This is a genomic window from Rhizobium sp. NZLR10 (assembly GCF_019685125.1).
GTDB lineage: Bacteria > Pseudomonadota > Alphaproteobacteria > Rhizobiales > Rhizobiaceae > Rhizobium.
The window spans coordinates 1-53,519 of sequence record NZ_JABDWE010000023.1 but is presented as its reverse complement, the minus strand read 5'-3'; the positions used below and the strand labels follow the sequence as shown (position 1 = coordinate 53,519).

Here is a 53,519-nt window from a genome sequence, read left to right as displayed (position 1 = left end):
CCGCCAGCGGCAGGGCGATGAAGCAGCCGAGCGCGCGCACCGCGAGATTGCCGAGAGTGACGCGCCGCGCCGACACCGGGCCGGACAATGTCGCGATGACAGGTGGGATCGCGCCGCCGAGATTGGCGCCGAGCACGAGCACGATGACGAGTTCAGCCGAGACCAGGCCCGCCGAGGCGAGGGACAGGATAAGCACCACCACAGCCAGGCTCGACGAGGAGAGGAAGGCAAGGCCTGCTGAAAAGAGCAGCGCCACGGGCAGAGCGCCGTCCAGCAGGCCGATGAAGGCGGCGAGAGCCGGAGAGGCGCGCATCGGCTCCGTGGCGAGGCCGAGCAAATGCAGCGACAGCAGCATCAGACCGATGCCGATCAGCGCCGCGCCACCGCCCTGGCGGGCGCTGGAGCGGCCACGGTAAAGCACGATGCCGGTCAGGATCAGCAGCGGAGAGAGCCATTCGATGCCGGTTGCGACGATCCAGGCGGTGATCGCGGTGCCGACATTGGCGCCGAGCAGGACGATCTGCGCCATGCGCGGCTTGATCAGGTCACGTTCGACGAAGGATGCGGTCATCAGCGCCGTTGCCGTCGAACTCTGCAGCGCGATGGTCGCTACCAGCCCCGACAGGAAGGAGCGGAAGCCACCGCGCGTGCCGCTCGCCAGCCCTGTTCTCAGTCGTGCGCCGAAGGCCCTGGACACGCCGTCCTTCACCTGCGCGAGGCCGAACAGCAGCAAGGCCACGGCACCGAACAGGTTGATCATGATGATTGTGGAATCCATTTCTTGTTTTTATTCTTCTTTCACAGCCTGGAGAAGTGGTGCTTTCCTCATATGGCGTCCAACCCATTGGAATCATGGAGGCTACGCAGTATTTTTGATTGCTCGGCTAATAAATATACGCCGGTTTGACGGATAGACAACGCTATTTTGCGACATATTCATCAGCGGATCCGCAATTCTGCGGGCCTTTGCTCTGCGCGCGCCAGCAGCGGTCAGGCCCAGACCGTCTGGCGCATCGCTTCGCCGACGATCATTGCAGCCGAGACGGCGACGTTGATCGAGCGCTGGCCTTCGACCATCGGGATCAGGATGCGGGCATCGGCCCTCTCATGGACCTGATCCGGCACGCCGGCGCTTTCGCGGCCGAAAAGCAGGATATCGTCGGGGCAAAAGGCAAGATCGGTGTAGCGGTCCGCAGCCTTGGTCGAGGCAAGGATTAGGCGGCGGCCGGTGGTCAGACGCCACGCCTCGAAGCGGTCCCAGCTGATATGTCGGGTGAGGCTAGCTGTGGCGATGTAATCCATGCCTGATCGTTTCAGGTTGCGGTCGGAGACGTCGAAGCCGGCGGGCTCGATCAGATCGACCGCGAAGCCCAGGCAGGCTGCAAGGCGCAGGATCGTGCCGGTATTGCCGGGAATATCCGGCTGATAGAGTGCCAATCTCAGGTCCGTCATCATGCCCGCTTTTTGGTTTCCGTTTCCACGCGAGAGGCCTAATGCAACCTTGCTTTCGGCGCAACAGGGCGCAGTTTGGCCCGGAAACGTTCAATTTGCGCCATTATTGGGCTGGAAATTTCGCGATTTTCGCGTTATCCATGCATGTCTTCAGTCGCCAGCAGGGAGGGCCGTCATGAATATTTTGCTCGATATGCGCTTTCCCGCCGTGATGCCGTCCAAGGCGACGCGGCGCCGCTAGGGCGCATTTCTTCTTGAATCCCTCTTTTTGATCCTTTGTGCGGCTGTTTCAGCCTCGCCCCTTGAACGTTCGGTTCCCATATGTGCTTGCATGCGCTGGGATGGCGCGAAGCCGGGAGCCGGAACGCTGACGTTTCGGAGCAATTTCATGTTTGGCTGGTTCGAACAGCGACTCAATCCCTTTCCAAGCGAGGAGCCCGTTGCTCCGCCGAAGGGTCTCTTTGCCTTTTGCTGGCACTACAGCAAACCGGCGGCGCCATGGCTCGGACTGATGGCCCTGTTGACCGCGCTGATCGCCGTCGGCGAAGTGGCGCTCTTCCAGTTCCTCGGCGACATCGTCGACTGGCTGACCAATGCCGATCGCGCCAACTTCCTGGACAGGGAGGGCCACAAGCTTTTCTGGATGGCGGCGCTGGTGCTGATCGGTCTGCCGCTGACGGCGGGGCTCGATTCTCTGATCATGCATCAGATGATGCTCGGTAACTATCCGATGATTGCACGCTGGCAGATGCACCGCTTCCTGCTGCGCCACAGCATGACGTTCTTCGCCAATGAGTTTGCCGGGCGCGTGGCGACCAAGGTCATGCAGACCTCGCTTGCCGTGCGCGAAACGGTGATGAAGATCCTCGACGTCTTCGTCTACGTTGTGACCTACTTCCTGACGATGATCATCGTCATTGCGGCGGCAGACTGGCGGCTGATGATCCCGATCCTCGTCTGGCTCGCCGTCTACATCGGCATCGTCGCCTATTTCGTGCCGCGGCTTCGCAAGATCGCTGCGACGCAGGCGGATGCGCGCTCGATGATGACGGGGCGCGTGGTCGACAGCTATACGAATATCGCCACCGTCAAGCTGTTTTCGCATGCCGGCCGCGAGGAGGTCTATGCCAAGGAGGGCATGGACGAGTTCCTGCAGACGGTGCACAAGCAGATGCGCAAGGTGACACTCTTCCACATCAGCGTCTATCTGAACAACTGTGTCGCGCTCTTCGTCATCTCCGGTCTGTCGATCTGGTTCTGGCTGAACGGCGCGATCTCGGTCGGAGCCATCGCCATCGCCATCGGACTTGCGATGCGCGTCAACGGTATGTCGCAATGGATCATGTGGGAAGTCTCGGCGCTGTTCGAGAATATCGGCACGGTCTATGACGGCATGGAGATGATGAGCAAACAGCACGACATCGTCGACAAGCCGGGCGCTCCCAGTTTGACGGCGAAGAAGGGCGCGATCCACTACGACCGCATCCGCTTCCACTACGGCAAGAGCAAGGGTGTCATCGACAACCTGTCACTCGACATCAAGGCGGGCGAGAAGGTCGGTCTCGTCGGCCGCTCCGGCGCCGGCAAGACGACGCTGATGAACCTGTTGCTGCGCTTCTACGACCTGGAGAGTGGGCGCATCACTATCGACGGGCAGGACATCGCCGGCGTCTCGCAAGAAAGCCTGCGCTCGCTGATCGGCGTGGTGACGCAGGATACCTCGCTGCTGCATCGCTCGATCCGCGACAACATCGCCTACGGCCGTCCCGATGCCTCGGACGTCGAGATCATCGAGGCCGCCAAGCGCGCCAATGCCTGGGAGTTCATCGAAGGGCTCGTCGACATGCAAGGCCGCGAGGGGCTTGACGCTCAGGTCGGCGAACGCGGCGTCAAGCTCTCCGGCGGCCAGCGGCAGCGCGTCGCGATCGCCCGCGTTTTCCTTAAGGACGCGCCGATCCTGGTGCTCGACGAGGCGACCTCGGCGCTCGATTCCGAAGTCGAGGCGGCGATCCAGGAAAACCTGTTTGCCCTGATGGAGGGCAAGACGGTAATCGCGATCGCTCACCGGCTGTCGACGTTGACGGAGATGGACCGGCTGATCGTGCTCGACAAGGGCCGAATCGTCGAGGCCGGTTCGCATGCCGAACTCGTCGAAGGACGCGGCATCTATGCCGACCTCTGGAACCGCCAGTCCGGCGGCTTCCTCTCCGATCACGCCGAAGAGGCGGAAGAGGCGGCGGAATGATAAAGGGCCCTCCCGGCGGAAGCGGGTAAGGCCTTTTGAATTCCTATCCTGGCTACTTTGTGGTTGCCAACGGTATTGGGGACTGCCGACGGCCGCCCCGTCCATTCACAGGCTGTCGGCCCAGTCGATGACGCGGTCATGTTCGACGAGGATGATGGTGTTGGCGGCGGCGAGGGTGCGCAGCGCGACGATGCGGCGGCGCTCCTCCTGGTCGAGCCAGGCGGTAACGGCCTCGGTGACGATTTCGTCGCGCGGCAATGCCAGGTCGAGAGCCAGGGCATCGAGCCTTTCCGCGAGCGGAAGCGGAATATGCACATCGAGCATTTTCGTTTCCATGGATACTCTCCGGTGAAGTGCGATCGTATCGTCAGATTGTGACGGGTTCGGGGGTAATCAATGGCGATGCCGCCGATGTTATCGTTCATTACCAAAATATAAGGTTGCGTCCGCTTTTCATTCCCTTTGCCGCTCGGCTCAATCCGCCTATATCGCTTCCATGTTCCTGCGCCCCATCCTTCGCCTGTTCGAAACCTGGATCGATCCGTTCGGTCCGCGCGCCAATCTTCAGCCGCCGGGCTCGACGCTCGGTTTCATCCGGTTCTATATCGGCCAGGCGAAGATGCCGTTCGTCGCCATGCTCATTCTCGGCGGCACATCGGCGGCCATCGAGGCCGCACTTTTCTGGTTCGTCGGCCGGCTCGTCGATATCCTTGGCAGTATCAGGCCCGGCGCCGGCTGGAGCGGTCTTCTCGCAGCCCATGGCGGCGAGCTGTTCGGCATGCTCGCGCTCATCGGGCTCGTGCGTTTCGTCGTCGCCTTCCTGATCGCGCTCGTCGATCAGCAGGTGATCACGCCGGGTTTCTACAATCTAGCACGTTGGCAATCCTATCTCCATGTCTCCAGGCAGTCTTTATCGTTCTTCCAGAGCGATTTCTCCGGACGCATCGTTACCAAGGTCTGGTCGGCCGGGCAGGCAACCGGGGATCTCGTCACTTCGCTGATGGAAAGCGTCTGGTTCGTCGGAATTTATGCCGTGACGACGCTGGTGCTCGTCGCCCGGCTGGACTTTTCCCTTGCCGCCGTCGTGCTGTTCTGGCTTGGCGCCTTCGGCCTGCTTGCCCGTCATTTCGTTCCGCGGATCCGCCTTCATTCCCGCGAAACAGCGGAGGCCGGATCGATGCTGAACGGCCGAATGGTCGATTCCTACAGCAACATGCAGACGCTGAAGCTGTTTGCGCGCGACGAGGAAAGCGACCGATACATGCGGCAGGGCTTCGATATCTTTCAGGATACGGTTCTGCGTTTCACGCGGTTCATCACCGGCGTCAGGGCCTCGATGGCGCTGCTCTCCGGCCTGATGATTGTAACGATGGCGGGGCTGAGCGTCGATCTCTGGCTGCGCGGCCTGATCAGCTCCGGTGCCGTGGCATTTTCTTTGGCGCTGGTGCTCAGGCTGAATTTCCTGCTCGGGCGGCTGATGACGCAGTTTAACGGTATCATGCGCAATCTCGGCACCATTCAGAACGCCGCCGAGCTGATATCCCAACCTCTGGGGCTCGTCGATCGGCCGGATGCGAAGAGCCTGCTGATCCGGCAGCCCGGCATCCGCTTCGACAATGTTTCCTTCCGCTACGGCAAGGGTCACCTGCCGGTCGTCGAGAATTTCTCACTGACCATCCAACCGGGCGAAAAGGTCGGGATCGTCGGCCGTTCGGGGGCGGGAAAATCGACGCTGATGAACCTGCTGCTGCGCCTCTACGACATTCAGGATGGTCGCATTCTCATCGACGGCCAGGATATTGCGGCCGTGACGCAGGAATCTCTCAGGATGCAGATCGGCGTCGTCAGCCAGGACACCTCGCTGCTGCATCGTTCGGTGCGCGACAATATCCTGTTCGGACGGCCGGATGCCGGTGAGGAGCGGTTGGTCGAGGCGGCCAGGCGTGCCGAAGCCATCGACTTTATCGAGCGGCTGCAGGATCAGCAGGGCCGTAGAGGTTTCGATGCGCATGTCGGCGAACGCGGTGTCAAACTGTCAGGCGGACAGCGGCAGCGCATCGCCATTGCCCGCGTCATGCTCAAGGACGCTCCGATCCTCGTCCTCGACGAAGCGACGTCGGCCCTCGATTCGGAAGTGGAGGAAGCGATCCAATCCAATCTCCATCGGATCATGGAAGGCAAAACGGTGCTTGCGATCGCCCACCGGCTGTCGACGATTGCAGCACTCGACCGGCTGATCGTTGTTGATCTCGGCCGGATCATCGAGGAGGGCAGCCATGACCAACTGCTTCGCCGCGGCGGGCTCTATGCCGAGCTCTGGGCGCGCCAGTCCGGCGGCTTCCTCGCGGCGGACGAAGACGTGGGCTCAAGGGTCGACGACGAATTCCGCCATGAGGCCAAAATGATTTGAACCGAAACTGTCCCCGATGCGGCGGACCGATTTCAGCCGCAGGGGCGCCCTGCTGAAGACGTGATCAATCGGAATGCCGAAGGCGCCTGCGGCGATCGGCCATGTCGCCGGCTCCAGCGATACCGTGCCCAAGCCTTGGCTGCGCATGAGATACTGCACGTCGGGCGCCAGAATCGACGTGTTGAAATCACCGGCAAGAACGAGCGGTCCCGGCAGTGAGGGAATAATCTCCGTGAGATCTTCGATTTCCAGGCCATGGAATTCGTCGTAATAAGGTTTGGTCAGGTGCGCGGCGAGGAAATTGATCTTCTGGCCGTCGAAGTCGATCGTCGAGATCGTCAGCCGGTTGCGCCAGAGCAGCCCGAGGTTGCGGATGCGAGGTTTGATGAGCGGGCGCTTCGACAGCACCAGCGTATCGCATTCCTGCACGCCGACACCACAGCCGACGTAATAGGGATAGGTCTTCAATAACCGCGGCAGTTCCGACAGCAGCGGTTCGGCCTCCAGGATGCTGACGACGTCGGCACCCGAGGCGATGGCCATATCGGCGATTGCTGCGCCGTTGGCGAAATTATCATTCTCGATATTGAAAGACATCAGCTTGAAGAGGGCCGGGCGGCCTTCGGCGACGGCGGGCTCGACGAATTCGCGCGTCATCACCACACCATGGACGGCAAGGACCGCGGATACGGCGAGCGTCAGCAGCGCATACCAGTGCCGCTTGACGAGAAAGGCTGCGATCGACGCTGCCGCTGCTGCCACCGCCAGATGGATCTGGAAACTGTAAAAGAGAGAAAGCAGATAGAAGTTGCTAACGTATCGCAGTGAGACGATGGTGAGAACCAGGGTTGTGAGAACGCTGAATACGCAGAAAATCGTGTCTCTCATCCGCTCCGGTCCGGCTCGCTGGCGTGATTGCGACTGCGCCTATCACGGCGGCATTTTTGTTGCAATGCAACATAATCGCAAGCTCGTGTTTGCCTTAAAAAATTCATCGGAAATTCCCGCGACATTGTGCCCTCTTCCCCTTGCCAAGGCTGGACATAATTTGCGATCAAGCTTAGAACGCGCCGGATTGCCGGGGAATCTATGGCCGAATTGTGTCTGGATCGATTCGCCGGCAGAGGGGGCAGGGCGGAATTCCGCGATAATTGCGCAGAGGATGGTTAGGCCGTGAGCGAACACGTAACGACAAGCGAGGCTTCAACAGAGCCTACTCGCCGTGATTTCCTTTATCTCACCACTGGTATGGCAGGTGCTGTCGGCGCCGTCGCGGTTGCCTGGCCGTTCGTCGACCAAATGCGCCCGGATGCGTCGACGCTGGCGCTGGCCTCCATCGAAGTCGATGTTGCGAGCCTCGAGCCCGGCATGTCGCTGACGGTCAAGTGGCGCGGCAAGCCGATCTTCATCCGCAACCGCACGGCTGAAGAAGTGAAGGCCGCCGCCGATGTTGCGCTGGCGGACCTCAAGGATCCGATCGCCCGCAATGCCAATCTGCCGCCCGAAGCTCAGGCAACGGGTGTCGACCGTTCAGGTGGCAAGGACAAGGAAAACTGGATCGTCATGATCGGCACCTGCACCCATCTCGGCTGCGTGCCGCTCGGCCAGGCCGGCGAATACAATGGTTGGTTCTGTCCCTGCCATGGCTCGGTCTACGATACGGCCGGCCGCATCCGTAAGGGTCCTGCGCCGCAGAACCTGGCGATTCCGACCTTTTCATTTATATCCGATACCAAGATCAAGATCGGTTGAGGGGAGACTGATTAATGAGTGGCCATTCCAGCTACGAGCCATCAACCGGCCTTGAGAAATGGGTCGATGCGCGCCTGCCTTTGCCGCGCATGGTCTATGACAGCTTCATCGCCTATCCGGTTCCCAGGAACCTGAACTACGCCTATACATTCGGCGCCATGCTCGCCGTCATGCTGATCGTGCAGATCCTGACGGGCGTGGTGCTGGCCATGCACTATGCCGCCGACACGACGATCGCCTTCAACTCCGTTGAAAAGATCATGCGTGACGTCAATCATGGCTGGATGCTGCGCTATATGCATGCCAACGGCGCCTCCTTCTTCTTCGTCGCCGTCTATCTGCACATCGCCCGCGGCCTCTATTACGGTTCCTACAAGGCACCGCGCGAAATCCTCTGGATCCTCGGCGTGGTCATCTACCTGCTGATGATGGCGACCGGCTTCATGGGCTACGTTCTGCCGTGGGGGCAGATGTCCTTCTGGGGCGCGACCGTCATTACCGGCTTCTTCTCGGCCTTCCCGCTGGTCGGCGAATGGATCCAGCAGTTTCTGCTGGGCGGCTTCGCCGTCGATCAGCCGACGCTGAACCGCTTCTTCTCGCTGCATTACCTGCTGCCCTTCATGATCGCCGGCGTCGTCGTCCTGCATATCTGGGCGCTGCACGTCGTCGGCCAGACCAACCCGACGGGCGTCGAGGTCAAGACGAAGACGGACACCGTGCGCTTCACGCCCTATGCGACGATGAAGGATGCGCTCGGCGTCTCAATCTTCCTGCTGGTCTATGCCTATTTCGTCTTCTACCTGCCGAACTTCCTCGGCCATGCCGACAACTACATCCCGGCCGACCCGTTGAAGACACCGGCCCACATCGTTCCGGAATGGTACTTCCTGCCGTTCTACGCGATGCTGCGTTCGATCACCTTCAACGTCGGCCCGATCGACTCCAAGCTCGGCGGCGTGCTGGTGATGTTCGGTGCGATCATCGTGCTGTTCTTCCTGCCCTGGCTCGATACCTCGAAGGTCCGCTCGGCGGTCTACCGTCCCTGGTACAAGCTGTTCTACTGGCTGTTCGTGATCAACGCGATCATCCTCGGCTGGCTGGGTTCGCAACCGGCGGAAGGCCTGTTCACCACGATTTCGCAGATCTGCACGCTTCTCTACTTCGCTTTCTTCCTGGTCGCCATGCCAGTTCTCGGCCTGGTGGAAACGCCGCGCCGCATCCCGAACTCGATCACCGAAGCGGTGCTCGAAAAGCGCAACAAGACAGCTGCCGCCAGTGCGGCGGCCAATGCGTAAGCGCGCGGCGGAAGGGAACAAAAACATGAAAACGCTTGTTGCAAGCATTCTTTCGCTCGCAGTCGCTGCTGTTCTCGGCAGCGCCGCCGTCGCCCAGGAAGCGACGCCCGCCAACGGTGCTGCTCCTGCCCATCACGCGGAAAGTGCGACGCCGCACTATCCGCTGAAGGAGCCGAAGGAGGAGGAATGGACTTTCGCCGGTCCGTTCGGCCATTACGACAAGGCTCAGCTTCAGCGCGGCCTCAAGGTCTACACCGAAGTCTGTTCCGCCTGCCATTCGATGAACCTCGTGCCTTTCCGCATGCTCGACGAGCTCGGCTACAACGAGGGGCAGGTGAAAGCTTTCGCCGCGAACTACGAAGTCCAGGACGGCCCGAATGCGGCCGGCGAGATGTTTACCCGCAAGGCGGTCCCTTCCGACCACTTCCCGGCGCCTTTCGCCAATGCGGAGGCGGCTGCCGCTTCCAACAACGGTGCGGCTCCGCCTGATTTTTCGCTGATCGCCAAAGCCCGCGAAGTCGAGCGCGGCTTCCCGCAATTCGTCTTCGACGTCTTCACGCAGTATCAGGAAAACGGCCCGGACTATATCCACGCGCTGTTGACCGGCTATGAAGAGCCGCCGGCCGGTTTCCAAGTGCCGCAGGGCGGACATTATAACCCGTATTTCCATGCCGCTGCCGTCCTCGCCATGCCGAAGCCGCTCTCCGATGGCCAGGTGACCTATGACGACGGCGCACCGCAGACCGTCGACCAGTATTCCAAGGACGTCTCCTCCTTCCTGATGTGGGCCGCCGAGCCGCATCTTGAGGAGCGCAAGCGCACCGGCTTCATGGTCATGATCTTCCTGGCGATCTTCACGGTGCTGATCTACCTGACGAAGCGTTCGGTCTACGCCAACAAAGAGCATTGAGCGCTCCTTGCCGGAATCTTAGAGGCGGCTTGCGAGCCGCCTTTTTTGTTGGTTCCGCCCCTGGCAATTGATAGGGTGCGGCGAATTTCGCTCGCAGATATGGACTTTCGATGGACAAGAATATGACTTCGGAGCTGGCCGCCAGCATCCGCTCCATCCACGACTACCCCAAGCCCGGCATCATCTTTCGGGACATCACCACGCTGCTCGGCAACCCCCGCGCTTTCCGCCGGGCGGTCGACGAACTCGTGCAGCCCTATGCAGGCACGAAAATCGACAAGATTGCCGGCATGGAGGCGCGCGGCTTCATTCTCGGCGGTGCGGTGGCGCATCAGCTTTCCTCCGGCTTCGTGCCGATCCGCAAAAAGGGCAAGCTGCCGCACGAGACCGTGCGCATTGCCTACAGCCTGGAATATGGCGTCGACGAGATGGAGATGCACCGCGATGCGGTGCAGCCCGGCGAGAAGGTGATCCTGGTCGACGACCTGATTGCAACCGGCGGCACGGCGGTGGGTGCCACGAAGCTGCTGCGCCAGATCGGCGCGGAAGTGGTCGGCGCCTGCTTCGTTATCGACCTGCCGGACCTTGGGGGTCGCAAGAAGCTGGAAGAGCTCGGCGTCGTCGTTCACACCCTGGTCGAATTCTCCGGCCATTGACCCGGCATTCCGCACGCGGCGTCAGTCGAATTCCAAGACGCCGCTTTCGAAGCGCATGACGGGATCGCCGTTCTGATTGGCGCCCTCGCAGAGGATGGTGTTGAGGTGCCAGCCCGGCCGCGACGCGAGCGGCCGGCTGGAAAGGAGGGTGACGGAATAGGTCACGACGTCGCCTGGGAAGATCGGCCGCAGCCATTGCAGTTTCTGGAAGCCGGGTGAAGGGCCGAGGTTCGGAGCCGTCATGCCTCTTTGTGCGAGGGCGACGCTCTGGCTTTTCCAGAAGGCGAGGAAGGTCCGCATCCAGGCGGCGGTGGTGTGCCATCCCGAAGCGCAAAGGCCGCCGAAGAGGGTATCCTTGGCTGCTTCCTTGTCGACGTGAAAACGCTGCGGATCGAAGCGCGTCGCGAAGCGGATGATGTTTTCCTCGGTGAAGGTGTAGCTGCCGATCTCGGCCTTCTCGCCGACGGCGCAAAGCTCGGACATTCTCATGCTGATGTCTCCGGGCTGATGCTGATGTCAGTGAGGCCGGGGTGCATTCGGATCATGACCGAATTCTCCGAGAGACAAACGAGTTCGCCGCGCTGGTTTTCCATCTCGTGACGGAACTTGACGATGCCCATTCCGGAGCGCGAGCGCATCGGCCGGGCTTCGAGCACGGTCGAGTGGCCTTGCAGCGTGTCGCCTGCCAGCACCGGCTTGCGCCATTCCATCAGGTCTATGCCCGGCGCACCCTCGCAGAGCGCGTTCAGGATATAGCTGTCGGCCATCATGCGCATGAGCATCGAAGAGGTATGCCAGCCGGAGGCCGCGAGCCCGCCTAGAATGCTGGCGCGGCCGGCAGCCTCGTCGAGATGCATGGGCTGCTGATCGAATTCCCGCGCAAACTCGATGATTTCCTCGGCCAACACCAGCTTTGGACCGAGGGCGAAGCGGCGGCCGGGCTGGAAATCCTCTAGGGAAAGCTTTTCTGCCGTCATTCGTACCTCCGCCATATGCAGCGCCTAGAACAGGATGTTTTAGGCAGGTCGGCCTAAAATCTGATTCCTGTTCTAAATTAAAGAGTTAGAGCATGATGTCATAAGAAAACCGCTTACACTTTTCGGCGTCTTGCTCTAGTGCTTACAATAGCATCCGCGCGGGCTCAATGATTCCGGGGAGATAAACCGGCATGACTGAACTAAGGTCGATACTCGACGAGGCAGCGCGCGAAGGGCTGATTTCGCCGGAGGCGGGCGGGCGGCTTTTGCCATTTCTGAGCGAGCGCGGCGTCGCCGTCGTCGGGCACGCCATCGGCGTTGCCGAGGGGCAGCCGGCCGTGGCGGCGCAGGGGCAGGCATGGTCGGACACAGAGACGCCGCGTTTCGTGCGCGGCTTCCACGACGTGCTGATCACCATCGGCGTTATCGTGGCGCTTTGCGGCCTCTGGGGGCTTGCCGCACTTTATGCCGTGCTGCCTGCCATCATCGTGCTTTCGGAAATCCTGGTGCACCGCCAGCGGCTTGCCCTGCCGGCCGTCAGCCTGACGATCGCGCTGTTCTGCTGGACATGCCTGCTGATGTTCCGTTTCTTCCCGCCGTGGACGCCGACCTCCCAATCTTTCGGAGCGGAGGCGACGCAGTTCGTCGCCGGCCTCCCGATCATCCTCGGCGCTTATTATGTCCGGTATCGCGTGCCGCTGTCGCTTGCGCTCTGCATCATGTCGGTGCTTGCTTTCGTCCTCACTCTGCTTTTGCGGCTGGTGCAATGGGCGAGCAGCAATCCTGCGTTTTTCCTCGATCATCCCGTCGCGTTGGCGCTGCTTGCCCTTATCTGCGCGCTCGGACTGTTTGCCATGGCGCTCTATTTCGATCTCGGCGACCGGCTGCGACGGACGACGCGTTCCGACATCGCTTTCTGGCTACATCTCGGCGCCGCGCCGGCGCTGCTCTACAGCACGGTTTCCCTGCTGTCGTTCGGGGGAGACGTCCATATCTTCGACGTCGCGAACATGTCGGCGCGGACACCTGCAGTCGTTGCGACGGTGACGGCGCTGATGCTGATCGGTCTCATCATCGACCGGCGCGCCTTCGTGACATCAGGGCTGCTGTCGCTCGGCGTGGCGATCTTCAGCGTCTTCCGGCAGGGAAGCGCCACAGCCGACACCTATATCTTCTCGACGCTGATTGTCGTCGGCGCAATCGTATTAATCATCGGCACCGGTTGGATGCCACTTCGGCGGCTGGTGCTGCGTGCACTGCCGCCGGCAATCGCAAACCGACTGCCGCCGGGTTAAGGCTAAGGCGGCAGCGTTTTCACTTAGGTGTTGAAGCGGAAGTGGATGACGTCGCCGTCCTGGACGACGTATTCCTTGCCTTCGTCACGCGCCTTGCCGGCATCCTTGGCGCCGACTTCGCCGTTGAATTTGATGTAGTCGTCATAGGCGATGGTGTTGGCGCGGATGAAGCCGCGCTCGAAATCCGAATGGATGACGCCGGCGGCCTGCGGCGCCTTGGTGCCGCGCTCGATCGTCCAGGCACGCGTTTCCTTCGGGCCGACGGTGAAATAGGTGATGAGGTGGAGCAGCTTGTAACCAGCGCGGATCAGCCGGTCGAGGCCGGCCTCGTCAAGGTCGAGGGCGGAGAGGAATTCCTTGGCCTCATCCTCGGGAAGCTGAGCGACCTCAGCCTCGATCGCCGCCGAGATGACAACGATTTCGGCACGCTGTTCCCGAGCCATGACGGCGACTGCCTCGGTGAATTCATTGCCGGTCGAAGCCTCGGCCTCGGCGACGTTGCAGACGTAGAGCACAGGATGCGAGGTCAAAAGGTTGAGGCTCTTGAGGATTGCGATTTCCTCGGCATCGAGCGTCGACAGCAGCGTGCGCACCGGCTTGCCTTCGTTGAGCAGCTTGAGCGACGCGTCCATGATCGGCAGCATCGCCATCGATTCCTTGTCCTTGCCAATGGCGCGCTTGCGCGTCTGCTCGGTGCGACGCTCCAGGCTTTCGAGGTCGGCGAGCATCAGCTCGGTCTCGATCGTCTCGGCATCGGCGACAGGGTTGATGCGGCCTTCGACATGGGTGATGTCGCTGTCTTCGAAGCAGCGCAGCACATGGACGATGGCATCGACTTCGCGGATATTGGCGAGGAACTGGTTGCCGAGACCTTCACCCTTCGAGGCGCCGCGCACTAGGCCGGCGATGTCGACGAAGGAGATCCGGGTCGGGATCAGCTCCTTCGACTTGGCGATGTCGGCAAGCTTGCGCATGCGCGGATCGGGCACGGCGACTTCACCAGTGTTCGGCTCGATAGTGCAGAAGGGATAGTTCGCCGCCTGTGCCGCGGCCGTCTTGGTGAGCGCGTTGAAGAGGGTTGATTTGCCGACGTTCGGCAGACCGACGATGCCGCATTTGAAACCCATGGCGAATACCTGCTGTTCTTAAATTCGTTGCTGGTGCCTATGGGATAAAGGAGCAATGTGGTCAAGTCTTAGAGAGCTTTTACCTTGCTCACTTGCCGATGGATCGGTGCTGACCTATTCTTGATGGCGACGGGGATTTCGACGCTCGGCGGATGTCGTCAGTATGCCGGTCACCCAATTGACCCTCTCGATGCCAGACTGGCGCTGCTGCATTCAAACTGGGAATTGCGGCGACGGCCTGTCGAAAACTCGTCATCGACAATGATTCAATGGTCTTGACATTTCCTGACCCATGTCAACGGGTGGATTTTTCCGATGAGTGACAATGACATAGCCCTTAAGCCGAAGACCAAGGTGAAGCTGAAGCTGGACAAGCCGAAGCTCTACAAAGTCATTCTCGTCAATGACGATTATACCCCGCGCGAATTGGTCATTATGATCCTGAAGTCAGTCTTCCGTATGAGCGAGGAGACTGGCTACCGGGTGATGATGACCGCGCACAAGCTCGGCTCCTGCGTGGTCGTGGTCTGCGCCAGGGATATTGCCGAGACCAAGGCCAAGGAGGGCATAGACCTTGCGAAGGAAATGGGCTTTCCGTTGATGTTCACGACGGAGCCGGAGGAATAAGTTCGGATTCAGGGCCGGCGGATCTGAAAGCCGGTCTTACCTCGCACGAAGCCGCAGTTTTCGTAGAAGCGATGCGTTGCCGGGTTGGTCGAGCCGGTGAGCAGCATCACCTTGTAACAGCCGGCCTTCCAGGCCTCAGTCACCGCATGGCCGATGACGCTGCCGGCATAACCGCACTGGCGGTGACCGGCATGGGTGACGACGTTTTCGATCAGCGCATAGGAGGCGCCGTTCCGCGTCAGATTCGGCACGACGATCAGGGTGGCGGTGGCAGCGGCGAGATCGCCGGCAAAGCCGATGAAAACAGTCATTCCGGGCTGAGCGAGGATGGCGGAGAAGCGTTCTTCGGCCATGGCTTTGTCGAGAACCGGATCGGCCGGGTTCAAATGCCGATAGAGGAGGGTCAGTCCCGGTAGATCGCTTGCAACGGCGGCGCGGATGGCGACATTCCGCTCCGGCACCAGTCTCATTCTCCCTTGTTGCCGAACATCTTCTTCAGAATATCGGCCATCGGACCAGTGGTCAGGAGCTTCGGCTGATTGTGATTGCGGGCCTGGTGGATATGCGACTGGCCGGCCGGCTTCTTTTCGGTCGTCTTGTTCGCCTTCCGCGGCTTTTCCTCCTCGGCCTTGCCGCCGAGCGCCAGCGCGATCTTGTTCATCAGCTGCGAATCCTCGTTTCGCACCAGCATGTCGGCATTGTCGGCAAGCGTGTCGAGAAGCGGCTCCAGCCAGGCCTTGTCGGCCTTGGCGAAATCGCCGAGCACGTGGTTCTGCACCATGTCCTTGACGCCGGGATGGCCGATGCCGAGGCGCAGCCGCCGGTATTCCCTGCCGCAATGGGCGTCGAGCGACTTGATGCCGTTGTGGCCGCCATGGCCGCCGCCGGTCTTCAGCCGCGCCTTACCGGGGGGAAGGTCGAGTTCGTCGTAGATCGCCACAAGGTCGGCGGGCTCGAGTTTGTAGAAGCGCATCGCCTCGCCGACGGCCTCACCGGAAAGATTCATAAAGGTCTGCGGCTTGATCAGCAGCACCTTCTCGCCGCCGACTTCGCCTTCGGCGATTTCGGCCCTGAACTTCTTCGACCAGTGCGAGAAGCTGTGGCGCCGCTGAATGGCGTCGACGGCCATGAAGCCGATATTGTGCCGGTTGCCGGCGTATTTGCTGCCGGGATTGCCGAGACCCGCGATGATCAGCATGGCCTGTCTTTCTTCGCTAGAACGTCCCGACGTTCACCACCGCGAAACGATGGCAAAGTCAAGCGGAAAGGGCATGAGCCAGTTGAGCAGAATCACTCCGACAGGTTCATGCCGTATTTCAGGAAGATCTGCTTCTGGTCGCCATCGGCGATCAGCTTGTCGAGGGCAGCCTGCATCCTGGCGAGCAGATCGTCCGGAAAGCTTTTCTCGCAGGCGATGCTCATCGGCTGGGCGGAGAGTACGGTCACCATTTCCACCGGCTGGTCGGCCTTCAGCTTTTCGAAATAGAGTTCGGAGATCGGCATCATGTCGATGCGTCCGCCGAGCAGCTTGCGTAGCGTCGCGTTGAAGTCGCTGGCGACATCGAGCTTGGTGAAACCCTTCTCCTTCAGGATCGTCTCGGTATAATCCTCGCGTTGGGTGCCGATCGTGTATTTCTTCGCCTCGTCCAGATTATTGGCGGTGACGCCCGAACCCTTGCGGGTGATCAGGATGTTGCGATCGATCAGCAGCGGCTCGACCCATTTGAACAACGGGTCGCGGGCGCCATTGTGGGCGGTGGCGAACACACAGGTCATCGGCGCCGTGCGGGCAAGGCCGAAGGCGCGCGCCCACGGCATGACCTCGATTGTGTAGTCAACGCCGATCGCGGCCATCAACTTTTCGACCTGCTCGACGGTCGCGCCCTTGATCTCCTTGCCTTCGCGATAGTTGAAGGGGGCATAATCCTCGGTGGTGAAAGTCACCGTTTGCGCATGGGCAGCGCCGGGCAGCGCCAGGCATGCGAGAAGCAGGAGCTTTTTCATCGTATCATCTCCTTCATGAGGCGCGTGCGACGGCCGATTCCGAGGCTATCAGTTGCTCGATCAGCATGGCTGCATGCTGTGGACGATGGAAGAGGTAGCCCTGGCCATAATCAAGCCCCATCTGGTGAAGCGTGCGGCATTCCTCTTCGGTCTCGATGCCCTCGGCGATGACGGTGCAGTTCATTTTGTGGGAGAGCGTGGTAATGCCTTCGATCAGCATGCGGCTCTTCTGGCGCACGTCGTCATCACCGTCGTTGATGGCGCGGGTGAAGGACTGATCGATCTTGATGATGTCGACAGGGAAGCGGTTGAGGTAGCTCAGCGACGAATAACCGGTGCCGAAATCGTCAAGCGCGATGCGGCAGCCGAAGCGGCGAAGCTCGGTGACGATCATACGGATCTGCGGGTTGTCGTGCATCAAAACGGCTTCGGTGATCTCGACGACGATTCGCTCGGGGCGGATGCCATGGCGACCGACGATGGCAGCGAGGCGGGCCGGCAGCGCCGGCTCGAACTGCAGCGGCGAGAAGTTGATGGCGAGATAGGTATCCTGCATGCCTGATATGCGGGAGATTTTCGCGAGATTGCAGATCGCCTTTTCCATGATGACGTTGCCGACGCGGACGATCTTTGCCGTCTCTTCGGCGACGCTGATGATCTCGGCCGGCGGCATCAAGCCCTTGTGCGGATGGTTGAGGCGCATCAATGCTTCGAAACCGGCAATACCGCGACCGTTCAGATTGACGATCGGCTGCAGGAAGGCCTCGAACCAGTTGTCGACGAGGCCGGCTTCGATATTGGCCTCGATCTCGGCGCGGCTGCGGGCCCGGTCGAGCATCGCGTTGTCGAAGAGCTGCGCGCCATTCTTGCCGTCGCGTTTCTTGGCATACATCGCCAGGTCGGATTTCTGCAGCAGTTCGGCCGCGGTTGCGGCATGGTGCGGATAGATGGCGATGCCGACGGAAGCGCTCAGATGCATGTCGGGGGCGAACGGCGTTTCGAAGATCGAGGCGATCTGCTCGCACATCACCTTGGCGCGTTTTTCGGCGTCCTTCGCCGGCAGCAGGATGGCAAATTCGTCGCCGCCGAGACGGGCCGCCTCATCGGAGGGGGCAAGATAGGTCTTCAGACGCTCGACAAGCTCGATCAGCGCCATGTCGCCGGCGGCATGGCCCATATTGTCGTTGATCCATTTGAAGCGATCGAGATCGACGAAGAGGCAGGCGAGTTCCTGGCCTGCCGCGTCGGCGGCGGCGATCTTGTTGTCGAGGACGGCTTCGAAGCCCTGGCGATTGAGAAGCCCGGTCAAATGGTCGGTGATCGCCTGGCGGTGGTTGCGATCTTCGGAGGCCTTGAGTTCGGTCACATCGGTCATGACCGATAGCGAGAGGCGGTCGTGAACGCCGGCTTCCGCCTCCGATTCCATGATGAGGACGTCCATGATGCGGCCATCCAGGCAGACGAACTTGACGGTGACGGTCATGCCGCTATCCGCCTGGCGGCGCTTGAGGAACTTGTCGCGGGTGGTTGATGTGACCAGATCGGCGAAGTTGCGGCCGATGACGGCGGCGCGGTTATATCCTGTGGCAAGCAGCCAGTAATCGCTGACGGCGGTGATGCGGTCTTCCTCGTCGAGCGAGAAGAGCATGGCGGGCGTCAGATTATAGATGTCGGTGGCGCGGCGGTGGGCGAGCTTCAGCTCCTTCTCCTCGCTTTCAAGCTTGGTCTGCATCTCGTTGAAGCTGCGGGCAAGCCGTCCCATTTCATCGTTCGATTGCCAGTCGACATGATGGCGGGAGCCCAGCTGGCGGGTGGCCTCGATGGCTGCCGTCAGCCGCATCAGCGGCTGGATAACGAAGAAACGGTTGCCGATCAGCGCGGTGCCGAAAACGGTCAGCACCGCGAAGATGAAGATCGAGATGAAGACGACCTCTTCCTGCTTCAGGCCGGAGAACAGACCGAGCGCCGGATAATAGACGCTGATGCAGCCAAGGTTCTTCGGACCGTCGACGGTGTTGTAGATGATGGCACGCGACACCTGGACGAGCTTGCCGTCGAAGGAGCGCGGAATGGTGGACTGACTGATGTCGAGCTGGCCCGACTGGTCGCGCACCTCGACTTTGACGATGGCACCCTGCGAAACGACCGTCGCGCTGATCTGGGTGACGCTCTCCTCGTCGAGATCCCAGAGCGGCTTTGCCAGCGCCTGGGCATTGGCGACAAGAAGAACAGAAATATGATCGCGTATTTCCTTGTCGGCCCGTTCCGAGGAAAGAAAAAGGAAGAGAACAAAGAGGGGAGCGACAAAGACAAGCAGCGCTCCACAAACTATCGCAAAAAATCTGTTCTCAACGGAATTGTTCATTGGTTCCGTCTACTCCCCAGGCCGGCCAAATTTGCTGCTGCGTGTTCGGGCAGGCTTCTTCGCAGCTGACGGGGCATGCTTTCACGAATATATTAAATTTGCTGAAACGGAGGCCTATGCCGGGCAATGAAAAGCCCGCTTTCCAGGGGAAAGCGGGTCATATGCTTTACAAATTGGTCGAAGCGATCAGGCTTCGGCTCCGCCTTCTGCAGCGGTCTCGTCAATGCCGCCGGCCGGGGCAATGATGGTCGCGATCGTGAAGTCGCGGTCGATGACCGGGGTGACGCCCTTCGGCAGGGTGACTTCCGAAATATGGATGCTGTCGCCGATCTTCTTGCCGTTGAGGTCAACGTTGAAGAATTCGGGGATCGCATCGGCCGGGCAATGAACTTCGACTTCATGGCGAACGATGTTCAGAACGCCGCCGACCTTGATGCCCGGGGACTTCGCTTCATTGATGAAGTGAACGGGGATTTCGACGGTCACCTGGGTGTTGCCGGAGACGCGCAGAAAATCGACATGCATCGTGAAGTCACGGACCGGATCGAGCTGGTAGTCCTTCGGCAGAACCTTGTACGTCTTGCCGTCGACTTCGATCGTCGCCACGGTGGTCATGAAACCACCGGCATGAATGCGCTTCGTCACCTCATTGGTGTTGAGAGCGATGGCAATGGGGGCCTGCTTGTCACCATAGATGACAGCGGGAATTAAACCGTTGCGGCGAAGTTCACGGGCGGACCCCTTACCAACCCGTTCGCGCGCCTCGGCCTTGAGCTCGTAAGTTTCCTGGCTCATGGCTATTCCTTTCGAGGTTATATGGAGAGTTCGACGGCGGGCAGAAGCCTTGCTCCGACGAACCGGAGGCGGGTATGACCCAACCTCATCCGCATTGCCTCCAAGGGTGTCTACGCGGACCGGTGGCCTATATTATAAGTCGCTCGGAAACGCAAGTTGCGGATTGAGGGTGTTTTCCGCTGATATCCGCCCTTCGGCAAGCCGAAACCGCACTCGACATCAAGGCGATGGTATCGACGGTGCCGGAAGCGGCAAAATCGCCATTCCCGGCACAGTCGAGGTTGACATCGGCGCGCTTCACCTCTTTGGATGCCGCATTCAAAAAGCGGCTGAGGAGAAATCGGACTATGCGTCTCAAACTTGTCACGGCAACGAGCTTGCTGGCACTTTGCCTTGTCACTACGGCGCAGAGCGTCGAGATCAACCAGGACGGCGCCGACGCGCTCAAGGGCACCCTGACGAAGCTGCTTCCGAAGGAATTGGCGAAGAGCGGCCTGGTCACCGTCAATCCGGCCGGCACGCGCTACGAGATCATCTACGATCTGGCGAAGCTGCTGACCAAGGTCGATCCGGCGACGTTCACGATCAACGGCCTGGCGCCGTTCTCGACGTTTGCCACACCGCTCGATAGCGGCCTCTGGAACATCGAGGGTGACAACAAATTCAACGTCTCCGGCCATTTCAAGGGCAAGGACGAGAAGCCGACGGATTTCTCCTATTCCATCGCGTCGCTTGTTTACGCTGGTGTCTTCGACCCTGCGATCAGCTATCTGCGCTCCGGCACCTCTACGGCCAAGGACATCAAGCTCACCAGCAAATCCGACACCGACGAAGTCAGCGCCAGCATCGCCAGCATGGACCAGAAGCTGAGTTCGACGGACAGCGCAGGCGGCAACGGGCGTATCGATCTTACGGGCAGCGGCTCGATGTCGACTTTCGTCGAGCAGGTTTCCGGCGCGCAAATGCCGCCCGTTGAAATCCGGGCCGACTCGATCGATGTCGAGGCCAAGGTGAACGGTCTGCCGGTCAAGCAGATCCGCGAGATGGTCTTCTTCATTCTCGATCATGTCGAGGAGAAGGAGTTGAGCCCCGAAAACAGCGGCAAGATCAAGGGAATCCTCAAGGGGGCCTTCCCACTTCTCACCTCGTTCAGTGAGACGATCGGGGTCAACAATCTGACCGTCAACACGCAGATGGGCAATGGCGGCGTCAAGGCGTTCGGCTATAACGTCGCCATGGATGGGCCGAGCGACGCCATGCGTTTCGGCTTCGGCATGAATGCGCAAGACATCAGCCTCGACAGTCCGTTGATGCCGGCAAGCTATTCGGCCTTCATGCCGACCAGCTTCGATCTGCAGCTTGCGGTTCCTAACCTGGATTTCGCAAGTTTTGGCGATGCCTTCATGGCGATGGATTTCAACGACAAGGCGCCGGAGACGAGCGGCGAGGAGATGGGCAAGAAGCTCTTCCGCGACGGCCAGCTTACGGTCGAATTTCCGAAGATCAGCGCCAAGTCGGATGTCTACGATATCGACATGACCGGCAAGATCGAAGGACGCGTCGATAGCCAGAAGGACTATTCGATGGAGGCGACCATCCTTGCCCGCGATCTCGACAAGACGATCGCCGCGGTCCAGGAGCTTGCCAAGACCGATCCCGATCTCAATCAGGTCTCCTTCGGCATCATGATGGTGAAGGGCTTTGCCAAGACCGATGCGGATGGACGCTCGCGCTGGGATATCAGCATCAGCCGCGACGGCGCGATCGCCGTCAACGGGCAGGTGGTCAAGGAAGCGGATCAGCAGCCGTAATCCTACCGGACCGATATTGGGTCTTCGTTCGAAGAGCAGACGCGCCGCCTGGGATATCATCCCTTGCGGCGCATCAGCGTCGACGCCATGTCGAGAAAGGCGCGCAGCTTCGGCTGCGTCTGCGAGCGGGCAGGAAAATAGGCGAAGAGGCCTGGCGAGGTCGGTAGAAAAGCGTCGAGCACACGCTCGAGCCGCCTTGACGCCACCGCCTCGCTGACCGAGATATCCGGCAAATAGACAAGGCCGAGCCCGGCTTCGGCGAACTGGAGCAGCAGCAAGAAATCGTTGACCATCAGACCGCCGGGCGGATCGACCGAGAAGTCGCGCCCGGTGCGCTCGAATTCCCAGCGATAGATGGCGCCCGATGTCGGATAGCGGTAGCGGACCGCTTGATGGCGGGTAAGATCCTCGGGTGTTTCCGGCCTGCCGCATCGGGCGAAATAGTCGGGCGAGCCGACGACCGTCCAGGTGATATCGGATGTCAGCCGCATGGCGATCATGTCCTTTTCGATCGCCTCCCCGATGCGGATGCCGGCGTCGAAGCCGCGTTCGGTGATGTCGATCGCCGCATCGTCGACCGAGATCTCCACTGAAATATCAGGATAGGCTTTGCGGAATCGCGGCAATAGCGGCGTCACGATCAGCGGCACGGCCATGCGCGGCACCGTGAGGCGCAGATGGCCGAGCGGGCGGTCGCGGAAGCCGCCAAGCATGTCGAAGGCGTCGGCGATGTCGGCAGCAGCCGGACGGACGCGCTGAAAGAGTGCCGCACCTGCTTCAGTCAGCGCGACGCGCCGCGTTGTGCGGACAAAGAGCGGCAGGCCGAGCCTCGTCTCAAGCGCCCGAATCGTCTGGCTGACGGCGGTTGTTGTGACGCCGAGCGATGCGGCGGCAGCAGTGAAGCTCCTGGCGTCTGCGACCGCCAGGAATTCGGTCAGTCCGGTAAAGGGATCAGGCGCCATCGGTCGATTATGAAGTTGAGCTTCATAAGCCTTATCGAATTCGCGGATTTTTCGCAATAATCCTTTCTGGCATTGTCTTTCCAGCCGATCACGACAATCCAACGAATGGAGAGATGACATGCGATATACGACCCTTGGCCGGACCGGACTTGCCGTTTCCAGGCTAGCCTTTGGCGCGATGACCTTCACATCGGGCGATCGCAGCATCGGTTCGATCTACAAGACCGATGCCGATGTTGCCGATGCGCTGGTCGGGCAGGCTCTTGATGCCGGCGTCAACTTCTTCGATACGGCCGACGCCTACGCATCCGGTCAGTCGGAAACGATCCTCGGCCAGGTTCTGAAGGCGCGGCGCAACGAGGTGGTAATCGCCACCAAGGTCGGCTTCCGCACCGGTACGCTGCTCGGCCAGGCCGGGCTCTCCCGACGTCACATCCTCTGGTCGATCGAGCAGAGCCTGAAACGGCTCGGAACGGACTGGATCGACGTCTATATCGTCCATAAGGAAGACCCGTTCACGCCACTGGAGGAGACACTTTCGGCGCTCGATGCGGTGGTGCGTTCCGGCAAGGTGCGTTATATCGGCTTTTCCAATTGGTCGGCGTGGAAGGTGGCGGCGGCGCTCGAAATCCAGAAGGCCAACGGGCTCGCCCCCTTCACGCATGGACAAATGTACTACTCGCTGCTCGGCCGCGATGTCGAGCGCGACATGGTTCCAATGCTACAGCGTTACGGTCTTGGGCTGACCGTCTGGAGCCCGCTCGCCTCGGGGTTTCTCTCCGGCAAATACACTCGCGAAACGCTCGGCGATCCGGAAAACCGCTATTCCGGTTTCGATATTCTACCCTTCGACAAGGAACGGGGCTTTGCGCTGGTCGAGCGCATGCGGGCGATCGCGACGGCGCACGGGACGAGCGTCGCGCAGGTGGCGATCGCCTGGCTGCTGGCGACGAAGGCGGTCACCAGCGTGCTGCTCGGGGCTTCGAAGCCGCATCAACTGGCCGACAATCTCGGCGCGGCGGATCTGGTGCTGGATGAAGGGGAACTCGCAGCCCTTGACGCGGCGACCGAGCCGGCGCCGGTCTATCCGAACTGGTTCATCGATAATCTCGTCGATTCACAGCAGAAGGCTGCTTTCAGCCGCTGAGCGGCAGCATCGCAATTTGAGAAAAGCCGTCTGCATATCATTGCGGACGGCTTCCCCGTGCCGGCAGATAGCTGAATTTCAGTCGAAAAGGCTAGAGACAGACTCTTCCTGGGCCGTTCGGCTGATGGCTTCGCCGATCAGCGGCGCCGTCGTCACGATGCGGATATTGTGGGCCGAGAGCACGGCCGTGGTCGGCTGGATCGAATCCGTGATGACGAGTTCGCGAAGCTTTGAGGACGCGACGCGGGTGACCGCGCCGCCGGAAAGCACGCCGTGGGTGATATAGGCGGTGACGCTGGCTGCGCCCTTGGCCAACATCGCGTCGGCTGCGTTGCAGAGCGTGCCGCCGGAATCGACGATGTCGTCGATCAGCAGGCAGTCCTTGCCGGTGATGTCGCCGATGATGTTCATGACTTCTGAGTCACCCGGCCGATCGCGACGCTTGTCGACGATGGCCAGAAGACAGTCTAGCCGCTTGGCAAGCGCGCGGGCGCGAACCACGCCGCCGACATCAGGCGAGACGACCATGACGTTGCTGAGGTCATAATGGCTCTTGATGTCGCGCGTCAGCACGGGCATGGCGAAGAGATTGTCGGTGGGGATATCGAAGAAGCCCTGGATCTGCCCGGCATGAAGATCGAGCGTCATGACGCGGTCGGCGCCGGCTTCGGTAATGAGGTTTGCAACCAACTTGGCGGAGATCGGTGTGCGGCCTGAAGCACGACGGTCCTGACGCGCATAGCCGAAATAGGGAAGCACTGCGGTGATGCGACGGGCTGAGGAACGACGCATCGCGTCGATCATGATCAGCAGTTCCATCAGGTGGTCATTAGCGGGGAAGGCGGTGGGCTGTACGAGGAAAACGTCCTCGCCGCGCACATTTTCCTGGATTTCCACGAAGATTTCCTGATCGGCAAACCTTCGAACACTGGCTCTCCCCAAGGGAACGTTGAGATAGGTGCAGATCGCTTCGGCGAGTTGCCGGTTCGAATTGCCTGCGAAAACCTTCATTTTGGTCCGCCTGTTATGCGCTGATAGCCGCGCTTTTTAGCCAGCTTCCCCGTGAATGCAAGGGGAAAGGCGCCACAGGCATTCATATTTGCAAAAAGTTTGTGACTAACCGCCCTGCGCCTGCCGCCAGGAAGAGAATTCCGCGATGGTTTTTGAGCCGATCTGCTGCATCACCGAGGCAGGAACGCCCGCCCAGGGGTCGGCCGCCGCCGTCGGCACGCTTTCCTGCCCCTGAATGCGGTGCAGGCGGCCGCCGCCACTGTCGAGAACGTCCCAGACGTAGACCACGGTGACCTTGCCGTCGTCGCTGAAGGCGGAGAGATAGCCTTTGAGAATGTAGTCGCTGCTCGCATCGGTCGAGCTCTTGATGGAAAGGCCGTGCGCGCGGGCCTCGGCGCCAAGCTGGCGCGAAAGCGGCGTCACCGCCTGCACCGGTGCGCCGATGATCGGCAGGAAGCGCACCGTGTTGCCCCGGCCAGAGGAGGCGCGGGCGTTGAGAGCGGCGGTCTGTTGCGGCTGTTGAGCCTCGGTCGGCTGCTGCGTCGACTGTGCGGGAAGTTGTTGTCCGTTGGAAGCCGGCGGTGGCAGCGATTGCCCCTCGATCGGGGCGGAGGCGGCGGGCGAGGAGCTGCTCCGCGACAGGGCGTCTGCCTGCTCCTGCATTGTCGTCGGCGGTGCGCCGGTGCCCGCCCGATAGGCCTGCTGCGACTGATCATAGGCTGGATGGTAGGTGCGCGGCTGCGAATTTCCGGCGAAGACCCGTTGGCGGGAGCCCGCCAGATCCTCGGCCTCGCTCTGCGTCACCGGACTCGACGACGCGCGCGCGGAAGAATCGCCGATATCGACCTGCGGTGTCAGCGCATCGGTGGTATTGCAGGCGGTCAGCAGCGCCGTTACGACCAGGAGCGTGGGCACAATCGCAGCTCGCGTCATCCCTTGATCCGTCCTTCCCATCGCATCAGCCCCGTCCGAATTTATGCGGGCGGGGGCGGGCGTCTGTCAATTCCGGATTCTCAAGGGTCAAAGACCGATGAAATCGAGCGGATGGCGGGACAGCGCGCGCGGCGCATCCGCCGTCGTCAGATAGGTCTGGCCAAGCGTCATCGCGGTGCCCGTGTCGGAATCGGCGATGATCATGTGCACGAAGAGCGACATGTTCGGCTCGATCGGTTGCGGATTGCCGACATGGAACATCTGGTGCTCCATCCAGGAGGGCGAGAAGCGGGCGCCGAGCGAATAACCGCAGGCATTCAGCCGGTGGCGGGCGAGGCCGCGCTCGTCCATGATCCTGGCATGCATGTCGAAGACATCGCCGAAGGTGTAGCCGGGCTTCAGGACGGTCTCAATCGCCTCGATGGTTTCACGGCAGGCATTATAGAGCTCGCGGTGGCGTTGCATCGGCTCGCCGATGACGATCGTGCGCATCATGGCCGCATGGTAATGGGCGTAAGCGCCTGCCCATTCGAGCGTCAGCTGGTCGCTGGCGTCGAGCTTGCGGCGGCCAGCCTTGTAACGGCAAAGCAGGGCATCGGCGCCGGAGCCGATGATGAACTCGTTGGCGGGATAGTCACCGCCGCCGGAAAAGATCGCGCCCTGCATGGCGGCGAGGATATCAGCCTCGTCGGCGCCGGGTTTTGTCAGCCGGATCGCGGCATCGAGCGCATCGTCGGCGAGGATGGCGGCACGCTCGACATAGGCGACCTCAGTCGGGCTTTTGACGAGGCGCAGCCGACTGACGAGGTAGGAAGCGTCGACAATCTGGCCGAAGGTGGTCAGTTGCGCATCGAGCAGGCGGGCGACGCGGCCGGTCATGCCGTGCGTATCATATTCGACACCGATGCGGGCGCCGAGCAGGTCCATCTCGACCAGCAGGTTCTTCAGGTCGAGCGTCGGATCGGCGTTGATCCGGTCCACCCAGATATGGATGTCCTCGAGGATCGAGGTATGCCTGGCCTGGCGAAGATCGGCCGAGCGGGTGATCAGCGCCATGGTGCCGTCGCTCTTGACGATCATCGTCTGGAAGAAGCAGTAGCCGAAGGTGTCGTAGCCGGTCAGCCAGTACATGCTTTCCTGAGCGAAGAGCAGCAGGGCGTCGAGCTTCTCTTCCTTCATTTTCTCGGTGAGGCGCGCAAGCCGGCTTGCGAATTCGGCCTTTTCGAAGTGCAGTGCCATTCTGCTCACGTCTCCCTGATTGATATCGCGGAAATCTGGCGGCCGTAATCCGGCTCCTTGCGATGTGTCGTCCTGCGGTAGGAAAAGAAGCGCTCGCTGTCCGGATAGGTGCAAAGGCCGAGGTTTTCGGTCCGCACGCCGGCTTTCGTCAACCGGTCGACGGTCAGCGCCGGCAGATCGAACATGGCGTGGCTGGGCGTTGCCGAAGGCGCGAAGAAACGTTGGTAATCCGGGTTCTCGGCGATGAAGCGCTCGATGAATTCCGGGCCGACCTCATAGCTTGTCTGGCTGATCGAGGGGCCGAGGCAGGCGACAATATGCGTGCGGTCCGCCCCCAGCGCCTCCATGGCGGCGATGGTGTTTTCGAGCACGCCCGTCAGCGCGCCCTTCCAGCCGGCATGGGCAGCGCCGACGACGCGATTGTCCGGGTCGGCGAACAGGATCGGGCCGCAATCGGCGGCAAGCACGCCAAGCGCGATGCCAGGGGTGCGCGTCACCATCGCATCCGCATCGGGGCGGGCGCCGTCGTAATCGGCGTCGACCGTCACGACGTCTGGGGAATGGACCTGATGCACGGTCGCCAGCCGCTCGACCGGCAGGCTGAACCAGGCGGCGACGCGGCGGCGGTTTTCCAGGACCTTGTCGCGTTCGTCACTGGAGCCGAGGCCGACATTGAGGCCACGATAAAGCCCTTCGGAAACGCCGCCGGCCCGGGTGAAATAACCGTGGCGAATAGTGGCGCCCGCCGCTTCGTTCAGCAGCGCGCTTTCGATCGGTGCGGGAGAAGCCGCGTCCTGCATCTGTGATTCCGGGGTTTTTTAAGGGGTTTGTTATTATCCCAAGCGCATCGCACAGGCGGCGCGCTTCAAGTTCTTGTTCGCGCGGATGTTGAACCAGCCGCGGGCGCCCTGTCAATCCACCGGACGAAAGGGCATGAGGTCGACTGCGGGATGAGAGACCGCCATCACCTTGAAGAGTTCGCCCATCCGGCCTTCACCGGCTCCGGCGAGCCGTTCCACTGCCGTCTGGATGACTTGCTGGGTTTGCGGTTCGCGGTCGTGGCCGAGGGCAGCGGCACGTTCGAGGATGCCGAGGCCGCTCAGAAAATCACCCTGATGCAGGGCGCCGTTCAAATGGACGCCGACCGCAAGCGCCGTTTCGGCGAGCTGTTGAAAGTCGACATGGCTCGTCAGATCTGCTTCACCGGGATGGGCGAGCGGCGGGTCGAATTCATGCATACGCACGGCCTGCAGCGTATCGCCGAAGCCGGTTACGAGATGGCCATAGTCGATCGCGAGCGCTGTTCCGCCGAAGGCGCGCAGCCGCTCGCAGATTGCCATCATCACAGCCTGGCGGGCAGGCGAGATCTCGAAGAGCGTGCCGAGCGGCAGGTTCTGCACCAGTTCGGGGAGAAGTGCCGGATCGAGGCCGGCGACGCCGGCGGCGAAGGTCAGCGCGCCATCGGCATCAATGCCGATCATGCGCTCGCGGAAACCCGTCGGCATGCGGACGAACTGGCGGATCGGGATAGCGTCGAACAATTCGTTGGCGGCTATCAGCGTGAAGCCTGATGGCACTTCGTCGAAGCCGTCGTGCCAGGCGATTTTTCCGGCGTAGGCTTCGAGCGTCTGGCTCTGGACGTCGCGCAGGCGTTCGCTGGTTTCGACGAGATGCACGGTCATCGCGTCGAAAAGCGGCGGGGCGATGCGGGAGATGACGCGCAGCATATCGGCCATCATGGTGCCGCGACCGGGGCCGATCTCGACGAGGCGGACGCCCGTCGGGGCGCCGTGACGTTGCCAGGCATGGACGATGAAGACGCCGATCATTTCGCCGAAGATCTGGCTGACCTCGGGCGCGGTAACGAAATCACCCGAACGGCCGAAGGGCTCGCGGGTGCGATAATAGCCGTGTTCGGGATCGGCCAGGCAGAGCGAGAAATAATCGGTGACGCTGATCGGGCCGTTGGCCTGGATGATCGCCTTGATCTTTTCGCCTAGAGCGGTGGTCATGTCGCGCGTCCTGCCGTTTTCAGAGCTGCAGCGCAGCCTGGCGGCGTGCCCGCAGCATCGCCCAGAGGCCAAGCAGGATCATCGGGAACGAGAGCACCATGCCCATGGTCAGCCAGTTCGTGCCTAGGAGGTAACCGAGCTGGGCGTCAGGCTCGCGGAAAAATTCGACGAAGATGCGCGACAGCGCATAACCGCAGACGAAGACACCGGTGATGAAGCCGGGGCTTTTCAGCGCGCGCATGCCGTAAACGAGAGCGGCCAGCACCAGCAGGAGAACGATGCCTTCGAGGCCGGCTTCGTAAAGCTGGCTTGGGTGGCGGGCGAATGGACCGCCGCTCGGGAAGACAACAGCCCAGGGCACGTCGGTCAACCGGCCCCAGAGCTCGCCATTGATGAAATTGGCGATGCGGCCGAAGAAGAGGCCGAAGGGAACGACGGTGGCGACGATGTCGAACAGGCTCCAGATCGGGATAGCGTTGCGGCGGGCAAACAAGATCATGGCGATCGTCGTGCCGGTGAGGCCGCCATGGAAGGACATGCCGCCGTTCCAAATCTCGAGCGCACGGATAGGACTGCGCAGGACGGCGGGGAGATCATAGAAGAAAATATAGCCGAGACGACCGCCGAGGACGACGCCAAGTGCCGCCCAGACGATGAAATCGTCAAGCTGCGTCCTTGACATCGGCGAGACATTGCCCAGCCAGAGTCCATCATTGGCGGCGAGGCGGCGCGCATAGGCCCAGCCGAGCAGGATGCCGGCGACATAAGCAAGACCGTACCAATGAATCGCCAGCGGGCCGACCGAAAAGGCAATCGGATCGATGTCAGGGAAAGGCATGATGGCAAGGAGATTGGCTGCTGTCGGCAAGGTTTTCCCACCTGTTTGTTTGCGCGGAACATGCCGCTGCGATCCCGGACGGTCAAGTCCATTGTTCGTGATGGCCCTTTCGCAGCCGGTTCAGGCACGCTTATCCCATGCAAAGCGCTTGCATCGCGGCTGGCGAAGCCCTACCTCAATCTTCGAGGCCCCGAAGGGCTGAATTCACCTCATGCGAAGGGAAAAAACCGCCATGACGACCGGAACGAACCGCATCATGGACGAATTCGCCAAGCTGATGACCGATGCGGCTGGCGCCGCCCAGGGCGTCCGCAAGGAGATCGAGACCGCCTTTAACGCTCAGGCGGAGCGCTGGCTGAATAGCATGGATATCGTCAAGCGCGAGGAGTTCGAGGCGGTGCGCGAGATGGCGATCAAGGCGCGCAACGAGAACGAGGCGCTTACCGCCCGCATCGCGGCACTCGAGGCGAGGCTTGCCGGCGAGGGTCACTAAGGCGTCGCGATCTTTCAGATTCGCTTCCTGCGCTTTAGGTCTCTGTTTTTTCGCATGTCGTAACCGCAAAGCCGCTGAACACTTTTGCGCGACATGCTTCAAAGTCCCGACATGAAGCAGATGCGGCAGCCGCCTTCATTGCAGATGCCGCATGTGCCACAAAAAAATCAGGTGAATTTTCCGCCTGTGGACACTGCCAAAAAAGCCAATTCGCAGAGTCGCTTATTCTCCCTTCTGAATTGAGTTTCGAAGAGCTTTCCACAGTCGCCCGGTCCTATTTTCCCCCCAGGGGGCTGGCAGGGGGCAGGTGGCATTATACACTGATTTTAAATGATGATTCGAAGCGACTTGGTAAGCTCCGGGCAGGTTATCTGCGTTACGTCTGGCAGCGGTTCAACGATCATCCGAGTGGTGGTTTCCGGTATTTGCGTGTGTCTTTCTTGTGTTCATACATCAAGTTAGGTCGCATTCGTTCCGGTCAAGAAGGTGCTGCATGAACCTGATGGAATTGGAAGTTGAGCGTCAGTCGAACCCGGTCGACATGATCGAGTACGTTGCCTCCCACAACGACTGGTCGTTCGAACGGTCCGGCGAGGACGAGATCGCGATGACGGTCGAGGGGCGCTGGACGGACTATCACGTCTCCTTCTCCTGGATGGAGGAATTCGAAGCGCTGCACCTTGGCTGCGCCTTCGATATCAAAGTTCCCGACATCAGGGTCAACGAGGTGGTCAAGCTGCTCTCGGCGATCAATGGGCAGGTGCTGATGGGGCATTTCGACCTCTGGCGCCAGGAAGATGTCGTCATTTTCCGCCAATCGCTGCTGCTTGCCGGTGGCGCGGAGCCCACAAATCGCCAGGTCGAGGTGCTGCTTTCCAGCGCGCTCGACACCTGCGAAGCCTATTTCCAGGCATTCCAGTTCGTCGTATGGTCCGGCATGGAAGCGACGAAAGCGATGGAAGCCGTGCTGTTCGAAACAGTCGGCGAGGCATAAGATGCCCGCGAACCTTGTCTCCTCGACAAATCCCGTCGTCCTGATCGGCGCCGGAAATATGGGCGGGGCAATGCTCTCCGGCTGGCTGAAAAGCGGCGTTCCGGGCTCGGCCGTCATTGTCGTCGATCCCGGCCCGTCGGTGGCGATGCTGGCGACAATCAACGAGGCCGGCGCGACCCATGTGATCGCGCCTCCGGCGGATTTGAAGGCAAGCGTGCTGTTTCTCGCGGTCAAGCCGCAGGTAATGGAGACGGTGTTGCCGGCGGTTAAGAGCGCCGTCGGACCGGATACGGTCGTGGTCTCGGTCGCGGCCGGCAAGACGCTCGGTTTCCTCGAAAGGCATCTGGGCAAAGCCGCCATGGTGCGAGCTATGCCAAACACGCCGGCCATGGTCGGGCGCGGCGTTACCGGCGCCTTTGCCAATTCAGGGGTCAGCAATCAGCAGCGAGAGCGTGTTCATTCGCTTCTCAGCGTCTCGGGGCCTGTGGAATGGGTGCCTGCAGAGGCCGATATCGATGCCGTGACGGCGCTTTCGGGCAGCGGTCCTGCCTATGTGTTCTATCTCGTCGAATGTATGGCGGAAGCAGGCCGTAAACTCGGCTTGCAGGCGGACCTCGCCATGCGTCTTGCGCGGGAAACAGTCGCGGGGGCTGGTGAACTCTTGCACCAGTCCCCCGACGATGCTTCGCGGCTACGGCAAAATGTGACCTCTCCCGGCGGCACGACGGCGGCGGCACTCGCCGTGTTGATGTCCGAAAACGGCATGCAGCCTCTGTTCGACGCAGCACTGGCGGCGGCGCGCAAGCGGGCCGAAGAGCTGGCCGGCTGACGGAGACGATATGGCCGAAGAGATCACCTACGCCGATTTCGAGCGTGTCGACATCCGTATCGGTACGATCGTCGAGGCCAGTCCCTTTCCGGAAGCGCGAAAGCCGGCATTCAAGCTGGCGATCGATTTTGGTCCCGAGATCGGCACGAAAAAATCCTCAGCGCAGATCACCGTGCATTACACGCCGGAAAGCCTGATCGGCCGGCAGGTGTTCGGCGTCGTCAATTTCCCGCCACGCCAGATCGGGCCGTTCCGCTCGGAAGTGCTGACGCTGGGCTTCGAGGACGAGAGCGGCGCGATCGTGCTTGCTTCCGTCGAACGGCCGGTGCCGAACGGTAGCAAGATGATGTGACCGTGAGCTCACACCGTTTTATCGGCTTTTCGTCCGATGCGCTCGCCCGGATCTTCACCGGCTCAAATACCCTTTAGAAATGGATTGCTTCGCCGTTCGTCGCCGATGCGGCTGCCGGGGCCGTGGCCGCAGATGAAGCCGACGTCGTCGCCGAGTGGCAGCACCTTGTCGCGGATCGAATCGAGAAGCTGCTGATGATTGCCGCCCGGCAGGTCGGTGCGGCCGATCGAACCGTTGAAGAGCACGTCGCCGAGGTGGGCGAAATTCTGCACCCGGTTGAAATAGATGACATGGCCGGGGGCGTGGCCGGGCGTGTGGTAGACCTCGAATTCGTGGGCACCGAACGCGATCTTGTCGCCATCCTTCAGCCAGCGGTCGGGCAGGGTGTTGCGCAATCCCGATATGCCGTATTTTTCGGCCTGGGTCTCGATCCGCTGCAGCAGCGGCAAGTCGTCCTGATGCGGGCCGACAACGTCGATGCCGAGGGCCTCCTTCAACTCGGTGGCACCGCCGGCATGGTCGAGATGGCCATGCGTCAGCCAGATTTCCTTGATGACCAAACCGTTCTCCGCGATCGATTGCAGGATGAGCGGCACATCGCCGCCCGGATCGACGACGACGCCTTCCTTGGTGTCTGCATCGAAGAAGATCGTGCAGTTCTGTTGGAAGGGTGTCACCGGAATAATGCCGGCCTGGAGCATGCCCATAACTGCCTCGCTTGGTGTCTCGGATGCTCAGGGTATAGTCCGAAACCGTGCGAAGGACAGCCGGAATCTTCTGCCTTAGAGGCGCGTATCACGGCAAAAAGACGCGCTGAAACAAGAATTTATGGATCTCCACCCTGTCGCTGGATGTCATTAAAATCGAATTTTATCCCGAAAATTCAATTGCTTGCCTGAAGCCGCCTGAGCGTAGCGCTTTGCACTGCGGAGCGCATGGGAACATCGTGGAATGCCGCGCGTTGTCAGCCCATCGAAACTAAGGAGACGCTCACATGACCTTGAAGAGAGACATTCTGCTGGCGGGGGCCGTGCTCCTGGCGACCGCTGGCCTTGCGCAGGCGGAGATGACGGCGACGACCGTCAACGATCTCAACGTCCGCGCCGGCCCCGGCCCGCAATATCCGGCAGTTGGTCTTGCCACGCGCGGCTCGACCGCGGTGCTTGATGGCTGCATCGAAGGCAGCCGCTGGTGCCGTGTCGACGTCAACGGCATGCGCGGCTGGGTCTATGCCGATTATCTACAGGTCGACCAAGGCGGCAGCCAGGTCATCGTCGAGCAGCACCGCGCCGAGATCGGCGTTCCCGTCGTGACCTACGAGTCGACCGCCAGTGTCGTCCCAGTTGATCCGCAGCCGGCGCCGGGCGACGAGTTGCTCGGCCCGGTCGGGGCTGTCGAGACCATCACTCCGCCCGAAACGGTCCGCACCTATATCGACACCAATCCCGGCCAGACGGTGCAGCTCGGCGGCGATGTCGTCGTCGGCGCCGAAGTCCCTGGCGACGTCACCTTCCAGACGATCCCGGATTATGGGTACCGTTATACGAGGATCAACGATCGGCCGGTGCTGGTCGATCCCGGTACACGCCGGATCGTCTACGTTTATCAGTGATGTAATCGGCAAAATACAACGGGGCGGTCGGCTGGCCGCCTCGTTTCCAGCCCCTTCTGCTTCATCCCTTGCCTCCCGCATGGGTTGATTTTTTCTTAACGCTTTCCTCCTGAATATGATAAAATGCTAACATGCCGAAGGTTCGGCATATAAACGGCGATCGGGGAGATCGCCAGAGGAGGAAAGTCATGGAAGCCCTACTTCCGCTCGTCACACAGTTGATTGCCGGCGCCATCGGCGGCAATGCCGCGAGCGCCGCCTTAAAGCAGAACGCGATTAACGTCGTCGCCCGTACGATCGCAGGCGCGATCGGCGGTGTCGCCGGCGGCATGCTGCTCAGCATGGTCGGTGGGGAAGCGGCTATGACCGGCCTGATCGCCGACGGCATCGGCGGATTGATTGGCGGCGGCATTCTCTCGACGCTCGCCGGACTGGTCATGGCACGGGCGCATCGGTAAATGCCCGGCCGGCGTTCAGCTCAGCGCCGCGCCTTTTCAGCCGTGCGGCGCCGTAACGCTTTGAATTGCCGGGCGATCGCGTGAAGGATCTTATCCGGCAGCGACTGCCGCCGGATAGACGTCCTTCATGTAGTCGTTCATCAGCGTCTCGGAAATCACCGACGGCGTGAAGCGATGCGGGCCGATCTCGGAAACTGGGGTCACCTCAGCAGCCGAGCCGGTGAGGAAACACTCGCTGAAGCCGGGGAGTTCTTCCGGCAGGATCGCGCGTTCGATGACCTCGATGCTGCGGCGTTTGGCGAGTTCAATGACGGTCTGGCGGGTGATGCCGTTCAGGAAGCAATCCGGGGTCGGCGTGTGAATGACGCCATCCTTGATGAAGAAGATGTTGGGGCCTGTCGCTTCGGCGACCTGGCCGCGATAATCGAGCGTCATTGCATCGGCATAGCCCTTGGCTTCGGCGGCGTGCTTGGAAATGGTGCAGATCATGTAGAGACCGGCAGCCTTGGAGGCGCAAGGCGCAGTCTTCGGATCGGGACGACGGTATTCGGCGATATCGAGGCGGATGCCCTTCAGCTTCTCGGTCGGATTGAAATAGCTGCCCCATTGCCAGATGGCGATGGCGACATTGATGCGATTGGCCTGCGCCGAAACGCCCATCATCTCACTGCCGCGCCAGGCGATCGGCCTGACATAGGCATCTTGGAAACCCTGGCGCTTCAAGAGCTCGACGGTCGCCGCGTCGAGTTCCTCGACGGAGTAGGGCACATTGAAGCCGAGGATCTCGGCGGATCTGTGCAGGCGCTGGTTATGTTCGGTGAGCTTGAACACCTGGCCGCCATAGGCGCGCTCGCCCTCGAAGACGGCGCTGGCATAATGCAGGCCGTGCGTCAACACGTGGATCTTGCCGTCCTTCCAGGCGACAAACTCGCCGTTGAACCATATTTCGCCGTCCAGCTGGTCGAAAGGAACTGAAGCCATCCCTAGTCTCCTCCGGCGCTTCAAGCGCCATGCCTGTTGATTGTTGTCCCCATTACGTTTTATCCACAGACGCAAGGGGAAATCGCGTATTGCGTCGGAGTGCAGGACGGGCCTTGGTTTCTGGGGAAATGCCGAGGAATAAAAGTCCGTGCGGGGCTCTCCCAGAGGTCGGAAAGCTAGCCGCGACGCAAATTTATGTCAATAAAGCTGACATATCTTGGCGAAAGTTTCCCGCGGGGTGCGAAGAGAGAAAGGAATGCCGAGTGTCACGACAGACCGGCCCCAAAGCAGGCAAGCCAGAGCCGCTGGCCACGCCGATGGAAGATACTGACATCATCGATTTCGAGATTATCGAACAGTTCTTCTTCGCCTATCGCGACTTCGTTTCCGATCCTGACGCCATCCTCGAAAAGAGCGGCTTCGGCCGGGCCCATCACCGCGTCGTGCATTTCGTCAACCGCAATCCCGGCATGACGGTTGCCGATCTTCTCGATACGCTGAGGATTACCAAGCAGAGCCTTGCAAGGGTGCTGAAACAGCTGATCGATTCAGGCTATATTCGCCAGGTGGCAGGCCCCGAGGACCGGCGGCAGCGCAAGCTCTATCCAACGAAATCGGGACGAGAGCTGGCGCTTGCACTTGCCGAGCCGCAATCGCGCCGCATTGAGCGGGCATTCGATGGGGCTTCTGCGGAGGTGCGGGAGGGCGTAAAAGCTTTCCTCAGGGGAATGCGGGACAGACAGAAGGCGGATTGAATGGCGGTCAAGACAGGTATTTCAGACGATGCGGCGCATCTGCTGGTGGTCGACGACGACTCGCGCATCCGTGCGCTGCTCAATCGTTATCTCGCCGAGAACGGCTTCCGCGTCACTGTCGCCGCCGACGGCGCCGAGGCTCAGCGCAAGCTCGCGGGTCTCGATTTCGACCTGATCATCATGGATGTGATGATGCCCGGCGAATCCGGCATCGACGTCACCCGCGGGCTTCGCGCCATCAAGAACGTGCCGATCATCATGCTGACGGCGCTGGCGGAATCGGGCAACCGGATCGAAGGCCTCGAGGCGGGCGCCGACGACTATCTTTCCAAGCCCTTCGACCCGCGCGAATTGGTGCTGCGCATCAACAACATTCTGCGCCGCAATGCCGGCGGCGAGGGACCGAAGATCGAACAGGTGATGTTCGGCCCCTATACCTTCTCACTCACCCGCAAGGAGCTGAAGAAAGCCAGCGAGGTGATCCGGCTCACCGACCGCGAGCAGGAGATCATGCTGCTCTTTGCACGGCGCGCCGGTGATACGATCCCCCGCCATGAACTGATCGGCAACGACACAGAGGTCGGCGAGCGCACGATCGACGTGCAGATCAACCGGCTGCGGCGTAAGATCGAGGATGATCCGGCCAATCCCGTCTGGTTGCAGACCGTGCGCGGCATCGGATACAGGCTGAGCATCGACTAGATCTGAGGATAGAGGCCAGGACCGGCGCTAATGGTGACGATCGACAGCTTGCGGCGGGAAGACCGCACTTCTGGGCCGGGCTGGCGCTCGATTGCCCGCTGGCTGCGCCGGCGGCTGCCGACCGGGCTTTACGCGCGCTCGCTGCTGATCATCATCATTCCGATGGTGCTGTTGCAATCCGTCGTCGCCGCCGTCTTCATGGAGCGCCACTGGCAGATGGTGACGGAGCGGCTGTCGCTGGCCGTCACCCGCGACATCGCCGCGATCATCGAGATCATCGAGACCTACCCGCAGAATTCGGACTATAACGAGATCATCCGCATCGCCCGCGACCAGCTCAGCCTGCAGATCTCGATCGAGCCGGACGGCGATCTGCCGCCGCCGCGCGTCAAGCCGTTCTTCTCGATACTCGACGGCATCCTCAGCGACGAGATCACCGACGAGATCCACCGGCCTTTCTGGATCGACACGGTCGGCAACTCGAACCTCGTCGAGATCCGCATCAAGCTCGACAACAAGATCCTCAGGGTGCTGACCAAGCGCAGCCAGACCTATGCCTCGAACACACATATCTTCATCGTCTGGATGGTCGGCACCTCGCTGGTGCTGATCGGCATCTCTATCCTCTTCCTGCGCGGGCAGATCCGGCCGATCCTGACCTTGGCGCGAGCGGCCGAAAGCTTCGGCAAGGGGCAGAAGCCCGATAATTTCTATCCGCGCGGTGCCGACGAGGTCAGGCGCGCCGGCCTTGCCTTCATCCTGATGCGCGAGCGAATTGAACGGCAGATCGAGCAGCGCACCGCGATGCTCTCCGGCGTCAGCCATGATCTGCGCACCATTCTCACCCGCTTCAAACTGCAACTGGCGCTCGCCGGCGACAATCCCGACCTGCATGGGCTGAACGACGACGTCAACGATATGCAGGCCATGCTGGAGGCCTACACGGCCTTCGCACGCGGCGAAGTCGAAGAGGATGTCGGCGAGCTGAAACTCAGCGAGATCTTCGTAAAGCTGGAATCCGATTTCGCTCTGCACGGCAAGACATTCAGCTATTCCATCGAAGGCGATGACGACATATCCGTCAGGCCGAATGCTTTCATGCGTCTCGTCACCAACCTGGCCTCGAATGCCCGCCGTTATGCCGGCAGGCTCGACATCGAAGCCAAGCACAATGCCAAATGGCTGACCGTCATCTTCGACGATGACGGACCGGGTATTCCGGAAAAGAACCGCGAGGACGTTTTCAAGCCGTTCTTCCGACTGGACGCGGCGCGTAACCTCGATGCGTCGGGCACCGGCCTTGGCCTTGCGATTGCCCGCGACATCGCCCGCAGCCACGGCGGCAACGTCACCCTCGCCGACAGCCCGCTCGGCGGACTGAGGGCAACGATCCGCATCCCCGCTTAGAACGGGTTTTGGTTGTCGGCAACGGTCGGCAGCTTCACGGCTTTGCGTGCATCGAATGCATCCAGATGTTCGACGATCCAACGCCAGAGGCCAGCGACCTGCATGAGGAGGTCGCGTCCGAGCGGCGTCAACTCATATTCAACGCGCGGCGGCACTTGCGGATAGAGCGTGCGGATGATGAGGCCGTCTCTTTCGAGGGTGCGCAGCGTCTGCGTCAGCACCTTTTGGCTGATGCCCTCGACCCTTTCCATAAGGCGCGAGAAGCGCAGGGGTGCGCCCGCACCGGAGAGCACGTGCAGGATGCGCAGCGGCCATTTCGACGCCGCCCGCTCGATCAGTTCGCGGGCGCGCGCATCCTGTTCATCCGTCATGCTGCTGCAGAAATCGAACATGTCGCTCGGCAAGTCAGTTACCTCAAGGTGCGTATAGATCGCCAGGGTACCTTCTTTCGATCGGATACGATAGACCATACATGAGCCGGGAACCAAAGAAGGAAAGGTTTCCGATGTCCAAGGTCTGGTTGATTACAGGGAGTTCGCGCGGTCTCGGCCGAGCGTTGGCGGAGGCGGTTTTGGCCTCCGGCGACAATCTGGTGGCGACGGCGCGCGATCCGGCCCAACTTGCCGATCTGTCCGAGCGATATGGCGGCCAGGTGCTGACGGTCGCGCTCGACGTGACCGACGAGACGGCGGCCACGGCAGCGGTCGAGGCCGGTGTGAAGCGGTTCGGACGCATCGACGTGCTTGTCAACAATGCCGGCTACGGCAATGTCTCCTCGATCGAAGATACCAGCCTTGCCGATTTCCGGGCGCAGATCGAGGCCAATCTGTTCGGCACGATCATCATGACCAAGGCGGTCATCGCCCTGATGCGCGAACAGGGGGCAGGGCATATCATCCAGTTCTCATCCGTCGGTGGCCGGATCGGACCTGCCGGGCGCGGCGCCTATTCGGCAGCGAAATTCGGTGTCGAGGGCTTTTCCGAGGTGTTGGCGAAAGAGGTCGCGCCATTCGGCATCAGGGTGACGGTGATCGAGCCCGGCGGCTTCAGGACCGATTTCGCCGGCGCCTCGACGGTGCTTGCCGAAGGGCGGCAGGACTATGCGGAGACGGTCGGCGCTACCGTGCGCTTCCAGCGTGAGTATAATGGTCGCCAGCCCGGAGATCCTGCCAAAGCGGCTGCGGTGGTCATCCATATCGCCGGCCTCGATGCAGCACCGCTCCGGCTGCTGCTCGGCAGCGATGCTGTCCGCAATGTCGAGAAAGCGGATGCCGCGCGTATCGACGCTGATCGGGAATGGCGCGCGGTCAGCGTCTCGACCGATTTCGAACCCGATGCCGATATGCTTTGAGAAAAATCCGCTGACGGATCACAAAAGAAAGTGCCGCTCGAAAGCGGCGCCTGGCATCAGCGATGATAATGCATGTCGCCCGGAAGTGTGCAGCGGTTCCGGGATAGCATGCACAATAGCAAAAGAGCGTCGCGTGAATTTAGTTTGAAGCGACGCGCTTTAGAGAGATCAGCCGGCGGTACAGAAATGGCTGCGGCCGTCATTGCCGATATAGGTGCCGCTACGCGAATCGAAAGAGCGGTAGCGGTAAGAGCAGTAACGCTCCCACTGCGGCGACCAGGGCTCCACCGACGTGCGGACCGGTGCATAGTATCGCGGCTGCTCGACATATTGCGGCTGCTCGACATAGACGCGACGCGGGGCGCGATAGACCGGAGCGGGCTCGTAATAATCCGGCTCGTAAGCCGGGTCGATGTAGCGGCGCTCTTCGTATGCAGGACCGTTATTGGTATTGGCGATGGCCGAACCGACGATCAGGCCGGTCGCGAGACCAAGGGCGCCGCCGACGAGCGCATCGTTGCCGTTGTGATGGTGCCAATGACGGTCGCCGGCCGATGCATCGCCAATGGCGGAGAGGGTAAGCGCAGCAGCCGTTGCCGTCAGCATAAGAGTTTTTACGAGCCTGTTCATCAGCGTAGGTCCTAATCGCGGGAACCGAACGCCGGTTCCTTTCTCGATGGTGGCAGTCCTATAGATTGGTGGCTGAACGAAGGCTGAACGACAAAACCCGGCATCGCTGCCGGGCATCAACTCGAATTCGACAGCCTTGTTAAGAGGTTCAGCCCGCAATCTGCAGATTGACGGCCTTGGGGCCCTTGCCGCGGCGATCCGGCTCCGTGTCGAAGCTTACCTTCTGGTTTTCCGTCAGACCGGCCAGCCCGGAGGCTTGAACGGCAGAAATGTGAACGAAGATATCGGCGCCGCCCCGGTCCGGCTTGATGAAGCCGAAGCCTTTGTCGGTATTGAAGAATTTTACAGTGCCAGTCTCTGCCATGCGTCAGGTCCCTTTTCTCTCTGCCCGCCATCCACACGGGCAGCATCATAGCATTGCCTCCTTGCGGGAGGTGTAGGCAGGCAATTCTTGAAATGTGAGAAAAAGGTCCCCTCTACCTCGGCCTGTTCCAGGCAGGACTTCGCCCGCCATCTTCGGAACCGGCTGACCGGAATATTAGCGTTCCCGGCGCGCAAATACTTAAGGACTTCCCATGCTCGCAAAATGCCCGAACGCGCTGAGAATGCTGCGGTTAAAGGATTTTGGCAAGCAAAAGTTTTTAGCGTGCCGTGCGGCGCGCACCCCTGCGAATATCCAATTTGCGCAAAAACGCAAAATTTTCTTCGAAGATAGAGGAATGATTAACGTTTTATATCGTCTGCAATATAAGTTCGGAGCAGATTTTCCCAATAATGCAACGTGAACGCGTCTTTACGCATCCGATAAATTTTTTCTCAACGCGTGACTCACCCGCATTTGGACGCGTGTTCAGGTGACTGGCAGGCGTCGCCGGGCAAATCCAGGCACGAGTTCGACCACAAGCATAGCGATAAACATCAGCGCGCAACCTGCATAGCCGGTCACTGGCATCGTCTCGCCCAGCAGCAGGGCTGCGAGCGAGGCGCCGAAGAGCGCTTCGGCGGAGAGGAAGATCGCTGCCTGCGAGGGTGTGGTGTAACGCTGGGCGATCACCTGCAGCACGAAGGCCAGGCCCGAGGAGAAGATGCCGACATAGACGATCTCAGGTGCCGCGGCCCGTATCGCAGAGAGGCTGATCGGTTCGACGATTGCGGCAATGACAAGCGCGCAGATTGCGGTGACGGCGAATTGCGTGGCCGAGAGGGCGAGCGGCCGTCCGGTCGCAGAAACAGTCGTGCCGGCAAGGGTGATCTGGATTGCCCAGAAGCCGGCGCAGACCATTATCAGGAGGTCGCCTGATGTAAGGGCCGAGAGGTGACCGCCTGACAAGAGATAGATGCCGGTGACAGCCATCAGCCCCCCCGGCCAGATGATCCAATGCGGGGCACGACGCAGGAAGAACACGGCGATCAGCGGCACGAAGACAACATAGAGGCCGGTGATGAAGCTCGAATTCGTCACAGTCGTCGTCTGGAGCCCGACCTGCTGCGTGGCTGCGCCGCCGAAAAGCGCAAGGCCGGTCAGAATATAGAGTTTCGCATGGCGTGCGCTGGTCTTCACCTTGGAGTTGAGCGCTTCGAAAACGACGAAAGGCAGCACGGCCAGCGTCGCGACGGTGAAACGCAGGGCAATGAACCAGAAGGGGCCGATCGCCTTCATCGCCGTCGATTGCGCGACGAAGCCGCCACCCCAGATGGCGGCTGCAAGCAACAGCAGAAGGTTCGCCTGAGCGCGCGTCATGTCGTCCTCGATGGGGAAGGGATGTGCCCCAGCGGTTAGCAGTTGCGTTTCCTTTCGGCAAGGGTGCAGACTATGTTGCCGGTTGACGGAGGTGACAGCATGCAACGCGACGAAGGCCGGCTGGCCGGCGAAATGGCGGCGATGCCCGGGACGGCAGGCTATTCTGGCACGCCGCTCGCCAAGAAGCTCGGCCTCGCGCGCGGCCAGGCGGCTGCTCTTCTCGGCGTTCCCGAAACGATTGGCGAGATCTATGGCTTCGACGGCTTTGCCTCGGTCGCCCTTGCGCTTCCCGAAACGCCTCGGCGGGCGTTTGACTATATGCACCTGTTTACGACCGAGCGAGCGACGTTGGAGGCTTTCGCGTCCGCGCTTTTTCGTGTTCTGAGACCGGATGGCATCCTCTGGATCTCCTGGCCGAAGAAGAGTTCGCGGGTGCCGACGGACGTCACCGAGGATGTGCTACGAGAGATCCTCCTTCCGACCGGCCTTGTTGACGTCAAGGTCTGCGCCGTCGATGAGGTCTGGTCCGGACTGAAATTTGTTATCCGCAAGGAGTTACGTGGCGCGTTGTGATCTTTCAGCCGTTATTGGCCTCAGCGCGCGAAACCCTGAGCAGCGATCCGCTGTCCTCGTCCGTCACCATCAGCAGCGCGCCGTCGGGTGCGACGACGACATCGCGGATCCGGCCGTATTCACCCTCGAACAGGCGCTCTTCGGCGACGAAGGCGCCGCTTTCGTCGCGCTGCATGCGCGAAAGCAGCTGAAACTTCAGCGCCGCGACGAGGAAATTGCCGTCCCATTCCGGGAACATGGCGCCGCGGTAGACCGTGAGCGCACCAGGGGCAATCGACGGATCCCAGTAATGCAGCGGCTGTTCCAGCCCTTCCCTCGCGGTGCCTTCGCCGATTTCCGCACCCGAATAGTCGCGGCCATAGGTGATGATCGGCCAGCCGTAATTCTTGCCTGCCTCAGGCTGGTTGATTTCGTCACCGCCGCGCGCGCCGTGTTCGACGGTGTAGAGCTTGCCGTCCTTGGTATCGAAGGTGATACCCTGCGGGTTGCGGTGGCCCTTCGACCAGATTTCCGGCAGCGCCTTGCCGCCGTCCTTGAATGGGTTGTCGGCCGGGATGCTGCCATCGGCATTGATGTGGATGATCGAGCCGGCATCATCCTGCCAGTCCTGCGAGCGGTCGCGGTCGCCACGGTCGCCGACGCTGATGAACAGCGAACCATCACGGGCTATGGCGATGCGCGAGCCGTACTGGATATTGCCGGAGGTGAGGCGCCGCATGGTGAAAACAGGCGTTACGGCGCCCAGTCTCTTCTCGTCAGCGGAAAGCGTGGCGCTGAAGGCTTCAGTGCCAGAGCCCTGTGCATTGGCGATGGCGGCGGTGAAATAGATCCTTCTAGATGTCGCAAAGTCCGGGGCGAGCGCCACGTCCATCAGGCCGCCCTGGCCACGGGCGCTGACCTTGGGCACGCCGCCGATCGGGTCGGAGATATTGCCATCGCGGATGATGCGCATGCGGCCGGGCCGCTCGGTGACGAGATAGGCGCCATCGGGCAACACCTCGACTGCCCAAGGATGCTCGAGGCCCTTGGCGAGATTGTCGACACGAACGGCGGGACCCTGCGTATTGACGGTATCGGCCGCATCGGCGGACACGGCGCCGAACAGGAACAGCGCTGCTGCGAAATGGAAGGCGGATATTCTCTTCATCTTGCTTCCCCGGTCATCTCTCCCGTCCGAACGTGGAGCGGGCAGGGGAGAGCTTCAACCCTCATTCGACCTGCAATAACGGCTTTGTGTTTACCGGTTGAACGGAGCCGGTCGCCCGGCCGTCGATCAGTTCGGCCTTCGCCTTCAGCAGGAAACCGTCGCCGATCAGCGCCAGGCCGTAAACGGCAAGACCGGCAATAGCAAAGACGATCGCCCGTTCGGTCGAGGAAAGACGCCAGAGGAAAAAACCTTTCCTTTGCCGCGTCTTCGGCATGTCGTGGGTCGTGGCTAGGGCAAGTTCCAGATAGGTCGGAAGCGGCTCGAATTCACTCGCTCCCTCATTCTCAACTGTAGCGGGCCTATCGACCATCGCGCTTGGCTCCGATCATGACGATGTCCTTGAGGCGACGACGCCAGACTGCCAGCCCGCTTGCCGCCGTCAGCGCCAGGAACAGCATGGTGAGCCCATGCGTAATCTGCTCGTCGGCGCGCATCGCCGCCTGCGGCAGGTTCACGGTCGAGAACTTCTGCGCGATCATGGTGGTGGCCCTGGCGATCGGCTCGGAGACATCGATTGCGACGTCGGCCTTCAGCCATGGCGCTTCGACATAGAAGCCCGGCTCCTTCGACGGAAAGAGCAGCGAACCGCTGTTGGCGTCGTTCGGTCGGACAAGTGCTGCAAGTTGGCTGGATGTCTGCTGCGTCTCGGCGGCGCGCGCGGCGGAGGCAATACCCAATGTTGCGGCTACGCAGGCAACAAAGGCGGTGACGACGACAAGAAATGAAACGGAGATCCGGCGCATGCGCCCGATGGCAAACTCATCTTCCAGAACCATTGGCGACCCTCAATAACCAATTTCGCAGACCGGAATGATGCGGCTTCGATCTCGGCGCGCTCGCGACCGAATTGCGGCGGTGTGCGGCATTTGTTGCGGCTTATTGGTGGCGATGACGAAAACCGACGATCTCTTTGTTTTCAAAAGACATCGGCGACGAAAACGCGATTCGGGGATCAGGTCGCCTGGCCCCGCCTTGCCGGCCTTCGCAGGCGGAGTGCCGCTGAACCGTCCGAGACGCTATTTCTATCCAAGACCCATGGCCCAGACGGTCACGGCTCTCATGGACGGGTGATCCTATAAACCAGCAAATCGTCCGAATCGACAAGCTTGGTTGCGGTCTTGTCCAGATAGTCGATGACCCCATCATGATGCTCGACGAACCGCCGGTCCTGCTTGTCGACGGCATTCTTGGCCGCGCCGAACAGATCGGCGCCCTGCGCGCGCAGTTCCTCGAGCTGCGCGATCGCGGTGGCGTCATCCGCGACGAATTTCGACCATTCGACATCGCCTCCGCCAGGCGGGAACACCCAGCCGCGCGCCCTGCTGTAGTAGACTGCGACGGGATCGCCGACCTCGGGCGCGATGGCGACTACGAGGTCGCCCGGTTGCGGCAACCGCGCCAGTTCCTCGCCAAGCAGCTTGCCCTTCATGGCGATTGGCTTCTTCATCGTCCTGACAAGGGGCAAGGTCGACCAGGCAAGCGCGACGGCCACGATGCAGATCGAGCGAAACACCACCGCCGGCGTTGGAACGGTTCTGGAGGCAAGCGTTGCCAGAAGAAGCGCGCCGTGGCCGCAGAACATCGCGACCGGCACATGGAAGATGTGGAAGTTCCACACATTGCTGGTGATCTCGCCCGCCGCCGCCAGATAGAGGATCATGGCCGCAGCCAGCCACACATAGGGAATGGCCGAAAGGGTGCGTTGCTTCGGGTCTTCGGCGGGCCTGGGTGGCATCCACAAGCCGACCGCGAGCAGCACCATGAACGGATAGCCGTAGAACCACAAGACCGAGGTGTTCCATAAGGATTGGAAGTAGAACCTGTCCCTGACGTATGTCCAGAAGCCGTAATCCCAGATATAACCGCCACTGCCGGCGAAATGAAACGGCGGATAGCTGCGGCCGAGATAAATCGCCCAGCTGAAATAGGCGCCGACGACGGCCAGGCTCAAAAGCCCAGACAGGAAGACCCAGGTCGCCTGCTTTCGCTTCTTCTCCAGAATCCAGCAGACCATCAGATAGAAGATGACGGCGCCGGCGGCGAGGCCTGGTGGCTTTGACAGCGCGCCGAGCGAGAAGCTGACCGTGGCGAGTGGCAAGAGCCAGCCGCTGCCGCCGGCCCAGAATTTGGCGAATAGCCAGATGCCAACGGTCACCAAGGCCAGCATCGCGGGATCGGGAAGAAACGAGCTGTCGATCATGATCGCCGCCGGCATCAGCGCGTAGGCAAGTGCCGCCGCGTGGGCGTGCATCTCGTCCCAGCATAGCGCCGTTAGTCTGTGCAGCGAAAACACCGTCACCAGACCGAAGAAGGCCGCAACCATGCGGCCGAACCAGTCGTGCCAGCCGAAGAGTTGATAGAGCAAGGCTGTGAGATAGCTGACGATCTGGAACTCGCGGCCCTGATAGCTTGGCCCGGGCCTGGTCCAACTGACCTCCGGAAAGAAGATGTTCCAGCTGCGGTGCTGGAAATTGTCGGCCATCATGGCGGTGCTTATCTCGCGCCAGCTGAAGCCGTCGACCAGCGGCAAGGTGATCTTGTGGAACCTGAAGACGATCGCAATAAACAGGATCCCCAGCAAGATCGCCGTGTTGAGGCTCAGATAGTTGCGAAAAGCCATGTCCCGGTCGGTCATCTGCTGCGGGTAGTGCTGACCTTCGGCCTGGTTCATTTCCGGGTCGTCGGTCATCTGAAAACCGCGTCCCTTCCGACGCCCGGCACGGCGCGATACGCGCCGGCATCGGATCGAGAGGAAGATTGGGTTGAGCGGGATCTCGCCGACGGCGCGGTCGGCTGCGGGGCGGCTCGTAGCCATCACCGAGCAGCGGTTTGGAAGGCTTGCGGGGCGGCTTTGTCATGACGGCAGTTCATCACCAATGCCTTAAAAAGCAATTCGCCCAGATTGATTATTGACTCCATTCCTCAGGACCGGCGTGATGTCGAAGGTCAGGTCGGATGCCGGCGATAATCTTGAACTCCTCGACATGCTCGCGGATGACTTCGAGCGGCAGCATCCAAAACAGATAAATCCCGATGTTCTCAAGAGATTGACTCAAGAGTTGCGCGTAGCGCTTCGACTGCGCGCTGCAAGCCTTGCCGAAAAGGGCGGCGACCCGCTCGCCGATGTGGCGAAACGATCAATAAGAATCATTGCCTCCATCACGCCTTTGCGCTTGAAATGCCATCATACATTGGACATAGAGCTAGGCGCAGAACTCCGGTCCCGGCTTTCTGCCCGTTTCAACCATTAGGACCGATATCATGGCCTTCCTTGCCGACGCTCTTTCCCGTGTGAAGCCTTCAGCCACCATCGCCGTTTCCCAGAAAGCGCGCGAGCTGAAGGCAAAAGGACGTGACGTGATTGGCCTCGGCGCGGGCGAGCCGGATTTCGATACACCCGAGAATATCAAGAAGGCCGCCATCGACGCGATCAACCGCGGCGAGACGAAGTACACGCCGGTTTCCGGGATTCCCGAATTGCGCAAGGCGATCGCTGCCAAGTTCAAGCGTGAAAACGGCCTGGAATATACCTGGGAGCAGACGATCGTCGGCACCGGCGGCAAGCAGATCCTGTTCAACGCCTTCATGGCGACGCTGAACCCCGGCGACGAAGTGGTCATCCCGGCGCCTTACTGGGTTTCCTATCCGGAGATGGTTGCGCTATGCGGCGGCACGCCAATTTTCGTTTCGGCCACCCAGGAGCATGACTTCAAGCTCCAGGCGGCAGATCTCGAAAAGGCGATCACACCGAAGACCAAGTGGTTCATCTTCAACTCGCCGTCCAACCCGACGGGTGCTGCCTATACGCAGGACGAGCTGAAGGCGCTGACCGACGTACTGATGAAGCATCCGCATGTCTGGGTACTGACCGACGACATGTACGAGCACCTGACCTATGGCGACTTCAAGTTCGTCACGCCTGTCGAAGTCGAGCCGAAACTCTACGACCGCACGCTGACGATGAATGGCGTCTCCAAGGCCTATGCGATGACCGGCTGGCGTATCGGCTATGCCGCAGGCCCGATCCAGCTCATCAAGGCGATGGACATGATCCAGGGTCAGCAGACCTCGGGGGCGACGTCGATCGCCCAGTGGGCGGCTGTCGAAGCGCTGAACGGCACGCAAGACTTCATCCCTGAGAACAAGAAGATCTTCGAAGGCCGTCGCGATCTCGTCGTTTCGATGCTAAACCAGGCCAAGGGCATCGTCTGCCCGGTGCCGGAAGGCGCTTTCTACGTCTATCCTTCCTGCAAGGGCTTGATTGGCAAAACCGCACCCTCTGGCAAGGTCATCGAGACGGACGTAGATTTCGTTTCTGAGCTCCTGGAATCCGAAGGCGTTGCCGTCGTTCAAGGCTCGGCCTTCGGCCTCGGCCCGAACTTCCGCATCTCCTATGCAACGTCGGAAGAGCAGCTCGAGGAAGCCTGCCGCCGCATCCAGCGCTTCTGCGCCGCTTGCAGGTAAGCGGACTGCGATAAGATCGATCGAAGGCCTGCCGGTGACGGCGGGCCTTTTTTGTGGCGACGTTGACGATGTGGCTGCATGTGGCTACATTTGAGGCGTGAAGACCGTTTCGATCCGCGACGCGAAGAACCGGCTGACCGAGCTTGCCCGCGAGGTCGAGCAAGGCGAAACCATTGTTGTGACGCGGAACGGCCGGCCGGTGTTCGATCTGGTGCCACATCAGAAACGCGGCGGTTTGAACCTGGAAGCTGGTCAGGCCTATCTTCGCTCACGAGGCGCGCCGCGATCTCCCGGAACCGATGTCCGACGTCCTTGCGCAGGATCGCGAGAACGATATGGGTATCAAGGAGAAGCTGCATGGTTACGGCAACGGCTTCAGGAGAAAATCCTCGGGCAGCGGATCGTCAAAATCATCTGCGATGAACGGGACGGGATTGGAAATGTGACAGCAAGACCGTGGGTTTCGTCAGTGTTGCAAGTCTTTGGGAGACGGCGATAAAGGCTCGGCTGGGAAAGCTGGATCCTGGCATGCCGCTCGAAGACATCGCGCGATCTCTTGAGGAAATAGGGCTGATACTGCTGCGGATCGAAATTCAGCACGTCATCACTGCCGCCGACCCCGAGCCGGAGACGCGCGATCCCTTCGACCGAATGCTGCTGGCACAGTGCAAGGTCGAGGGGCTGCAGCTTGCGACGGTCGACCGGTTGCTCGTCGGCCATCCGCTGGCGCTGCGATTATAGGCTCATATCCCGATTCAACGCCTTGCGGCCTTGATTCCGCTTTGCCTCGCAAGTCGTTGAATTCCGATTCAAAACGTAACGCAGAGTGACGGTTCGGCGGGTGATCTGCGGTTGCGGGGCGGCGCCAAACCAACTAGATATCCGGCATTAAGTTTAAGTTGCCGCTTTGGGAGGCCGGGATTTTGCAGCAGAGTGCGGTGATCGTCTGTTCGGATGTCAACATGCTGCCGGCCGCCTGCTGCACCCTGCTTTCCGTCAAGCGCAATCTCGGGGCTTCGCCAGCGGAGTTCCTGCTTCTCGGCATCGACCTCAAGCCGAGCGAAATCGCCGAGGTTGGAAATTTCGCGCGGCTGCACGACATGGCGATCACCGTGCTGCCCTATAATACGCCGGAAACTGCAAAGCAGGCGCGAGGCCGCTGGTCGGCCGCGACACTGGCGCGGCTCTACATGGATCTGCATATTCCCGATCATATCGAGCGCCTGCTTTACCTGGACGCCGACGTGCTGGCGGTGGCACCCGTCGACGAACTCTTCACCAGAGATTTTCGAGGCAAGGCGCTTGCCGCGGTCGACGATTATGTCATGGCCTTTCCTGAGAAGGCCGGCGCGCGGCAGCGAAAGATCGGCATGCGCGAGGGCGGCCGGTATTTCAATGCCGGCGTGCTGCTGTTCGATTGGTCGGCCTGCCGGGCGAAGGGGCTCTTTGCCAGGACACGGGAGATATTCGAGGAGCGGTCGCATCTTTTCGAGAATAACGACCAGGATGCGCTGAACGTCAGCTTCGACGGCGACTGGCTGGCGCTCGATCCGCGCTGGAACACGCAGACGGGCCTCCTGCCTTTCGTGGGCCGGCCGGCGATCTTTCATTTCACCGGCCGGAAAAAACCGTGGCAGGCGACCGTTCCCTGGGTGCACCGGCAGATGGCCAGGCGTTATATCGAGGATCTGCGAGACACGCCCTGGGCTTCCTTCTGCAGACAGCCGTCGATGACGGGCCGGGTGGCGGGCTTTCTCTCGCATGTGGGAAAGCAGATCGGCGGGCTGACGCGGCTGGCACGGATGCGCGCCTATTTCAGCAACAGCTAGTAAGGCGCGTCCTTGGAAAGTGCATGTGAGCCGATATGGAATCGATCCCCAGCGATATCAACACCGTGGCCGCCGCAGATGACGGATTGCATTTCCTCACGCCGGAAGCGTGGAAAGCGCTGCTGTCGGGCTATTCCCACATCGTGCTGGTGGCAAACAGCGAGGCGGTCGATTTCGAGCAGCTGCGAAGCGAGTTGCCGGAGACGGCGCTCTACGTCTTCTTCAATAATGTCTACAAGGTGCTCGACGAACCCTTCGCCGGCCATGCGGTGCTGGTTGCCCGCAGCGGCGTGATGGGCGCCAATATCGTCCACCGGCGCGAGGCTGCGGATGTCCTGCGCTTCTTTGCCGGCGACAATTTTCTGGGCGTCGTCAATATTCGCGTTTCTCCCGAGGAAAACTTCAGCGAGGAGCGCCGCTTCAACGGCGCCAGAGCCCGTCACCTTGATCTGACGCAGATGATCGGGGATCTCTATCCGACAGGCAAGATCGCGACGAGCGGCTTTGCGCTGGCGCTCTGGCTCGCCGAGCTGCAACTGCCGGGCAAGATCCTGCTTGCCGGCTTTTCGGCAAAGAGGAGCGAGAAGTGGAAGGTCTTCGACGTGCACGATTGGACGTTCGAGCAGATATTCCTGCGTCTCTTTGCCAGGATGGGCACGATCTCGATGATGGGTGGTGTCGATACGAGCCCCTATGCGGCGCTCGCCAAACGATTTCCACAGGTGCCGCCGATCGAGATTGCGATGACGGCGGCCGAGGTTCTGTCGGAGCGACTTCACAATGCCAACAGCCAGATCGACAGGCTGATGTCCGTCACCAAATCCATCCGGGCCGTCGAAGGTTTCTTCCGGCGCTTCAAGCCGAAAACCCGTAAGCAGCGTTTCCTCGAAAAGTCGAAGGAATAATGGTCGCAGGTCCGTGCTGACAGGCGTGGGCTGCCAAGAAGGCTGTTCGAATATCGGTTTCAGCGCGCCGCCTTCAAAGCCCCAGCCCCGTCAGCATGACGAAGGTGGCGAAGAGGATGAAATGGGTCATGCCTTCGATAGCGTTGGTCTCGCCGTCGTTAAGATTGATCGCGGCGGCAATCAAGGTGATCGTCACCATCACCGTCTGCACCGGGGTCATCGCCATGATGAATGGCTGACCGGTATAGAGTGCGATGGCCTCCATGACCGGCACCGTCAGGATCACCGTCGAGAGCGAGGCGCCCATGGCGATGTTAACCGTCGCCTGCATGCGGTTCCTGAGGGCTGCCCTCAAGGCGGTGAGAATCTCGGGGGCGGCTGAAATCGCCGCGACGACGACGGCGGTCACCGCGATCGGCGCGCCGCTGTCGCGCAGACCCTCGGTCATGAGTGTGGCCATGAACTCCGCCAGCAGGCCGATGATGACGACGCCGACCAGAATGGTGGCGATCGAGATTGCGGTCGATTCGTCGGGACCATGCTCGTCCGGACTTTCTTTCTTCCGTTCGGAGCGCGGATAGCTGTAGCTGAAGAAATAGCTGTGCTGGCCGACCTGCATGCGCAGGAAGAGGCCGTAGAGCGCAATCATCGCGACGATGGTGAAGGCGGAATAATAGTGCCATTTGTCGCCGGGCACGAATTCCGGCACGATCATCGAGATGCCGATGGCGGTGAGGATCATCACGCCGTAGGTCTTGCCCGAATTGTCGTTGTAGGGCTGTTCACCATGCTTGAGGCCGCCGAGCAGGGCGGCGAGACCCAGAATGCCGTTGATATCGAGCATCAGGGCGGAATAGATCGTGTCGCGCACCAGTGTCGGCGAACTCTCGCCGCTCATCATGATGGCGAGGATGATGACCTCGACGGCGACGGCCGACAGCGTCAGGATCATCGTGCCATAGGGATCGCCAACCTTGATGGCGAGCAGCTCGGCGTGATGGGCAACTCGGATCGAGGCGAGAACGATGGTACCGACCAGGGCGGCGGCCGCGATCAGAGCGATGCCGCGTCCCATCTCGATCACCGCGTGTTCCAAGAAATAGGCGATCGCTGCAACGACAAGTGCCGCGACCAGAAACTTCTCTTCTTTCAAGCGTGATGCAATCCCCAAGCTTCAGCTCCTGCCCCGATCCATGCGTTTTATCTAAGTCACTGATTCCGCATATCAAGCAAGCATCGATCCAGTCCCATTTGCAGTCTTCGGCGTTTAATGGAATACTGATGTCATCGGGGCCGAAAAGCAGATCGCGGCGTCCTCGAATTCTCGTCAAGCGGCCGCGATGATCCGGATCCTGTCCGGAAGCGTGCGAATGCGCAACAAGAAGATGAGGAGGTGAATGCATGATCAAGGTGGTCTACGAAGTCGTGCCGCATGACGGCGGTTGGGCCTACCGGCTCGGAGGCGTCTATTCCGAGGCATTCCCCACCCATGCCGAGGCAGTGGAAGCTGCGCGTATCGTCGCGGCCGAACAGCAGGTCGGCGGCGATTCCGCCGAGATCAGTTGGCAGGACGAGAACGGCAAGTGGCATGAGGAATATGCCGAAGGCGGCGACCGGCCGGAAACCGAGGTGGTGGACGGCCAGTGGAAGGACCGCTCGGCCGAGGCCTCGCAAGGCATTTGAAGCCTAATCGTCGCCCGTTAAGCCCCGCGCGACGATCGCGTCGACGAATTCGCGCTTATGCGCAGTATAGCGATTGCCGTCCATCCTGAATTCGGCTGCCAGCCTGCGTTTGAGCGCGGCATAATCGGCCGCCGCCTGCGGATGCATGATGAGATAATCCCGAAAAGCGAGCCTGTTTCGATGCGTGCCATTGCCGAGCAGGCAGAGGTAGACGCGCTCCCGCGGCACGGAACCTCGTGATAAAAATGCCCAGACCTCGTCGTCGTAACGATTGCCGCGCGGTTCGTAGCCTTCTGCCAGAAGCACATCGGTGGCATCCTCGATGTGCCCGAGGCCGGGAAGAACGATGTCGATATCGATCAGCGGTTTGGCACTCATGCCCGATATGGACGTGCTGCCGATGTGGTCGATGGAGAGCGCCTGCGGCAGCAAGACGAGTAACCTGTCGCGGATGCGCCGAAACGCCTCTGGCCATTGCGGATCGTAGGGCACGAGTTCAACCGGATCGTGGGTCATCATCTTCTTCCGCTACAGCGCCGCGCGTCCGATAGGACAGGTTCTAACAGGCTGCTGAAATTCGCTCTGCGTTGGCGCAGTTGCTTGCTGTGGGTCTGATTTTTTTACAGACTGGCTGTCGTGCGGTGGGATTTTGGCCGATTGAGGCGGGTTTTCTGGCCATATCGGCTTATT

56 protein-coding genes and 5 pseudogenes (1 of these 61 running past the window's edge) are annotated in these 53,519 nt (G+C 60.9%); 29 read left to right on the top strand and 32 right to left on the bottom strand.

The genetic code is table 11. From position 1 onward, the window contains the following. Together HJB82_RS27815 and HJB82_RS27810 are read right to left on the bottom strand one after the other, a co-directional pair. Positions 1 to 778, bottom strand: the 5' end (the start) of a protein-coding gene (locus HJB82_RS27815; RefSeq protein ID WP_207581302.1) for a Na/Pi cotransporter family protein. It extends 869 nt beyond the left edge of the window; 778 of the gene's 1,647 nt are visible here — the first part of the coding sequence; the start codon lies at positions 776 to 778; the stop codon falls past the left edge of the window. A 212-nt stretch (positions 779 to 990) separates the two neighbouring features. Beyond that, complete coding sequence (locus HJB82_RS27810) at positions 991 to 1,452, bottom strand: tRNA (cytidine(34)-2'-O)-methyltransferase (RefSeq protein WP_207584349.1); 462 nt, start codon at positions 1,450 to 1,452, stop codon at positions 991 to 993. A 388-nt stretch (positions 1,453 to 1,840) separates the two neighbouring features. Here HJB82_RS27810 and HJB82_RS27805 point away from each other — a divergent pair, with 388 nt between their 5' ends. Then, positions 1,841 to 3,697, top strand: a complete 1,857-nt coding sequence (locus HJB82_RS27805; RefSeq protein WP_207581301.1) for an ABC transporter ATP-binding protein — start codon at positions 1,841 to 1,843, stop codon at positions 3,695 to 3,697. A gap of 105 nt (positions 3,698 to 3,802) precedes the next feature. On the opposite strand, the gene HJB82_RS27800 is transcribed toward HJB82_RS27805, so the two are convergent. Beyond that, complete coding sequence (locus HJB82_RS27800) at positions 3,803 to 4,033, bottom strand: ribbon-helix-helix protein, CopG family (protein ID WP_207581300.1); 231 nt, start codon at positions 4,031 to 4,033, stop codon at positions 3,803 to 3,805. A gap of 160 nt (positions 4,034 to 4,193) precedes the next feature. Between HJB82_RS27800 and HJB82_RS27795 the strand changes: the two genes are divergently transcribed. Further along, entirely contained in the window at positions 4,194 to 6,107 is a 1,914-nt protein-coding gene (locus HJB82_RS27795) for an ABC transporter ATP-binding protein (RefSeq protein WP_207581299.1), read from the top strand. On the opposite strand, the gene HJB82_RS27790 is transcribed toward HJB82_RS27795, so the two are convergent. Then, positions 6,063 to 6,995 carry an endonuclease/exonuclease/phosphatase family protein gene (locus HJB82_RS27790; RefSeq protein WP_221142099.1) on the bottom strand — a complete coding sequence of 311 codons (933 nt, stop codon included), beginning with the start codon at positions 6,993 to 6,995 and terminating at the stop codon, positions 6,063 to 6,065. The two genes, HJB82_RS27795 and HJB82_RS27790, sit on opposite strands and share 45 nt — an antisense overlap. A 285-nt stretch (positions 6,996 to 7,280) precedes the next feature. Between HJB82_RS27790 and petA the strand changes: the two genes are divergently transcribed. From petA to HJB82_RS27770, 4 genes are all read left to right on the top strand, one after another. After that, positions 7,281 to 7,859: a ubiquinol-cytochrome c reductase iron-sulfur subunit gene (gene petA, locus HJB82_RS27785; RefSeq protein WP_207581297.1), complete on the top strand. Its 579-nt coding sequence runs from the start codon at positions 7,281 to 7,283 to the stop codon at positions 7,857 to 7,859. A gap of 14 nt (positions 7,860 to 7,873) precedes the next feature. Next, positions 7,874 to 9,154 carry a cytochrome b N-terminal domain-containing protein gene (locus tag HJB82_RS27780; RefSeq protein WP_207581296.1) on the top strand — a complete coding sequence of 427 codons (1,281 nt, stop codon included), beginning with the start codon at positions 7,874 to 7,876 and terminating at the stop codon, positions 9,152 to 9,154. A gap of 25 nt (positions 9,155 to 9,179) precedes the next feature. After that, positions 9,180 to 10,064: a cytochrome c1 gene (locus HJB82_RS27775; protein WP_207581295.1), complete on the top strand. Its 885-nt coding sequence runs from the start codon at positions 9,180 to 9,182 to the stop codon at positions 10,062 to 10,064. A 110-nt stretch (positions 10,065 to 10,174) separates the two neighbouring features. Beyond that, positions 10,175 to 10,720: an adenine phosphoribosyltransferase gene (locus HJB82_RS27770; RefSeq protein WP_207581294.1), complete on the top strand. Its 546-nt coding sequence runs from the start codon at positions 10,175 to 10,177 to the stop codon at positions 10,718 to 10,720. Positions 10,721 to 10,741: 21 nt separating this feature from the next. On the opposite strand, the gene HJB82_RS27765 is transcribed toward HJB82_RS27770, so the two are convergent. After that, positions 10,742 to 11,209: a MaoC family dehydratase gene (locus tag HJB82_RS27765; RefSeq protein ID WP_207581293.1), complete on the bottom strand. Its 468-nt coding sequence runs from the start codon at positions 11,207 to 11,209 to the stop codon at positions 10,742 to 10,744. After that, entirely contained in the window at positions 11,206 to 11,697 is a 492-nt protein-coding gene (locus tag HJB82_RS27760) for a MaoC family dehydratase (RefSeq protein WP_207581292.1), read from the bottom strand. The genes HJB82_RS27765 and HJB82_RS27760 overlap by 4 nt, the downstream gene beginning before the upstream one ends. Before the next feature lie 191 nt (positions 11,698 to 11,888). On the opposite strand from HJB82_RS27760, the gene HJB82_RS27755 reads away from it, so the two are divergent. Next, complete coding sequence (locus HJB82_RS27755) at positions 11,889 to 12,992, top strand: hypothetical protein (RefSeq protein WP_221142097.1); 1,104 nt, start codon at positions 11,889 to 11,891, stop codon at positions 12,990 to 12,992. A 23-nt stretch (positions 12,993 to 13,015) separates the two neighbouring features. On the opposite strand, the gene ychF is transcribed toward HJB82_RS27755, so the two are convergent. Continuing rightward, positions 13,016 to 14,119 (bottom strand): redox-regulated ATPase YchF, encoded by a 1,104-nt coding sequence (gene ychF / locus HJB82_RS27750; protein ID WP_221142095.1) that lies wholly within the window; start codon positions 14,117 to 14,119, stop codon positions 13,016 to 13,018. Positions 14,120 to 14,434: 315 nt separating this feature from the next. On the opposite strand from ychF, the gene clpS reads away from it, so the two are divergent. After that, positions 14,435 to 14,746 (top strand): ATP-dependent Clp protease adapter ClpS, encoded by a 312-nt coding sequence (clpS, locus tag HJB82_RS27745; protein WP_207581289.1) that lies wholly within the window; start codon positions 14,435 to 14,437, stop codon positions 14,744 to 14,746. 8 nt (positions 14,747 to 14,754) lie between these two features. Here clpS and HJB82_RS27740 read toward each other — a convergent pair whose 3' ends face one another. From HJB82_RS27740 to HJB82_RS27720, 5 genes are all read right to left on the bottom strand, one after another. Next, on the bottom strand, positions 14,755 to 15,216 hold the full coding sequence (locus HJB82_RS27740; RefSeq protein ID WP_207581288.1) for a GNAT family N-acetyltransferase: 462 nt from the start codon (positions 15,214 to 15,216) through the stop codon (positions 14,755 to 14,757). Further along, positions 15,213 to 15,944 (bottom strand): aminoacyl-tRNA hydrolase, encoded by a 732-nt coding sequence (pth, locus tag HJB82_RS27735; protein ID WP_221115858.1) that lies wholly within the window; start codon positions 15,942 to 15,944, stop codon positions 15,213 to 15,215. The genes HJB82_RS27740 and pth overlap by 4 nt, the downstream gene beginning before the upstream one ends. Before the next feature lie 92 nt (positions 15,945 to 16,036). After that, complete coding sequence (locus tag HJB82_RS27730) at positions 16,037 to 16,750, bottom strand: ABC transporter substrate-binding protein (protein WP_207581286.1); 714 nt, start codon at positions 16,748 to 16,750, stop codon at positions 16,037 to 16,039. A gap of 13 nt (positions 16,751 to 16,763) precedes the next feature. After that, positions 16,764 to 19,115 (bottom strand): EAL domain-containing protein, encoded by a 2,352-nt coding sequence (locus HJB82_RS27725; RefSeq protein WP_221142093.1) that lies wholly within the window; start codon positions 19,113 to 19,115, stop codon positions 16,764 to 16,766. A gap of 186 nt (positions 19,116 to 19,301) precedes the next feature. Beyond that, positions 19,302 to 19,910, bottom strand: a complete 609-nt coding sequence (locus HJB82_RS27720) for a 50S ribosomal protein L25/general stress protein Ctc (protein WP_164013558.1) — start codon at positions 19,908 to 19,910, stop codon at positions 19,302 to 19,304. Positions 19,911 to 20,257: 347 nt separating this feature from the next. Here HJB82_RS27720 and HJB82_RS27715 point away from each other — a divergent pair, with 347 nt between their 5' ends. Then, on the top strand, positions 20,258 to 21,721 hold the full coding sequence (locus tag HJB82_RS27715) for a hypothetical protein (RefSeq protein ID WP_221142091.1): 1,464 nt from the start codon (positions 20,258 to 20,260) through the stop codon (positions 21,719 to 21,721). Between the two features lie 56 nt (positions 21,722 to 21,777). On the opposite strand, the gene HJB82_RS27710 is transcribed toward HJB82_RS27715, so the two are convergent. Continuing rightward, positions 21,778 to 22,683, bottom strand: a complete 906-nt coding sequence (locus HJB82_RS27710) for a LysR family transcriptional regulator (protein ID WP_221142089.1) — start codon at positions 22,681 to 22,683, stop codon at positions 21,778 to 21,780. Between the two features lie 118 nt (positions 22,684 to 22,801). Here HJB82_RS27710 and HJB82_RS27705 point away from each other — a divergent pair, with 118 nt between their 5' ends. Further along, on the top strand, positions 22,802 to 23,830 hold the full coding sequence (locus tag HJB82_RS27705; RefSeq protein ID WP_207581281.1) for an aldo/keto reductase: 1,029 nt from the start codon (positions 22,802 to 22,804) through the stop codon (positions 23,828 to 23,830). Positions 23,831 to 23,908: 78 nt separating this feature from the next. Here HJB82_RS27705 and HJB82_RS27700 read toward each other — a convergent pair whose 3' ends face one another. From HJB82_RS27700 to lgt, 6 genes are all read right to left on the bottom strand, one after another. After that, the gene (locus tag HJB82_RS27700) at positions 23,909 to 24,841 is read right to left on the bottom strand and encodes a ribose-phosphate pyrophosphokinase (protein WP_207581280.1); all 933 of its coding nucleotides are present in this window, start codon (positions 24,839 to 24,841) and stop codon (positions 23,909 to 23,911) included. A gap of 105 nt (positions 24,842 to 24,946) precedes the next feature. Beyond that, complete coding sequence (locus HJB82_RS27695) at positions 24,947 to 25,774, bottom strand: hypothetical protein (RefSeq protein ID WP_221142087.1); 828 nt, start codon at positions 25,772 to 25,774, stop codon at positions 24,947 to 24,949. 87 nt (positions 25,775 to 25,861) lie between these two features. After that, positions 25,862 to 27,013, bottom strand: a complete 1,152-nt coding sequence (locus HJB82_RS27690) for a Xaa-Pro peptidase family protein (protein ID WP_207581278.1) — start codon at positions 27,011 to 27,013, stop codon at positions 25,862 to 25,864. 5 nt (positions 27,014 to 27,018) lie between these two features. Further along, a complete protein-coding gene (gene pgeF / locus HJB82_RS27685) occupies positions 27,019 to 27,813 on the bottom strand; it encodes a peptidoglycan editing factor PgeF (protein ID WP_207581277.1) in 795 nt (264 codons plus the stop codon). Positions 27,814 to 27,924: 111 nt separating this feature from the next. Next, positions 27,925 to 29,025 carry a class I SAM-dependent methyltransferase gene (locus tag HJB82_RS27680; RefSeq protein ID WP_207581276.1) on the bottom strand — a complete coding sequence of 367 codons (1,101 nt, stop codon included), beginning with the start codon at positions 29,023 to 29,025 and terminating at the stop codon, positions 27,925 to 27,927. A 19-nt stretch (positions 29,026 to 29,044) separates the two neighbouring features. Beyond that, positions 29,045 to 29,893: a prolipoprotein diacylglyceryl transferase gene (gene lgt / locus HJB82_RS27675; protein WP_207581275.1), complete on the bottom strand. Its 849-nt coding sequence runs from the start codon at positions 29,891 to 29,893 to the stop codon at positions 29,045 to 29,047. Between the two features lie 202 nt (positions 29,894 to 30,095). Between lgt and HJB82_RS27670 the strand changes: the two genes are divergently transcribed. The 4 genes from HJB82_RS27670 (at position 30,096) to HJB82_RS27655 (ending at position 32,531) form a co-directional block, all read left to right on the top strand. After that, positions 30,096 to 30,356: an accessory factor UbiK family protein gene (locus HJB82_RS27670; protein WP_221142086.1), complete on the top strand. Its 261-nt coding sequence runs from the start codon at positions 30,096 to 30,098 to the stop codon at positions 30,354 to 30,356. A 493-nt stretch (positions 30,357 to 30,849) separates the two neighbouring features. Then, complete coding sequence (locus HJB82_RS27665; RefSeq protein ID WP_207581273.1) at positions 30,850 to 31,350, top strand: YbjN domain-containing protein; 501 nt, start codon at positions 30,850 to 30,852, stop codon at positions 31,348 to 31,350. Between the two features lies 1 nt (position 31,351). Then, complete coding sequence (gene proC, locus HJB82_RS27660; protein WP_207581272.1) at positions 31,352 to 32,179, top strand: pyrroline-5-carboxylate reductase; 828 nt, start codon at positions 31,352 to 31,354, stop codon at positions 32,177 to 32,179. A 10-nt stretch (positions 32,180 to 32,189) separates the two neighbouring features. After that, positions 32,190 to 32,531 (top strand): tRNA-binding protein, encoded by a 342-nt coding sequence (locus HJB82_RS27655; protein WP_207581271.1) that lies wholly within the window; start codon positions 32,190 to 32,192, stop codon positions 32,529 to 32,531. A gap of 62 nt (positions 32,532 to 32,593) precedes the next feature. Here HJB82_RS27655 and HJB82_RS27650 read toward each other — a convergent pair whose 3' ends face one another. Further along, positions 32,594 to 33,238 (bottom strand): MBL fold metallo-hydrolase, encoded by a 645-nt coding sequence (locus HJB82_RS27650; RefSeq protein ID WP_207581270.1) that lies wholly within the window; start codon positions 33,236 to 33,238, stop codon positions 32,594 to 32,596. A gap of 287 nt (positions 33,239 to 33,525) precedes the next feature. Here HJB82_RS27650 and HJB82_RS27645 point away from each other — a divergent pair, with 287 nt between their 5' ends. Next, entirely contained in the window at positions 33,526 to 34,143 is a 618-nt protein-coding gene (locus tag HJB82_RS27645) for a DUF1236 domain-containing protein (RefSeq protein WP_221142083.1), read from the top strand. Between the two features lie 188 nt (positions 34,144 to 34,331). Beyond that, positions 34,332 to 34,601, top strand: a complete 270-nt coding sequence (locus HJB82_RS27640; protein ID WP_207581268.1) for a hypothetical protein — start codon at positions 34,332 to 34,334, stop codon at positions 34,599 to 34,601. A gap of 90 nt (positions 34,602 to 34,691) precedes the next feature. On the opposite strand, the gene HJB82_RS27635 is transcribed toward HJB82_RS27640, so the two are convergent. After that, positions 34,692 to 35,582: a branched-chain amino acid aminotransferase gene (locus HJB82_RS27635; RefSeq protein ID WP_221142081.1), complete on the bottom strand. Its 891-nt coding sequence runs from the start codon at positions 35,580 to 35,582 to the stop codon at positions 34,692 to 34,694. 263 nt (positions 35,583 to 35,845) lie between these two features. On the opposite strand from HJB82_RS27635, the gene HJB82_RS27630 reads away from it, so the two are divergent. From HJB82_RS27630 to HJB82_RS27620, 3 genes are read left to right on the top strand one after another with little or no spacing between them, the layout of a single operon-like run. Next, the gene (locus HJB82_RS27630; RefSeq protein WP_207581266.1) at positions 35,846 to 36,337 is read left to right on the top strand and encodes a MarR family winged helix-turn-helix transcriptional regulator; all 492 of its coding nucleotides are present in this window, start codon (positions 35,846 to 35,848) and stop codon (positions 36,335 to 36,337) included. Next, positions 36,338 to 37,039 carry a response regulator gene (locus HJB82_RS27625; protein WP_003581129.1) on the top strand — a complete coding sequence of 234 codons (702 nt, stop codon included), beginning with the start codon at positions 36,338 to 36,340 and terminating at the stop codon, positions 37,037 to 37,039. Positions 37,040 to 37,069: 30 nt separating this feature from the next. Next, positions 37,070 to 38,446, top strand: coding sequence for an ATP-binding protein (locus HJB82_RS27620; RefSeq protein ID WP_207581265.1), 1,377 nt, complete (start codon positions 37,070 to 37,072; stop codon positions 38,444 to 38,446). Here HJB82_RS27620 and HJB82_RS27615 read toward each other — a convergent pair. After that, positions 38,443 to 38,916, bottom strand: a complete 474-nt coding sequence (locus tag HJB82_RS27615; RefSeq protein WP_207581264.1) for a helix-turn-helix domain-containing protein — start codon at positions 38,914 to 38,916, stop codon at positions 38,443 to 38,445. The two genes, HJB82_RS27620 and HJB82_RS27615, sit on opposite strands and share 4 nt — an antisense overlap. A gap of 35 nt (positions 38,917 to 38,951) precedes the next feature. Between HJB82_RS27615 and HJB82_RS27610 the strand changes: the two genes are divergently transcribed. Continuing rightward, positions 38,952 to 39,797 (top strand): oxidoreductase, encoded by an 846-nt coding sequence (locus HJB82_RS27610; RefSeq protein ID WP_207581263.1) that lies wholly within the window; start codon positions 38,952 to 38,954, stop codon positions 39,795 to 39,797. A 168-nt stretch (positions 39,798 to 39,965) separates the two neighbouring features. Here the strand turns inward: HJB82_RS27610 and HJB82_RS27605 are convergent, their stop codons facing one another. Both HJB82_RS27605 and HJB82_RS27600 read right to left on the bottom strand, forming a co-directional pair. After that, the gene (locus HJB82_RS27605) at positions 39,966 to 40,427 is read right to left on the bottom strand and encodes a BA14K family protein (protein WP_207581262.1); all 462 of its coding nucleotides are present in this window, start codon (positions 40,425 to 40,427) and stop codon (positions 39,966 to 39,968) included. A gap of 148 nt (positions 40,428 to 40,575) precedes the next feature. Continuing rightward, on the bottom strand, positions 40,576 to 40,791 hold the full coding sequence (locus tag HJB82_RS27600; protein WP_003561293.1) for a cold-shock protein: 216 nt from the start codon (positions 40,789 to 40,791) through the stop codon (positions 40,576 to 40,578). Positions 40,792 to 41,002: 211 nt separating this feature from the next. Between HJB82_RS27600 and HJB82_RS27595 the strand changes: the two genes are divergently transcribed. After that, on the top strand, positions 41,003 to 41,212 hold the full coding sequence (locus HJB82_RS27595; RefSeq protein ID WP_207581261.1) for a hypothetical protein: 210 nt from the start codon (positions 41,003 to 41,005) through the stop codon (positions 41,210 to 41,212). Between the two features lie 65 nt (positions 41,213 to 41,277). On the opposite strand, the gene HJB82_RS27590 is transcribed toward HJB82_RS27595, so the two are convergent. Next, positions 41,278 to 42,168: a DMT family transporter gene (locus tag HJB82_RS27590; RefSeq protein ID WP_221142079.1), complete on the bottom strand. Its 891-nt coding sequence runs from the start codon at positions 42,166 to 42,168 to the stop codon at positions 41,278 to 41,280. Positions 42,169 to 42,267: 99 nt separating this feature from the next. On the opposite strand from HJB82_RS27590, the gene HJB82_RS27585 reads away from it, so the two are divergent. Next, positions 42,268 to 42,741, top strand: coding sequence for a DUF3052 domain-containing protein (locus tag HJB82_RS27585; protein ID WP_207581259.1), 474 nt, complete (start codon positions 42,268 to 42,270; stop codon positions 42,739 to 42,741). 4 nt (positions 42,742 to 42,745) lie between these two features. On the opposite strand, the gene HJB82_RS27580 is transcribed toward HJB82_RS27585, so the two are convergent. The 5 genes and pseudogenes from HJB82_RS27580 to HJB82_RS31830 form a co-directional block, all read right to left on the bottom strand. Continuing rightward, positions 42,746 to 43,888: a PQQ-dependent sugar dehydrogenase gene (locus tag HJB82_RS27580; RefSeq protein ID WP_221142077.1), complete on the bottom strand. Its 1,143-nt coding sequence runs from the start codon at positions 43,886 to 43,888 to the stop codon at positions 42,746 to 42,748. A 127-nt stretch (positions 43,889 to 44,015) separates the two neighbouring features. Then, a pseudogene (locus tag HJB82_RS27575) lies at positions 44,016 to 44,258 on the bottom strand (class GN sortase); the annotation flags it as partial. A 151-nt stretch (positions 44,259 to 44,409) separates the two neighbouring features. Further along, positions 44,410 to 44,724: pseudogene (locus HJB82_RS27570) on the bottom strand (marine proteobacterial sortase target protein); the annotation flags it as partial. Between the two features lie 281 nt (positions 44,725 to 45,005). Beyond that, positions 45,006 to 46,637, bottom strand: a complete 1,632-nt coding sequence (locus tag HJB82_RS27565; protein ID WP_221142075.1) for a glycosyltransferase family 39 protein — start codon at positions 46,635 to 46,637, stop codon at positions 45,006 to 45,008. Positions 46,638 to 46,659: 22 nt separating this feature from the next. Further along, positions 46,660 to 46,806 (bottom strand): annotated as a pseudogene (locus HJB82_RS31830) (ATP-dependent DNA ligase); the annotation flags it as partial. Between the two features lie 78 nt (positions 46,807 to 46,884). On the opposite strand from HJB82_RS31830, the gene HJB82_RS27560 reads away from it, so the two are divergent. From HJB82_RS27560 to HJB82_RS27535, 6 genes and pseudogenes are all read left to right on the top strand, one after another. Further along, the gene (locus HJB82_RS27560) at positions 46,885 to 47,199 is read left to right on the top strand and encodes a hypothetical protein (RefSeq protein WP_221142073.1); all 315 of its coding nucleotides are present in this window, start codon (positions 46,885 to 46,887) and stop codon (positions 47,197 to 47,199) included. A 10-nt stretch (positions 47,200 to 47,209) separates the two neighbouring features. Further along, complete coding sequence (locus tag HJB82_RS27555) at positions 47,210 to 48,412, top strand: pyridoxal phosphate-dependent aminotransferase (RefSeq protein WP_207581256.1); 1,203 nt, start codon at positions 47,210 to 47,212, stop codon at positions 48,410 to 48,412. A gap of 97 nt (positions 48,413 to 48,509) precedes the next feature. Further along, positions 48,510 to 48,701: pseudogene (locus HJB82_RS31945) on the top strand (type II toxin-antitoxin system Phd/YefM family antitoxin); the annotation flags it as partial. A gap of 164 nt (positions 48,702 to 48,865) precedes the next feature. Beyond that, a pseudogene (locus HJB82_RS27545) lies at positions 48,866 to 49,153 on the top strand (type II toxin-antitoxin system VapC family toxin); the annotation flags it as partial. 182 nt (positions 49,154 to 49,335) lie between these two features. Further along, positions 49,336 to 50,241 (top strand): glycosyltransferase family 8 protein, encoded by a 906-nt coding sequence (locus HJB82_RS27540; RefSeq protein WP_207581253.1) that lies wholly within the window; start codon positions 49,336 to 49,338, stop codon positions 50,239 to 50,241. A gap of 35 nt (positions 50,242 to 50,276) precedes the next feature. After that, complete coding sequence (locus HJB82_RS27535) at positions 50,277 to 51,146, top strand: 3-deoxy-manno-octulosonate cytidylyltransferase (protein ID WP_207581252.1); 870 nt, start codon at positions 50,277 to 50,279, stop codon at positions 51,144 to 51,146. 73 nt (positions 51,147 to 51,219) lie between these two features. Here the strand turns inward: HJB82_RS27535 and HJB82_RS27530 are convergent, their stop codons facing one another. After that, entirely contained in the window at positions 51,220 to 52,317 is a 1,098-nt protein-coding gene (locus HJB82_RS27530) for a calcium:proton antiporter (RefSeq protein WP_221142072.1), read from the bottom strand. 230 nt (positions 52,318 to 52,547) lie between these two features. Here HJB82_RS27530 and HJB82_RS27525 point away from each other — a divergent pair, with 230 nt between their 5' ends. Continuing rightward, positions 52,548 to 52,829 carry a DUF2188 domain-containing protein gene (locus HJB82_RS27525; protein ID WP_164013504.1) on the top strand — a complete coding sequence of 94 codons (282 nt, stop codon included), beginning with the start codon at positions 52,548 to 52,550 and terminating at the stop codon, positions 52,827 to 52,829. Between the two features lie 3 nt (positions 52,830 to 52,832). Here HJB82_RS27525 and HJB82_RS27520 read toward each other — a convergent pair whose 3' ends face one another. Beyond that, positions 52,833 to 53,348 (bottom strand): GrpB family protein, encoded by a 516-nt coding sequence (locus HJB82_RS27520; protein WP_207581250.1) that lies wholly within the window; start codon positions 53,346 to 53,348, stop codon positions 52,833 to 52,835. Positions 53,349 to 53,519 lie beyond the last annotated feature (171 nt).

What these genes read in the sequence shown, in the direction of transcription:
- HJB82_RS27810 (WP_207584349.1), bottom strand. Translation starts at nt 1,452, where the DNA reads ATGACGGACCTGAGATTGGCACTCTATCAGCCGGATATTCCCGGCAAT.
- HJB82_RS27805 (WP_207581301.1), top strand. Translation starts at nt 1,841, where the DNA reads ATGTTTGGCTGGTTCGAACAGCGACTCAATCCCTTTCCAAGCGAGGAG.
- HJB82_RS27800 (WP_207581300.1), bottom strand. Translation starts at nt 4,033, where the DNA reads ATGGAAACGAAAATGCTCGATGTGCATATTCCGCTTCCGCTCGCGGAA.
- HJB82_RS27795 (WP_207581299.1), top strand. Translation starts at nt 4,194, where the DNA reads ATGTTCCTGCGCCCCATCCTTCGCCTGTTCGAAACCTGGATCGATCCG.
- HJB82_RS27790 (WP_221142099.1), bottom strand. Translation starts at nt 6,995, where the DNA reads ATGAGAGACACGATTTTCTGCGTATTCAGCGTTCTCACAACCCTGGTT.
- HJB82_RS27780 (WP_207581296.1), top strand. Translation starts at nt 7,874, where the DNA reads ATGAGTGGCCATTCCAGCTACGAGCCATCAACCGGCCTTGAGAAATGG.
- HJB82_RS27775 (WP_207581295.1), top strand. Translation starts at nt 9,180, where the DNA reads ATGAAAACGCTTGTTGCAAGCATTCTTTCGCTCGCAGTCGCTGCTGTT.
- HJB82_RS27770 (WP_207581294.1), top strand. Translation starts at nt 10,175, where the DNA reads ATGGACAAGAATATGACTTCGGAGCTGGCCGCCAGCATCCGCTCCATC.
- HJB82_RS27765 (WP_207581293.1), bottom strand. Translation starts at nt 11,209, where the DNA reads ATGAGAATGTCCGAGCTTTGCGCCGTCGGCGAGAAGGCCGAGATCGGC.
- HJB82_RS27760 (WP_207581292.1), bottom strand. Translation starts at nt 11,697, where the DNA reads ATGACGGCAGAAAAGCTTTCCCTAGAGGATTTCCAGCCCGGCCGCCGC.
- HJB82_RS27755 (WP_221142097.1), top strand. Translation starts at nt 11,889, where the DNA reads ATGACTGAACTAAGGTCGATACTCGACGAGGCAGCGCGCGAAGGGCTG.
- ychF (WP_221142095.1), bottom strand. Translation starts at nt 14,119, where the DNA reads ATGGGTTTCAAATGCGGCATCGTCGGTCTGCCGAACGTCGGCAAATCA.
- clpS (WP_207581289.1), top strand. Translation starts at nt 14,435, where the DNA reads ATGAGTGACAATGACATAGCCCTTAAGCCGAAGACCAAGGTGAAGCTG.
- HJB82_RS27740 (WP_207581288.1), bottom strand. Translation starts at nt 15,216, where the DNA reads ATGAGACTGGTGCCGGAGCGGAATGTCGCCATCCGCGCCGCCGTTGCA.
- pth (WP_221115858.1), bottom strand. Translation starts at nt 15,944, where the DNA reads ATGCTGATCATCGCGGGTCTCGGCAATCCCGGCAGCAAATACGCCGGC.
- HJB82_RS27730 (WP_207581286.1), bottom strand. Translation starts at nt 16,750, where the DNA reads ATGAAAAAGCTCCTGCTTCTCGCATGCCTGGCGCTGCCCGGCGCTGCC.
- HJB82_RS27725 (WP_221142093.1), bottom strand. Translation starts at nt 19,115, where the DNA reads ATGAACAATTCCGTTGAGAACAGATTTTTTGCGATAGTTTGTGGAGCG.
- HJB82_RS27720 (WP_164013558.1), bottom strand. Translation starts at nt 19,910, where the DNA reads ATGAGCCAGGAAACTTACGAGCTCAAGGCCGAGGCGCGCGAACGGGTT.
- HJB82_RS27715 (WP_221142091.1), top strand. Translation starts at nt 20,258, where the DNA reads ATGCGTCTCAAACTTGTCACGGCAACGAGCTTGCTGGCACTTTGCCTT.
- HJB82_RS27710 (WP_221142089.1), bottom strand. Translation starts at nt 22,683, where the DNA reads ATGGCGCCTGATCCCTTTACCGGACTGACCGAATTCCTGGCGGTCGCA.
- HJB82_RS27705 (WP_207581281.1), top strand. Translation starts at nt 22,802, where the DNA reads ATGCGATATACGACCCTTGGCCGGACCGGACTTGCCGTTTCCAGGCTA.
- HJB82_RS27700 (WP_207581280.1), bottom strand. Translation starts at nt 24,841, where the DNA reads ATGAAGGTTTTCGCAGGCAATTCGAACCGGCAACTCGCCGAAGCGATC.
- HJB82_RS27695 (WP_221142087.1), bottom strand. Translation starts at nt 25,774, where the DNA reads ATGACGCGAGCTGCGATTGTGCCCACGCTCCTGGTCGTAACGGCGCTG.
- HJB82_RS27690 (WP_207581278.1), bottom strand. Translation starts at nt 27,013, where the DNA reads ATGGCACTGCACTTCGAAAAGGCCGAATTCGCAAGCCGGCTTGCGCGC.
- pgeF (WP_207581277.1), bottom strand. Translation starts at nt 27,813, where the DNA reads ATGCAGGACGCGGCTTCTCCCGCACCGATCGAAAGCGCGCTGCTGAAC.
- HJB82_RS27680 (WP_207581276.1), bottom strand. Translation starts at nt 29,025, where the DNA reads ATGACCACCGCTCTAGGCGAAAAGATCAAGGCGATCATCCAGGCCAAC.
- HJB82_RS27670 (WP_221142086.1), top strand. Translation starts at nt 30,096, where the DNA reads ATGACGACCGGAACGAACCGCATCATGGACGAATTCGCCAAGCTGATG.
- HJB82_RS27665 (WP_207581273.1), top strand. Translation starts at nt 30,850, where the DNA reads ATGAACCTGATGGAATTGGAAGTTGAGCGTCAGTCGAACCCGGTCGAC.
- proC (WP_207581272.1), top strand. Translation starts at nt 31,352, where the DNA reads ATGCCCGCGAACCTTGTCTCCTCGACAAATCCCGTCGTCCTGATCGGC.
- HJB82_RS27655 (WP_207581271.1), top strand. Translation starts at nt 32,190, where the DNA reads ATGGCCGAAGAGATCACCTACGCCGATTTCGAGCGTGTCGACATCCGT.
- HJB82_RS27650 (WP_207581270.1), bottom strand. Translation starts at nt 33,238, where the DNA reads ATGGGCATGCTCCAGGCCGGCATTATTCCGGTGACACCCTTCCAACAG.
- HJB82_RS27645 (WP_221142083.1), top strand. Translation starts at nt 33,526, where the DNA reads ATGACCTTGAAGAGAGACATTCTGCTGGCGGGGGCCGTGCTCCTGGCG.
- HJB82_RS27640 (WP_207581268.1), top strand. Translation starts at nt 34,332, where the DNA reads ATGGAAGCCCTACTTCCGCTCGTCACACAGTTGATTGCCGGCGCCATC.
- HJB82_RS27635 (WP_221142081.1), bottom strand. Translation starts at nt 35,582, where the DNA reads ATGGCTTCAGTTCCTTTCGACCAGCTGGACGGCGAAATATGGTTCAAC.
- HJB82_RS27625 (WP_003581129.1), top strand. Translation starts at nt 36,338, where the DNA reads ATGGCGGTCAAGACAGGTATTTCAGACGATGCGGCGCATCTGCTGGTG.
- HJB82_RS27620 (WP_207581265.1), top strand. Translation starts at nt 37,070, where the DNA reads ATGGTGACGATCGACAGCTTGCGGCGGGAAGACCGCACTTCTGGGCCG.
- HJB82_RS27615 (WP_207581264.1), bottom strand. Translation starts at nt 38,916, where the DNA reads ATGGTCTATCGTATCCGATCGAAAGAAGGTACCCTGGCGATCTATACG.
- HJB82_RS27610 (WP_207581263.1), top strand. Translation starts at nt 38,952, where the DNA reads ATGTCCAAGGTCTGGTTGATTACAGGGAGTTCGCGCGGTCTCGGCCGA.
- HJB82_RS27605 (WP_207581262.1), bottom strand. Translation starts at nt 40,427, where the DNA reads ATGAACAGGCTCGTAAAAACTCTTATGCTGACGGCAACGGCTGCTGCG.
- HJB82_RS27600 (WP_003561293.1), bottom strand. Translation starts at nt 40,791, where the DNA reads ATGGCAGAGACTGGCACTGTAAAATTCTTCAATACCGACAAAGGCTTC.
- HJB82_RS27595 (WP_207581261.1), top strand. Translation starts at nt 41,003, where the DNA reads ATGCTCGCAAAATGCCCGAACGCGCTGAGAATGCTGCGGTTAAAGGAT.
- HJB82_RS27590 (WP_221142079.1), bottom strand. Translation starts at nt 42,168, where the DNA reads ATGACGCGCGCTCAGGCGAACCTTCTGCTGTTGCTTGCAGCCGCCATC.
- HJB82_RS27585 (WP_207581259.1), top strand. Translation starts at nt 42,268, where the DNA reads ATGCAACGCGACGAAGGCCGGCTGGCCGGCGAAATGGCGGCGATGCCC.
- HJB82_RS27580 (WP_221142077.1), bottom strand. Translation starts at nt 43,888, where the DNA reads ATGAAGAGAATATCCGCCTTCCATTTCGCAGCAGCGCTGTTCCTGTTC.
- HJB82_RS27565 (WP_221142075.1), bottom strand. Translation starts at nt 46,637, where the DNA reads ATGACCGACGACCCGGAAATGAACCAGGCCGAAGGTCAGCACTACCCG.
- HJB82_RS27560 (WP_221142073.1), top strand. Translation starts at nt 46,885, where the DNA reads ATGTCGAAGGTCAGGTCGGATGCCGGCGATAATCTTGAACTCCTCGAC.
- HJB82_RS27555 (WP_207581256.1), top strand. Translation starts at nt 47,210, where the DNA reads ATGGCCTTCCTTGCCGACGCTCTTTCCCGTGTGAAGCCTTCAGCCACC.
- HJB82_RS27535 (WP_207581252.1), top strand. Translation starts at nt 50,277, where the DNA reads ATGGAATCGATCCCCAGCGATATCAACACCGTGGCCGCCGCAGATGAC.
- HJB82_RS27525 (WP_164013504.1), top strand. Translation starts at nt 52,548, where the DNA reads ATGATCAAGGTGGTCTACGAAGTCGTGCCGCATGACGGCGGTTGGGCC.
- HJB82_RS27520 (WP_207581250.1), bottom strand. Translation starts at nt 53,348, where the DNA reads ATGATGACCCACGATCCGGTTGAACTCGTGCCCTACGATCCGCAATGG.